The sequence below is a fragment of the Leucobacter chromiiresistens genome, from assembly GCF_001477055.1.
Classification (GTDB): Bacteria; Actinomycetota; Actinomycetes; order Actinomycetales; family Microbacteriaceae; genus Leucobacter; species Leucobacter chromiiresistens_A.
In genome coordinates, this window is the sequence record NZ_LDRK01000015.1 from 1 (window position 1) to 57,671 (window position 57,671).

Sequence of the window (57,671 nt, forward strand, 5' to 3'; positions counted from 1 at the left end):
TTGGCGTCGAGCGCGCACTGCGCGAGCGGCCCCGCCCGATCGGATCGGGCGGGGCCGCTCGCGCTTCCGCGGTCGCGTCAGCGGGAGGTGCGAGCGCGGAGCCGCAGCACCAGGGCCGCGATCGCCCGCCAGCCGACCAGGAAGACGCCGAGCGTCACCGCCGTGACCACGATGAACGACGGCGCCGTGCCGGCGCCGGTCGCCGCGCGCAGCAGCATGCCGATGACCACCGCTCCCGCCCAGACGGGGAGTCCGGTGCGCACGATCGCCAGTGGCCGCCCTGCGGCGAGGACGGCGAGCCACGCGATCCCCAGCCCCGCGAGGAACGGCCATGCCGTGCCCAGCAGGCCGAGCAGCGTCTCGGCGCGCGCGTGGCTGCTCCGCCCGATGCCGGCGAACAGGAGCACGAACACGACGTCGACTGCGAGCGCGATCGCGACGGTGCGGCCCGAAACGGACGCGCCGCCGCCGCGGCGTCGGAGGCCGGACGCCGCGCTCACCGGTCCGCCTCCGCGCGCGAGCGCTCGATCACGTCGAGCACCGCGTCGTGCACGTGCCCGTTCGTCGCGAGCGAGCTGCCGTTCCAGGCGCTCGCGGCACCGTCGATGTCGGTGAACCTGCCACCCGCCTCGCGCACGATCGGCACGAGCGCGGCGAGATCGTACGGCTTCACGTCGAACTCGGCGACGATGTCGACGAGGCCCTCCGCCAGCAGCATGTACGACCACATGTCGCCGTAGGCGCGATCCCGCCACACCGCACGCGAGAGATCGATGAGCGGCTGCAGGTACCCCGCGAGATCCCACTGCTCGATGCTCTGGAAGCTCAGCGAGGCGTGCGCGAGGTCGGAGACCTGCGAGACGCGCAGCCGACGGGCATCCGCCCCTTCCTGCCGCCCCCACGCACCCGCGCCGGTCTCGGCCCACCACCGGGCGCCGAACGCCGGCGCCGAGACGACGCCGACCGTCGGGCTCCCATCGACTTCGAGCGCGATGAGCGTCGCCCAGTTCGGCACGCCGCGGAGGAAGTTGGACGTGCCGTCGATGGGATCGATGATCCATCGCCGCGCGCCCCGATCCGCCCGCCCCGACTCCTCGCCGAGGAACCCGTCGTGCGGGCGCTCGGCGGCGAGGCGCTCGCGCAGTGCGCGCTCGACCGCCGTGTCCGCATCGGTGACGAACGTGCGATCCGGCTTCGTGTCGATCGCGAGATCGGCGGCGCGGAAACGGGGCAGCGAGATCGCATCGGCCGCGTCCGCGAGTTCGAGGGCCAGCGCGAGATCGGGCGAGGGGAGCGCTCGGGTCATGGACACACCTTCCGTGAGCGGAAACCGGGCGGATACGCGAAAAGCCCGGTATCGAATACCGGGCTTCTCGCACTGTGCGCCCTCACGGGCTCGAACCGTGGACCCGCTGATTAAGAGTCAGCTGCTCTACCAACTGAGCTAAAGGCGCGTATCGCTGTTCCGAGGGCCTGCCTCGCTGAGCAACGGATGAAACTCTAACACGTTCGCGGGGAAGCCCTCAAATCGGGGGTCGCATCCCGCGCGCGTCGCCCGGCATCAGTTCTCCGAGGCGCCCGAGCGACCCGTCCGCTCAGCGCAGCTTCCTGCGCGCCTGCTCCTGCTCGTCCTGCTCCTGCATCGAGACGGTGGCGATGGCGAGGGCGAGACCCGCGAGCCAGGCGCCCCAGACCAGATACCGACGCCAGTCCTTGCGCATCGAACCCGTTCGCCGCGCGGTGCTCAGCGCTCCGAACGCAGCGCCGATCACTCCGGGATTGGTGACGTACTTGCCAATGGACACGGTGCCTCCCAGCGGTCGATGATGATGACCGTTTCAGCCTAGCGGGAGGGTCTGCGGGAGGGAGGGGGTTGCGGTAGCCTGGCACCGACAGGCTTCGCGCGGGCGAGGTTGCGGAACGAACGATGAAGGAGAAGCCGGTATGGCGAAGCAGGAGACGGGCGCGCTGTTCGAGGAGAGCTCCCAGGGTGCGGTCAGCGCGGTGACGGCGATCGTGTTCCTGGTGTCGATCGTGCTGGTGCTGGGCGGATTCGTCGTCATGAGCTACGGCGTGAACCCGGAGCTGGGCCCCGCCGAGGTGTGGACCTTCGCCGGAGGCCTCGCCGCGACCACGCTGGGGTTCGCGCTGCCGTTCACGCTGCTGCCGCTCACCGGCAAGTAGCGCGCACCGCGCAGGCGGGGTCGGGGGAGTCGCTCCTCCGGCCCCGCTCGTGCGTCAGGCCTGCGGATCTGCGTCCGCCCACGCCGATCCGTGCATGCGTCAGCCCCTAGAATGGCGGTTATGGCAGAGATCGACATGAAGCCGCGCAGCCGCGACGTCACCGATGGAATCGAGAAGGCCGCGGCCCGGGGCATGCTCCGCGCGGTCGGCATGGGCGACGCCGACTGGGACAAGCCCCAGATCGGCATCGCGAGCTCGTGGAACGAGATCACTCCCTGCAACCTGAGCCTCGACCGGCTCGCGCAGGGTGCGAAGGAGGGCGTGCACTCGGGCGGCGGCTACCCCCTGCAGTTCGGCACGATCTCCGTCTCCGACGGCATCTCGATGGGCCACGAGGGCATGCACTTCTCGCTCGTCTCCCGCGAGGTCATCGCCGACTCCGTGGAGACCGTGATGATGGCGGAGCGCCTCGACGGGTCCGTGCTGCTCGCCGGCTGCGACAAGTCGCTGCCCGGCATGCTGATGGCCGCGGCCCGCCTCGACCTCGCATCCGTGTTCCTCTACGCGGGATCGATCGCCCCGGGCTGGGTCAAGCTCACCGACGGCACCGAGAAGGAGGTCACGATCATCGACGCCTTCGAGGCGGTCGGCGCGTGCAAGGCCGGAACGATGAGCGAGGAGGACCTGAAGCGCATCGAGTGCGCGATCGCCCCCGGCGAGGGTGCGTGCGGCGGCATGTACACCGCGAACACGATGGCCTCCATCGCCGAGGCGCTCGGCATGAGCCTGCCGGGTTCGGCGGCGCCGCCCAGCGCCGATCGCCGCCGCGACTACTTCGCGCACCGCTCCGGCGAGGCCGTGGTCAACATGCTCCGCCTCGGCATCACCGCGCGCGACATCCTGACGAAGCACGCGTTCGAGAACGCCATCACGCTGCTCATGGCGTACGGCGGGTCGACGAACGCGGTGCTCCACCTCCTCGCGATCGCTCGCGAGGCCGAGGTCGATCTCACCCTCGAGGACTTCGACCGCATCGGCTCGAAGGTGCCGCACCTCGCCGACATGAAGCCGTTCGGCAAGTTCGTGATGGCCGACATCGACCGCCACGGCGGTGTGCCGGTCGTGCTCAAGGCGCTGCTCGACGCGGGCCTGCTGCACGGCGACGCGCTCACCGTGACCGGAAAGACGATGGCGGAGAACCTCGCCGAGCTCGACCCGGATCCCATCGACGGGACGGTGATCCACCACCTCGACGACCCGATCCACGCCACCGGCGGCCTGTCGATCCTGCACGGATCGCTCGCCCCCGAGGGCGCCGTCGTGAAGACGGCCGGGTTCGACGCCGAGCTGTTCGAGGGCCCGGCCCGCGTGTTCGATCGGGAGCGGGCGGCGATGGACGCGCTCACCGAGGGGCGCATCGGCAAGGGCGACATCGTCGTGATCCGGTACGAGGGGCCGAAGGGCGGCCCCGGCATGCGCGAGATGCTCGCCATCACCGCCGCCATCAAGGGCGCGGGACTCGGCAAAGATGTACTACTATTGACGGACGGACGATTCTCAGGCGGCACAACCGGCCTGTGCATCGGCCACATTGCACCGGAGGCGACGGACGGCGGTCCGATCGCACTGGTCCGCGACGGAGACCTGATTCGGGTCGATATCGCCGCACGAACGCTCGATCTGCTGGTAGACCCCTCTGAGCTCGAGGCCCGACGAGACAACTGGGCCCCGCTTCCCCCGCGGTACACGCGCGGCGTGCTGGCGAAGTACGCGAAGCTCGTCAAGTCGGCGTCCCACGGCGCCGTCACCGGCTGAGCCGGAAGACGCGCGCACGGCACGCCGTCGGCCGAACACGGCCGCGTTCCGCGACATCACCTCCGATCACGAAAGCTGGACATGAACTCGGAATCGAGTGCACTCCCATCACCACCCGCGGCTCGACGCGGCGAGCGGATGACCGGCGCCCAGGCCGTCGTCCGCAGCCTCGAGGCGCTCGGCGTCACCGACGTCTTCGGGCTGCCCGGCGGCGCGGTGCTGCCGCTCTACGACGCCCTGATGGACGCCCAGAAGCTCCGCCACGTGCTCGTGCGGCACGAGCAGGGCGGCGGTCACGCCGCGGAGGGCTTCGCCACGGCGAGCAACACCGTCGGCGTCTGCATCGCCACGTCGGGGCCGGGCGCGACGAACCTCGTCACCGCCATCGCCGACGCCTACATGGACTCCGTGCCGCTGCTCGCGATCACCGGCCAGGTGTACTCGCACCTCATGGGCACGGATGCGTTCCAGGAGGCCGACATCGTCGGCATCACGATGCCCATCACCAAGCACTCCTTCCTCGTGAAGCGGGCGGAGGACGTGCCCGAGGCGATCGCGGCCGCCTACTACCTGGCGTCGACCGGTCGCCCCGGCCCCGTGCTCGTCGACATCACGAAGGACGCCCAGGAGGCTGAGTTCGACTTCGTGTGGGGCGAGCGCTCCGATCTGGCGGGGTACCGCCCCATCACCAAGGCCAACAGCAAGCAGATCCAGGCCGCGGCCGATCTGATCGCCGACGCCAAGCGGCCCGTGTTCTACGTGGGCGGCGGCGTGGTGCGCGCCGGCGCCGCGGAGGAGCTGCTGCAGCTCGTCGAGCTCGTCGGCGCGCCCGTCGTCACCACCCTCACCGCGCGGGGCGTCTTCCCCGACTCGCACGCGCAGCATCTCGGCATGCCGGGCATGCACGGCACCGTGCCCGCGGTGCTCGCCCTCCAGGAGGCGGATCTGCTGATCACCCTCGGCGCGCGCTTCGACGATCGGGTCACCGGCAAGGCGGCGCTGTTCGCCCCCCACGCGAAGGTGATCCACGCCGACATCGATCCCGCCGAGATCGGCAAGATCCGTGCCGCCGACGTGCCGATCGTGGGCGATGCCGCCGAGGTGATCGCCGACCTGATCGCCGCGATGTCGACTGCGCAGGTCAGCCGCGAGTGCGCGAACATCAGCCCGTGGTGGGAGCGGCTGCGCGGGCTGCAGCAGAAGTTCCCGCTCGGGCACCAGCCGACGAGCGACGGGCTCCTCTCCCCGCAGCAGGTCATCCAGCGCATCGGCGAGCTCACCGGGCCGGAGGGCGTGTACGCCGCCGGCGTCGGCCAGCACCAGATGTGGGCCGCGCAATTCATCACGTACGAGCGCCCCGGATCCTGGCTGAACTCGGGCGGGGCGGGCACGATGGGCTACGCCGTGCCCGCGGCGATGGGCGCGAAGGTCGCCGAGCCCGACCGCGTCGTCTGGGCGATCGACGGCGACGGCTGCTTCCAGATGACCAATCAGGAGCTCGCGACCTGCGTCGTGAACAACATCCCCATCAAGGTCGCCGTCATCAACAACTCGTCGCTGGGCATGGTGCGCCAGTGGCAGACGCTGATCTACAACGGCCGGTACTCGAACACCGAGCTCAACACGGGGCACGGGTCGCAGCGCGTTCCCGACTTCGTGAAGCTCGGGGAGGCGTACGGGTGCCTCGCCATCCGCGTCGAGCGCGAGGACCAGGTCGACGAGGCGATTCAGCTCGCCCTCGCCACCAACGACCGCCCCGTGGTCATCGACTTCGTCGTGAGCGCGGACGCGATGGTCTGGCCGATGGTGCGGCAGGGCACCTCGAACAGCGACATCCAGTACGCACTCGAACACAGCCCCGAGTGGGAGGCAGAGTAACCATGAGCCGTCACGTGCTGAGCCTCCTCGTCGAGGACAAGCCGGGTCTGCTGACCCGAGTCGCCGGGCTGTTCGCCCGACGCAGTTTCAACATCGAATCGCTCGCGGTCGGCCCGACCGAGATGCGCGGCCTCTCGCGCATCACCGTCGTCGTCGACCAGGACGACGTGCTGCTCGAGCAGGTCACGAAGCAGCTCAACAAGCTCGTCAACGTCATCAAGATCGTCGAACTGGAGGGCGCCTCCTCGGTGCAGCGCGAGCACGTGCTCATCAAGGTGCGCGCCGACAACCAGTCGCGATCGCACGTGCTCGAAGCGGTCACCCTGTTCCGCGCGCGCGTCGTCGACGTCGTGCCCGACGCCCTCACCATCGAGGTCACGGGCGACCGCGGCAAGATCGACGCCTTCCTGAAGGTGCTCGAACCCTACGGCATCAAGGAGATCGCGCAATCCGGCCTCATCGCCATGGGGCGCGGATCGAAATCGATCACCGAGCGCGTCTTCAAGAACTAGCGAAGCACGCTTCGCTGCACGAGTTATCACGAATCACCACAACGAAGGAGAGTCCCAAGTGGCAGAGATGTACTACGATGCCGACGCCGATCTGTCGATCATCCAGGGCAAGAAGGTGGCCGTCGTCGGCTACGGCTCGCAGGGCCACGCCCACGCGATGAACCTGCGCGACTCGGGCGTCGAGGTCGTCATCGCCCTCAAGGAGGGCTCGAAGTCGACGCAGAAGGCGGAAGAGGCCGGGTTCGAGGTCAAGACCGTGGCCGACGCCGCGGCATGGGCCGACCTCATCATGATCCTCGCGCCGGATCAGCACCAGCGCGCCATCTTCTCCGAGTCGATCAAGGATCACCTGACCGAGGGCAAGACGCTCGCGTTCGCCCACGGGTTCAACATCCGCTACGGCTACATCGAGGCCCCCGCCGGCGTCGACGTGATCCTCGTCGCGCCGAAGGCTCCCGGCCACACGGTGCGCCGCGAGTTCGAAGCCGGCCGCGGCATCCCCGACATCATCGCCGTCGAGGTCGACGCCTCGGGCACCGCGTGGGAGACCGCGAAGTCGTACGCGAAGGCCATCGGCGGCACCCGCGCCGGCGTCATCAAGACCACCTTCACCGAGGAGACCGAGACCGACCTCTTCGGCGAGCAGTCGGTGCTCTGCGGCGGCACCAGCCACCTCGTGCAGTACGGCTTCGAGGTGCTCACCGAGGCCGGCTACCAGCCCGAGATCGCCTACTTCGAGGTGCTCCACGAGCTGAAGCTGATCGTCGACCTCATGTGGGAGGGCGGTATCGCCAAGCAGCGCTGGTCGATCTCCGACACGGCGGAGTTCGGCGACTACGTCTCGGGCCCGCGCGTCATCGGCCCCGAGGTGAAGCAGCACATGCAGGAGGTGCTCGCCGACATCCAGTCGGGCGCCTTCGCGAAGCGCTTCATCGAGGATCAGGACAACGGCGGCGTCGAGTTCCAGGAGCTCCGCAAGAAGGAGGAGTCGCACCCGATCGAGAAGACCGGCGGCGAGCTCCGCAAGCTGTTCGCGTGGCAGCAGCAGGACGCCGACTACGTCGACGGCTCGGCTGCACGCTGATCTGATCGCGAATCGAACGCCCGCCGGGGGAGTCCTCCCGGCGGGCGTTCTGCTGTGCGGGGCGCGGCCGGGCGGGGCGATCGGGCGCGGGATCGCGCACCCCCTCCGGCGCTCGCCTCCGATGAACCGCTCGGAGTCACGGGGTCGGGGCGCGCTTCGTGCGGGCGGTGGCGGGCGCCGACCAGGGATCCTCCGGCCACGGGTGCTTGGGGTACCGGCCCCGCATCTCCTTGCGCACCTGCTGGTACGGGCCGTTCCAGAACGACTCGAGGTCGTCGGTGACGGCGAGCGGCCTGCGCGCCGGCGAGAGCAGGTGGAAGAGCACGGGAACGCGCCCGTCGACGAGCGCCGGCGTGCGGGCGAGCCCGAACACCTCCTGCAGCTTCACGGCGACGATCGGCCGCTCCGTTCCGGTGCCGGGCTCCGGGTAGACGATGCGCGCACTGCCGCCCGACGGCACGGCCAGTCGCTCGGGGGCGAGCTGCTCGAATCGCGCCGCGTCGGGCCAGGGGAGCAGGCGCCGGAGCGCGGTGGCGAGATCGAGGGAGCGGAGCGCTGAGCCGCCCGAGAACCGCTCCACGTCGGGGCCCAGCCACTCCTCCAGGCCGTCGATGAGTGCGGCGTCGCCCACGTCGGGCCAGGGGGAGCCGAGCTCGGCGTGCAGCAGCGCGAGTCGTGCGCGCAGGCCCCGGGCCGCCTCGGACCAGGGCAGCGAGGCGAGCCCCTCATCTCGGAGCATCAGCGCGATGGCGGGCGCGGTATCCGCAGCGCTCGCGGCGACCGGTGTCGAACTCAGCAGGATCGCGCCCAGCCGCCGCTCCTGCCGCACCTGTACGCGGCCGTGGGCGATGCGCGCTGCACGTCTGTCGGTGCGCAGCGCCGCCCCGAACCGCAGCGCGTCGTCCTCGCGCAGCGCGGCGGCGAGACGGACGACGGCGCCCGTGCCGTCAGCGGCGCGACCGTCGGCCCGCTGCACCTCGCGCACCGCGATCCAGCTCGACGCGAGCAGCGGGCTGCCCTCGGGGAGCGCCGCCCGCGTGCCGCTCGCGAGGAGGTAGGCGCGGGAGCCCGCGTCGACTCTGCGCGCGATCCACTCGGGGCGTGCGAGCGCCAGCACCGCGCCCGGCTCGACGGCGCCGGGCGCAACGCGCCGCCGCGCATCGCCGCCCGCATGCGCCGCCGCGATGCGGAGCAGCCGCCGCGCTTCACCGCGCCAGCGCCCCGCCCCGGGCGCGCGGCCTGCTCGCAGCTCGGCGAGCACGCGTGCGAGGTCCGAGCCCGGGTCGCGGAAGTCGCCCGACATCGCGGCGACGACCTCCGCGACACCGCGCGCATCGCCCAGCTCGGCGCAGCCCGCGAGCAGAGCGCGCGCCTCCCGCGCGCCGACCGGCAACGGGGCGATGCGCCTGCCGAGGGCGGTGATGCCGCCCGCTGCGTCCACGAGCGCGAGCGCCCGCAGCACTCCCTCGGCCTCGTGCATCGCCGGCTCCGGCGGGCGGGTCAGCAGGGCCAGCCCGTCGCCGCGCGGCGTGCCCCAGGCGGCGAGCAGCAGTGCCGCATCCGTGAGGTCGGCCGAGGCGATCTCGGGCGGGGCGTCGGCCGGCATGCGCGCGAAGTCGCCCTCCGAATAGGCGCGGACCGCGCGGCCCGGGCCGAGCCGGGCCGCGCGGCCGGCGCGCTGCACGGCGCTCGCGCGGGAGGCGCTCACCGTGACGAGGCCTGTCATGCTGCGCGCCTGATCCCGGCGCACCTCGCGAGCAAGGCCCGCGTCGACGACGAGGCGCACGCCCGGAACCGTGAGCGAGCTCTCGGCGAGCGCGGTGCTCACGACGATGCGGGGCGCATCACCCGGACCGGGGCCGCGCACCGCGCGATCCTGCTCGCGGGCATCCAACCGGCCGTGCAGTGCCAGCACCTCGACCCCGCCGCCGCGCGCATCGACCCGGGCGCGCAGCAGGCGCACCAGCTCATCGACCTCGCGCGCGCCCGGCACGAACACCAGCGCGTCGCACCGGTCGACGCGCTGCGCCTCCGCCGCGACGGCGGCGACATGCGCGAGGAACCCGCGGGTGACGCCGCGTTCATCGAGCCGCGGGTGCTCGCACGGGGCGTACTCGACCCGGAGCGGATGGAGCGTCGAGGGCACCTCGACGATCGGGGCGGGGGCGCCTGCAGCGCCGAGCAGATCGGCGACGCGCTCCGCGTTCAGCGTCGCCGACATCGCCACAACGATGAGATCGTCGCGCAGCTCCCGCACCTCCGCGAGCATGCCGAGCAGCAGGTCGCCGTCGACGGAGCGCTCATGCACCTCGTCGAGGACCACGGCCCCCACGCCCGGCAGGTCGGGCTCCGCGAGCAGGCGTCGCAGCAGCACGCCGGGGGTGAGCACCTCGAGCCGGTGCCCGGGATCGAGCACGCGCTCGCCGCGCACGGTGAAACCCACGGCGGCCCCGACCGGGGAGCCGTCGAGGTGCGCGATGCGCGCTGCGGCCGCGCGCACGGCCACGCGCCGCGGCTGCGTGAGCAGCACGGTCGGTGCACCCGCGCCCCGAGTCGCATCCGCAGCCGGGGTCGCACCCGAGGGGGCGGGCCCGGAGGCGCGGGCGAGCAGGAGATTCGCGATGAGCGGCGGCACGAACGTCGTCTTCCCCGTGCCCGGCGGCGCGGTGACCACGGCCGCGCCGACACCCGCGGCGCGCTCGACCGCGCCGGCCGCGTCGGCGACTCCGAGGCCGGCGCCGATCGCGGCGAGATCGAAGCGGTGCGGCATCGCTCCAGTCTAGAAGCCGCGGCAGGCGGAGGGGCGCGCTCGGCGCCCGCCGCTTTCGGCGGTCTCCGAGTCGCGGACCGATACCCTGGATCCCATGAAGCAGAAGCCGGGCCGCGCGCCGCGGGAACCTCGGGAGAGCTCGCTCGCGAGCGGATGGACCGTCGAAGGCGAGGCGGCGCCCGTCGCCGCTCCGGCCGACGCGCCCCTCGGCGCAGAGCCGGTGCGGCCGGGGCCGCACGCCGGGCACGATGCGACGAGCGCGGGATCGGCGCCGTCGCCCCGATCCGAGGCCGCCGGTGCGCCCGCGGATGCGCCCGCGAGCGAGGGACGCGATGCGGAGATCGACGAGCGCCCGCAGATGTCGAACGGCGCGCTCGTGGTGCTCGGCGTGTTCGGCGGGCTGTACCTGCTCTACACGTGGGGCTGGTTCATCGTCGCCCAGGCCTACTCCGGCAACAACGCGGTCACCGCGGCGGGCAGCGGACTCATCGGCGGCGTGCTGCAGCAGGTCGTGTTCTGGGCGGCGCCGCTCGCGGCGCCGCTCTGGTTCTTCACGGCGCTCGCGCTGAGTCGCGGGGGCCGCACGAAGCGCCTCGCGATCCTGCTGCTCATCGGTGCGATCGCACTCGTGCCGCTGCCGATGCTGATCGCGAGAGGGGCCTGAGCGGTGCTGAAACTCATTGCGTCGTGGACGGTCGGGCTGCTGCTCGGCCTGCTCTACCTCTACGCGGTCGTCGCCGGCATCGGCAACTTCGTCGGGATCGCCGGGCTGAGCGATGCGCTCGGCACCGGCCTGTCGGGCAGCGGGCGGATCTGGCTCATCGTCGGCATCGCGATGCCGCTCGTCGTGCTCGCTGCGGCGCTGCTGGTCGGGCGCGGCCGGCGGGCGGGCATCCGGATCCTGCTGCTCGCCGCCGGGGTCGCGCTGGTGGCGGCGTGGCAGATCGACCTCATGCACGTGATTCCCGAGTCGTCATATTTCGCATAGCCGGGATCGGGTGATCTGGGCAGGGCTAGACTGGTGACCTGCGTGCGCTGCGCGTATTGTCCTCGTTTTCAACCCGAAGGATCTGCTTGATGTCTGCGCCGGTCGTGCTGATCGCCGAACAACTTTCGCCCGCAACCATCGCCGCTCTCGGCCCCGACTTCGAGGTGGTGCACGTCGACGGCACCGACCGCGACGCGCTGCGCTCGGCGCTCGGCACCGCGGATGCGGTGCTCGTCCGCTCCGCCACGCAGATCGACGCGGAGGCGCTCGGCTGGGCGCCGAAGCTCAAGGTCGTCGCCCGCGCCGGCGTCGGTCTCGACAACGTCGACATCAAGGCCGCGACGCAGGCCGGGGTCATGGTGGTCAATGCGCCGACCTCGAACATCATCAGCGCCGCCGAGCTGACGGTCGCGCACATCCTCGGGCTCGCCCGCCACCTGCCGCGCGCCCACCAGTCGCTGGCCGCGGGGGAGTGGAAGCGCTCCGCGTACACGGGCATCGAGCTCTTCGAGAAGACCGTGGGCATCATCGGGCTCGGGCGCATTGGCGCACTCATCGCGGAGCGCCTGCGCGGCTTCGGCGTCGAGCTCATCGCCTACGACCCCTACATCACCGCGGCTCGCGCCCAGCAGCTGGGCGTGCAGCTCGTCTCCCTCGACGAGCTCGTGGCCCGCGCAGACTTCCTGACGATCCACATGCCGCGCACGCCCGAGACGCTCGGCATGATCGGCGCGGAGCAGCTGCGCGCGATGAAGCCGACCGCGTACGTGGTGAACGTGGCCCGCGGCGGACTGATCGACGAGGATGCGCTGGCGGAGGCCCTCGCCGCGGGCGAGATCGCCGGTGCCGCGCTCGACGTCTTCGTGCAGGAGCCGCCGGCGGACACGCGCCTCACGGGGCTGCCGAACGTCAACGTCACCCCGCACCTCGGCGCTTCCACGGACGAGGCTCAGGAGAAGGCGGGCGTCTCGGTCGCGAAGTCCGTGCGCCTCGCGCTCGCCGGGGACCTCGTGCCCGACGCGGTGAACGTGGCCGGCGGCGCGATCGACGAGTACGTGCGCCCCGGTCTGCCGCTCACGGAGAAGCTCGGGCAGGTCTTCGCGGGGCTCGCCGACGGCGCGATCGCCTCGGTCGACATCGAGGTGCACGGCGAGCTCGCCGACCACGACGTGCAGGCGCTGCGCCTCGCCGGGCTCAAGGGACTGTTCTCGAAGGTCGTCAGCGAGCCGGTGTCGTACGTCAACGCGCCCCTCCTCGCGGAGCAGCGCAACATCGATGTGCGGTTCTCCGTCGATGCGCAGTCGGAGAGCTACCGCAACGTCATCACGATTCGCGGCGCGCTCACCGACGGCACCCCCATCTCCGTCTCGGGCACGCTCACGGGCCCGAAGCAGGTGGAGAAGATCGTCGAGATCAACGGGTACGAGGTCGAGCTGCCGATTCCCGAGCACCTGATCGTCTTCAGCTACGTGGATCGCCCGGGCATCGTCGCGACGTACGGCGGCGTGCTCGGCGAGGCGGGCGTGAACATCGCGGGTCTGCAGATCGCGCGCGATGAGAAGCGCGGCACCGCCCTGTCGGTGCTCTCCGTGGACGCGCCCGTCGAGGATGCGCTCATCGGAGCGCTCCGCGGCGCGATCGGCGCGGAGAGCATGCACACGATCGATATCGACACGCTCTAGACGTCGGACCTCGAAGCCCCTTCCGCGATCCCCGCGGGAGGGGCTTCGTGCTGCGCGCTGCGCGCGAGCTGCGCGATGCGCCGCGCGCCGCGCCGCGCATCGCGCATTCTCGCGCAGGAGATCCGGCCTCGTGCAGGCACGATCGGCGGATCGCCACCTGCACGGGGCCGGATCTCCTGCTTGATGGGCGTGCGCGGGATCCCCCGCCGCTACCTTCCGGCGCGAATGGCCGAGGCGACGGCCTCGATATGCTGCAGCGCGGCGCGCTCGGCCCCTGCGCGGTCGCAGGCCTCGATGGCGGCGAAGATCGCCGCGTGCTCGACGTCGGAGTCGAGTTGCCTGGCCTGGGTGATGTTCAGGAACTCCGACTGGAGGTCGAGCGAGCGCCGCATGGACGCGGTGATGCTCAGCAGCACGGAGTTGTGGCTCGCCTCCGCGATGAGGGTGTGGAAGTCGCGGTCGAGGCGCACCCAGTCGTGCAGCACGGTGGTGTCGAGCATGCGGCTCAGCAGCCGGCGCATCGCGTCGAGCTCCGCCGCCGTGCGGCGCTGAGCGGCGTGCCCCGCGGTCGGCACCTCGACGTGGATGCGCGCCTCCATGAGGTGGTCGGGGTCGAACCCGCCGAACTCGGAGACGCCCGAGGGCGTCTTCGAGACGACGTAGGTGCCGCTGCCGCTGCGGGTCTCGGTCAAGCCGAGCGTCGCGCAGGCGTGCAGGGCCTCGCGCACGACGGAGCGGCTGACGCCGAACTGCTTGGCGAGGGTCAGCTCGCCGGGGAGGCGGTCGCCGGGGGAGATCGCATCGTCGTCGATGAGATCCCGGATCGCACGGAACGCGGCCTCGGTCGCGCTGATGCGCGTGACGGGGGTGTGCATGGACGGGCCTTTCGGGAGCGCGTCGCGGACTCGCTGGTCGAGGGTCGGCGGCGGCGCAGAGCTCATCAGGACAGGATATTGAACTTCTCCCGATTTCGGGTAACCTGTCTGACAGCCGGACAGGTGAGCACGGGCGCACCGGCGGCGAAGCGAAGAGGGTTCGAACATGAACGATGAAGTTCTGCCGCGCGGCGGGAGCGCCGCCGACGCACCGAGCGGTGCCGCGCCGCTCGCCACCGCCGTCGACGCCGGAGACTCCGGGTACCAGCGCGGCCTGAAGCGGCGCCACCTCACCATGATCGCCATCGGCGGTTCGATCGGCACCGGCCTGTTCCTCGGAGCGAGCGGCCGCATGGAGATCGCAGGCCCGTCGCTCGCCTTCGTCTACATCATCTGCGGCATCTTCGCCTTCCTCGTCGTGCGCGCGCTCGGCGAGCTCGTCATGTACCGCCCGTCCTCCGGAGCGTTCGTCTCGTACGCGCGGGAGTTCCTGGGGGAGAAGGGCGCGTACGCGGTCGGCTGGCTCTACTTCCTGAACTGGTCGACCACGGTGATCGCCGACATCACGGCCGTGGCCCTCTACATGCACTTCTGGGCGGTCTTCGTGCCGATCCCGCAATGGCTGCTCGCGCTCACCGCGCTCGCGATCGTATTCGCGATGAACGTGGCGTCGGTCAAGCTCTTCGGCGAGATGGAGTACTGGTTCGCCATCATCAAGGTGGGCGCCATCGTCGCGTTCGGCGTGATCGGCATCTTCCTCGTCGTCACGCAGACGCCGGTCGACGGCCGCACGCCCGGCTTCCAGCTCATCACGGAGAACGGCGGATTCTTCCCGAACGGCGTCGGCGCGATGTTCGTGATCGCCCTCGGAGTGGTCTTCGCGTTCGGCGGCACCGAGATGGTGGGCGTCGCCGCCGGCGAGTCGGAGAACCCCCGCGCCGCCATCCCGCGCGCCGTGAACTCCATCATGTGGCGCATCGTGCTCTTCTACGCGGGGTCGGTCATCCTGTTCACCCTGCTGCTGCCGTGGAACGCCTACTCCGGCTCGGAGAGCCCCTTCGTCACCGTCATGAACTCCATCGGCATCCCCTACGCCGGCGACATCATGAACGTCGTGGTGCTGACCGCGGCGATGTCGAGCCTGAACGCGGGCCTGTACGCGACCGGACGCACCCTGCGCTCCATGGCCGTCGCGGGCACAGCGCCCGCCTTCGCGAAGCGCTTGAACGCCTCGGGCGCGCCCTACGGCGGCATCATGATCACGGCAGCCATCGGCGTGCTCGGCGTCGGGCTGAACTTCGTCGTGCCGGCCCGCGCCTTCGACATCGTGCTGAACCTCGCCGGCATCGGCATCGTCGGCACCTGGGCGTCGATCATGGTCTGCCACGCGCTGTACGTGCGCCGCACGCGCCGCACGGGCGAGGCCCGCCCCGCCTACCGGCTCCCGTTCGCCCCCGTCACGAACGCGGTCACGCTCGTCTTCCTGATCGGCATCGTCGTGCTCATGGCACTGGATGCGGCGGTGGGGCGGATCACGCTCGTCGTCTTCGCCGGAGTCGTGATCCTCATGGTGATCGGGTGGTTCGCGGTGCGCCGACGGATCAACGCGTCGGCATTCACCGCAGCGTTCGCGATCCCCGACGAGGCGCTGGTCGAACGGGACGAGCCGGGTGCGGGCCAGCCGCACGACGGTGAGACGGGCGACGGGCGGCCGGCCGGTCGCCGGCCGCGATCATGAGGGATCGCGGGCCGGCGACGCGCCTGCTGCTCGTCTACTGCGGCGGAACGTTCGGCATGCGCGAGACCGGCGTCGGTCTCGCCGCGCAGACGGACCTCGGGGACGTGCTCTCCGCGCTCGTGGACGCGTCGTCGAGACGCCATGGGCGGCCGGTCGACTGGCGGCTCGCGGTGCCGCGCAGCGTGATCGACAGCGCCGCGGCGGGCCACGGAACGGCGCTCGAGATCGCGGACCTCATCCGCGAGCGCGTCGCCGAGGGCATCTCCGACGGCCCCGTGCAGGCCGTCATCGTGGTGCACGGCACCGACACGCTCGCGCACAGCGCGGCCCAGACGGCGTTCGCGCTCGCCGACCTCGCGATCCCGATCGTCTTCACCGGTGCGCAGCGCCCGATCGGCACCCCGGCCAGCGACGCGGAGCGCAACTTCGACGACGCGTTCCGCGAGGCGATGTCGGGCGGGGAGCCCGGGGTGCGCCTCGTCTTCGGCGGGGCCGCGTTGCCGGCCTGCCGCGCAGTCAAGCGCTCGAGCGAGGCGTTCGACGCCTTCGTCGCGCGGCGGCCGGCCGCGCGCCCCGTCGACGGGGTGGGCGCGGAGCTGGCGGCGGCCCTCGCCGCGTGCGCGCACGCCGCGGCGCCGCGCGTCGGCATGCTGACGATGGTGCCGGGCCTGCCCGCCGAGCTGCTCCAGGCCGCCCTCGACGCATTCCCCGATGGGCTGGTGCTCGAGTGCTACGGCTCTGGAACCGGCCCCCTCGTCGGATCGGTGCACCTCGCGGCGCTGCGCCGGGCCCGCGATGCCGGCACCCCGGTGCTGGCGATCACCCGCTGCGAGGACGGCGCGGTCGACCTGCCGCGCTACGCGGTGGGCGCCGCCATGGCGGCCGTCGGCGTGATCGGCGGCCACGATCTCACCGCCGAGGCGGCGATCGCGAAACTGCGCGCGCTCCGACGGGCGGGGCTCTCGGGCGCCGAGCTGCGCAGCGCGCTCGATCGGAATCTGGTGGGGGAGCAGCAGCGCCGCGTGCCCGCGGCGGCGGGATGATCCTGGGCATCCCAGGGGTGCGGTGCTACGCTGGGGGGAGCGGGCGATCGCCCGCGTCAAACGAAGAACCGAGCACGCCGATCGGCGGGCTGGTCTTCGGTGGTGGATCCCTCTGATCCGCGGGAGCGGTGCGCAGGGTGGTCGTCTACTGAACATCAGCATCCGCGGTCGAACGCAGCGCATGCCGGCGCGATCCGGACTGTCCATCGCGTGCTCTCGTGAGTAAGGAGAACCCGTGGAGGGTCCTGAAATCAAGTTCGCCGAGGCCGTGCTCGACAATGGCACGTTCGGCAAGCGCACCATCCGATTCGAGACCGGTCGTCTCGCGCAGCAGGCGCAGGGCGCCGTCGCCGCGTACCTCGACGAGGAGACGATGCTCCTCTCGGCGACCAGCGCATCGAAGCAGCCGAAGGATCACTTCGACTTCTTCCCCCTGACCATCGACGTCGAGGAGCGCTCGTACGCCGCGGGCAAGATCCCCGGCTCGTTCTTCCGCCGCGAGGGCCGCCCGTCGACCGAGGCGATCCTCGTCTGCCGTCTGATCGACCGCCCCCTCCGCCCCTCCTTCGTGAGCGGCCTGCGGAACGAGGTCCAGGTCGTCATCACCGTCCTCTCGATCGCGCCCGGCGAGTTCTACGACGCCCTCGCGATCAACGCCGCCTCGGCGTCGACGCAGATCTCGGGCCTCCCGTTCTCCGGCCCGATCGCCGGCGTGCGCCTCGCGCTCATCGGCGACCAGTGGGTCGCCTTCCCGAATGCGGAGCAGCTGCAGGACGCGGTCTTCGACCTCGTCGTCGCCGGCCGCGTCGTCACCGACGCGCAGGGCAACGAGGACGTCGCGATCATGATGGTCGAGGCCGAGGCGACCGAGCACAGCTGGGAGCTGATCCGCGGCGGTGCGAAGAAGCCGAACGAGGCCGTCGTCGCCGAGGGGCTCGACGCCGCGAAGCCCTTCATCGCCCAGCTCTGCAAGGCGCAGTCGGAACTCGCCGCGCAGTCGGCGAAGGAGATCGCCGACTACCCCGTCTTCCTGCCCTACACCGACGAGGTCCTCGCGGCCGTCGACGCGCTCGCGCGCACCGAGCTCGCGCCGATCTACCAGATCGCCGACAAGCAGGAGCGCCAGAACGCCGATGACGCGCTGAAGGCGCGCGTGAAGGAGGGCATCGCCGCGCAGGTCGAGGCCGGCACCCTGCCCGAGTCCGCCATCGCGCAGGTCTCCGCCGCGTACAAGACCGTGACGAAGGACATCGTGCGCACGCGCGTGCTCACCGAGGGCGTCCGCATGGACGGGCGCGGCACGAGCGACATCCGCGCGCTCGACGCCGAGGTCCAGGTCATCCCCCGCGTGCACGGCTCCGCGATCTTCCAGCGCGGCGAGACCCAGATCCTGGGCGTCACCACGCTGAACATGCTCAAGATGGAGCAGCAGATCGACTCGCTCTCCCCGGTGACGAGCAAGCGGTACCTGCACCACTACAACTTCCCGCCGTACTCGACCGGAGAGACCGGCCGCGTCGGCTCCCCGAAGCGCCGCGAGATCGGGCACGGCTTCCTGGCCGAGCGCGCCCTCGTTCCGGTGCTGCCGAGCCGCGAGGAGTTCCCCTACGCCATCCGCCAGGTGTCGGAGGCGCTCGGATCGAACGGCTCCACGTCGATGGGCTCGGTCTGCGCATCGACCCTGTCGCTGCTGAACGCGGGCGTGCCGCTGCGCGCACCCGTCGCGGGCATCGCCATGGGCCTCGTCTCCGACGAGGTCGACGGGGAGACGCGGTACGCGGCGCTCACCGACATCCTGGGTGCTGAGGACGCGCTCGGCGACATGGACTTCAAGGTCGCCGGCACCGCCGACTTCATCACCGCGATCCAGCTCGACACGAAGCTCGACGGGCTCCCCGCCTCCGTGCTGAAGGGCGCGCTGACGCAGGCGCACGAGGCCCGCCTCACGATCCTGGGCGTGCTGAACCAGGCCATCGACGTGCCCGACGAGATGGCCCCGACGGCGCCTCGCGTTCTCACGGTGACCATCCCGGTCGACAAGATCGGTGAGCTGATCGGCCCCAAGGGCAAGACGATCAACGGCATCCAGGATCAGACCGGCGCCGACATCTCGATCGACGACGACGGCACCGTCTACATCGGCGCGACCGACGGGCCGGCCGCTGAGGCCGCGCGTGCGCAGGTCAACGCGATCGCCAACCCGCAGAACCCCGAGGTCGGCGAGCAGTACCTCGGCACCGTCGTGAAGAACGCCGCGTTCGGCGCCTTCATCTCGCTGCTCCCGGGCAAGGACGGCCTGCTGCACATCTCCGAGGTGCGCAAGCTCGCCGGCGGCAAGCGGATCGAGAGCGTGGACGACGTGCTCTCCGTCGGTCAGAAGATCCTCGTGAAGATCACGAAGACCGACGACCGCGGCAAGCTCTCGCTCGAGCCCGTGATCGAGGAGCAGGCCGCTGAGGCGGCCGACGCTCCGGCGGCACCCGCAGCGGAGTAATCCGCGCAGCGCGGTGCGCCGCACCCGACGCCCGCCGTCCCGCACCGGGGCGGCGGGCGTTGTGCGTTGGGCGTCGTGCGTTGGGCGTCGTGCGTTGGGCGGCGCGCACGCTCGTGGCGTGCGACAGGATGTGCGAGCATCAGCGCCCCGGGAGCGGACTTCCTGTCGCATCTCGGGAGCGCGCACGCGCCACGACGCCGGTCCGCTCGGGGTCCGGGCGGATGCGGGAAAAAGTGCAGCGGTTCACCGGTTCAGCGGGCGTTCCTCGCGGCGGTCGCCTGCGCGATGCGCGCGGTGAGGATCCGGATCAGCTCGGCCGGGTGACGCAGATCGTGCGCGGTCACCCGGATCACCGTCCACCCCGCGTCCTCCATCGCGCGTACTCGTGTCACGTCGACGCGGGCCTGCCGCAGCGCATCACCGCCCACGAAGTGGTGCGCGCCTTCGTACTCGATCGCGATCCGCAGATCAGGGGAGCCGAGGTCGGCGCGAAGCGTGCGCCCCCGCACCGGCACCGGGCACTGGATCACGGGCTCGGGGAGGCCGCCGTCGAGCAGTGCAAGGCGCAGTCTGCTCTCAGCGTGAGATTCCGCGCCGCACCGCACGAGCGGAAGCACCTCCGCTCTGAGCAGGCTCCCGTGGGTGCCCCGGAAGCGCCTGACGGCCGCAGCCAGCGCGGCGGGCGTCGCGGCGGGCGGGTCGTATCGCCCCGGACCGGACACGATCCAGTCGCCCGCGGCGAGGAGCTCCTCGCGCGTGGCGACCTGCGCGAGGAGGCACCAGGCGTCGACGACGCTCGGAAGCCACGGCGGTCGATCGGGAACGCGCTCGAGCGTTCCGGGCCGGAGCTGGTGGCCGGCGGTCTCCGGTCGCCGGAGCGGCCGCGACGGGCGGACCGCGCCCATCTCCAGCCTGCGATCATCGCGATCGCTCACGGGCATCCCGTGGAGCGCCGCCGCGGTGCGCCGGCTCCAGAACTGGCCGCGACGCATCCGCAACGCGAGGGCGACGACGCGGGGGTCGACGGCACCGGGCGCACCGCGCCGCATGACCACTCCGTGGACGGGGCGCTCGACATCGGGCGAGTAGAGGCGCCAGCGAGGCGTTCCGGCTGAGAGGAGATCGCCGACGCGCGTGGGCGAGGCGTCGAGCAGGGGGAGCGGGGAGAGCGGACGCATCGCACCAGCATGGCGGTGCGGGCGTATTCCTGCAGACGCTATCCACAGGGGAGCGCTGGCGCATCGTCGTGGGCCCCGCCGCCTGAATCTCGCGACGGAAGGTACGCGCATCACGGCGCGATGCTCGGAGTTCTTGTCGCATCTCCGTCTGGGCGAACAGGCGGCGAACAGGTGGCGGGCCGCGCGGCCCGCCCACCCCGCGAGCTCCGAGGCGCGAGGCTCTAGGCTGAGGGCATGCGCGAACCGATAGCCCTGCCCCTCGACCAGGCCGAACTGACCGCTGATCTGGGCGGCGGGCTCGTGAGGCGCACCGTGCACCCCAGCGGCCTGCGCGTGCTCACCGAGCGCATGCCGGGGGCGCGGAGCGCATCGATCGGGTTCTGGATCGGCGTGGGCTCGCGCGATGAGCAGGCGGAGCGCCCCGACGCCCCCGGCAGCCTCGGGTCCACCCACTTCCTCGAGCACCTGCTGTTCAAGGGCACCCCGACGCGCGACGCGTTCTCGATCGCGACCGAGTTCGACCGCATCGGCGCCGAGCACAACGCCCTCACCGCGAAGGAGTACACCTGCTACCACGCGAAGGTGCGCGATGCCGACCTCGAGGTCGCGGTCGCGATGCTGAGCGACATGGTCGCCAACTCGGTGCTCGACGCCGATGAGTTCGAGACGGAGCGCGGCGTCATCCTCGAGGAGCTGGCGATGGCCGCCGACGATCTCGCCGACGTCGCGAATGAGCGCTTCTTCGAGGCCGTGCTCGGAGATCACCCGCTCGGGCGGCCGATCGGCGGCTGGCCGGAGACGATCACGGAGGCCCGCAGGGCCGATGTCGACCGCCACTACCGCGATCGCTACGACCCGTCGACGCTGGTGGTGACCGCGGCGGGGGCGGTGGATCACGATCGGCTCGTGGCCCAGGTGCTCGCCGCGCTGAACGCCTCGCCGGAGGAGCGCTGGCACACCGACGGCAGCGCCGCCCCCGTGCGGCGGGAGCAGGTGCTCGACGCGGCGCCGGGGGGCGCGCAGGCGCCCGGGGCGGACTCGCTCGACTCGGCGCTCCATCGGGAGCCGCGCGTGCAGATCACCGAGCGCCCCTCCGAGCAGGTCAACCTGCTGATCGGCACGCACGGCTTCAGCGCCGGCGATCCGCGCCGCTTCGCGTACGGGATCATGAACTCGGTGCTCGGCGGCGGCATGTCGAGCCGACTGTTCCAGGAGATCCGCGAGAAGCGGGGCCTCGCGTACACGGCGTACTCCTTCGGAGCGAGCTACTCCGACTCCGGTGTCTTCGCGATGTACGCCGGCACCGCCCCCGAGAAGGCGGCGGACGTCGTCGAGCTCAGCCGGGTGGAGCTGCGCAGACTCGCGGACACGGAGATCTCGGGCGAGGAGCTCGAACGGGCGCTGGGTCAGATCGCGGGGTCCACGGCGCTCGCACTCGAGGACTCGGACACCCGGATGGGCCGCCTCGCCCGGGCGGAGCTCGGCAGCGGCGAGCTCTTCGACCTCGACGCCTCGCTCGAGCGCTTCGCCGCGGTGACGCCGGAGCACATCCACGAGGTGGCGGCGACGCTCGCCGCTCGCCCGCTCACGGTGGTCGCGGTGGGGGAGGCCTCGCGATCCTCGCTCGAATCGAGCGACTGACCGCCGAACGGTACCCTGGACCCATGACGAATCGTGTAGCGGTCTCGGGGTCGACCGGCCGACTGGGAGCCCTCGTGTGCGAGGTCGTGGAGCAGCATCCCGACTTCGAGCTGGTCGCGCGGCTGCGCAGCACGTCGGGGCCTGAGGAGGGCGCCGACGCCGACATCGTGATCGACGTGAGTCGCCCCGACGCCTCCCCGGGGATCGTGGATCGCGCGCTCGCCCGCGGGCAGCAGGTGGTCGTGGGCACGAGCGGGTGGTCGGCCGCGCTGCTCGCCGAGCTCGCGGCCAAGCTGGAGCGCACGCCGGAGCGCGGCGTGATCGTCGTGCCGAACTTCTCGCTGGGCTCGGTGCTCGGCACCGCGCTCGCGCGCATCGCCGCGCCGTACTTCGACGCCGTCGAGGTGGTCGAGGCGCACCACCCCGGCAAGGTCGATTCGCCGAGCGGCACTGCGGTGCGCACCGCCGAGCTCATGGCGGAGGCCCGCGGCGGCCGCCCGGTGGAGGCGCCGTTCGCCGACCAGCCGGCCCGCGGCGAGCTCGTCGCGGGAATCCCCGTGCACAGCCTGCGGCTGGCGGGGGTCGTCGCGAAGCAGGAGGTGCGCTTCGGCGGTCCGGGCGAGGTGCTCACGCTCACGCACGACACCCACTCCAACGAGGCGTACCGCGCCGGGGTGCGGGCCGCGCTCGAAGCGGCGCCCGGCGCGCGCGGCCTCACGGTGGGGCTCGACGCGCTGCTGGGCCTGCACGGCGCGGCGCTCGACGGCGGTGCGCGATGAGCGCTCGTACGCGCGCCATCGTCGGCGTCGCGATCATGAGCGCCGTACTGGTGCTGTACTTCGTCTTCGTCGGCATCCGGGCGGTCGCACTGCTCGGCTCGGGGGACGCCATCGCGATCCTGATGGGCCTTGCCATGCTGGTGCTCCCCCTCATCGGGGCGTGGGCGCTCACGCGGGAGATCGTGTTCGGCAGCCAGGCCACCCGGTTGGCGGATCGGCTGGAGGCCGAGGGCGCGCTGCCCGAGGAGCCGGTGTCGGCGCGCCCTTCCGGGCGCCCGGACCGCGCCGACGCGGATGCCGCGTTCCCGAAGTACCGCGGCGAGGTCGAGGCGCAGCCCGAGTCGTGGCGCGCGTGGATGCGCCTCGGCATTGTCTACGACGCGTGCGGCGATCGGAAGCGGGCGCGCAGCGCGATCCGTCAGGCGATCGCCTGCGAACGGCAGGATCTTCGGTTGTAGCCCGGGCGATTCGTGAATCGCGCGCCGCGTGCATAGAATCGATGCCCGGGCCGCCACGTCCGGAGCTCTCTGGAACTGCGATCGACGACCCAGTCTGGAAAGGTGACATGGCGAAGTACGACCTCAACGCGCCCGAGCCCGCGACGCGGACGCTCGATTCCGTCAGCGGCATCAGCAAGAAGGGATTGCCGTCCGGCACAGTCGGAGTGCTCGGCGCCCTGGTGATCGGTCTCTCGGTCTGCGCGCCGGCGTACACGCTCACGGCGGCGGTGGGCCCGGCGGCGAGTGAGGTCGGCTATCAGACCCCGGCGATCTTCCTCATGGGCTTCATCCCGATGCTGCTCGTCGCCCTCGGCTACCGCGCGCTGAACTCCGCGATGCCCGACTCGGGAACCTCCTTCACCTGGGCGACCCGCGCGTTCGGGCCGTGGATCGGGTGGATGGCGGGCTGGGGCCTCATCGCGGCGACCGTGCTCGTGCTGTCGAACCTCGCGGGCATCGCCGTCGAGTTCCTGTTCCAGTCGATCAGCATCATGGCGAACGATCCGTCGATCGCCGACATCGCGGACAACAAGTTCATCAACATCGCCGTGTGCCTCGGATTCATGGCGCTCGCCACGATCATCTCGTACCGCGGCATGACGTCGACGAAGGTGTTCCAGTACATCACCGTCGTCTTCCAGATGGGCGTCATGGTGTGGTTCATCGTCGCCATGTTCGTCGGCGCGGGCGACCCCGCCAATGCGGAGGGCGCCATGCCGGAGCTGTCGTGGTTCAACCCCTTCGAGGTGAGCAGCTTCAGCGCCTTCGCCGCGGGCATCGCGGTCTCGATCTTCGTCTACTGGGGCTGGGACACCGTCCTCACGATGGGCGAGGAGACGAAGCCGTCGAAGGGCCGGCTCTCCACGGAGAGCAAGGCCGCCATGATCCTCGTCGCCATCCTCGTCGTGCTCTACGTCGGCACGGCGACCGCGACGGTCGCCTTCGCGGGCATCGGCGACGGACCGACCGGCCTCGGCAACTCCGCCATCGTCGAGAACGTGTTCGCGGCGCTCGCGCACCCGGTGATGGGACCCGCAGCGATCCTGCTCTCGCTCGCCATCCTCGTCAGCGCCATGGCCTCGATCAACTCGACCGCCATCTCGCCGGCCCGCACCCTGCTGGCGATGGCGCACTACCGCGCCCTGCCGGCGGCGATCAAGCGCGTGCACCCGAAGTTCAAGTCGCCGCACGTCGCCCTCATGCTCTCCTCGATCGTGGCGTCGGTCTTCTACGCCGTGATGCGCTTCGTCAGCGAGGACGTGCTGTGGGACACCATCACCGCGCTCGGCATGATGGTGTGCTTCTACTACGGCATCACCGCTCTCGCGAGCCCCTGGTACTTCCGCAGGACGGCGGTGCGGGAGGGCATCGGATCGATCGTCTCGAAGATCGTGCTGCCGGGACTCGGCGGCGTGCTGCTGCTGATCGTGTTCGTGAAGACCACGATCGACTCGATGAGCCCCGATGCGGGATCGGGCAGCAACATCGCGGGCGTCGGCCTCGTCGGCCTCATCGGCGTCGCCGTGCTCGGCATCGGCGTGGTGCTGATGCTCGCGCAGGCGAAGGCCTCGCCCGAGTTCTTCTCGGGGCGGGTGCTGGCGCGCGTCGACGCCTCGGAGGACACCTCGGCGATGCCGGTGTTCGACGACGGCCTCGGCTCGTAGTCCGCGCGGCCGTGCACCTCGGCGCGCCCGGAGCGGGCCGCGGTAGACTCGGATCCGTGAGTGCGAACGCGATCCCGACCCCGTACGAAGACCTGCTGCGAGAGGTGTACGAGCACGGCACCGCGAAATCGGACCGCACGGGCACGGGCACGCGGAGCCTCTTCGGGCGGCAGATCCGGTTCGATCTGGCCGAGTCGTTCCCGCTCATCACGACGAAGCGGGTGCACTTCAAGTCGGTCGCCGTCGAGCTGCTCTGGTTCCTGCGCGGCGAGGGCAACACCGCCTTCCTGAAGGAGCACGACGTCACCATCTGGGACGAGTGGGCCGATGCGCAGGGCGATCTGGGGCCCGTGTACGGGGTGCAGTGGCGCTCGTGGCCGACGCCGTCGGGCGGGCACATCGATCAGATCGCCCGTGTGATCGAGCAGCTGCGGGAGAACCCCGACTCGCGTCGCATCATCGTGTCCGCCTGGAACGTCGCGGACCTCGATGAGATGGCGCTCGCCCCCTGCCACGCCTTCTTCCAGTTCTACGTCGCCGACGGCAGGCTCTCGTGCCAGCTGTACCAGCGGTCGGCCGACATGTTCCTGGGCGTGCCGTTCAACATCGCCTCGTACGCCCTCCTCACCCTGATGGTGGCCCAGCAGACGGGGCTCGAGCCGGGGGAGTTCATCTGGACCGGCGGCGACTGCCACATCTACGACAACCACGTCGAGCAGGTCGAGCGCCAGCTCGCCCGCGAGCCCTTCCCGTACCCGGGCATCGAGATCCGCAAGGCCGACTCGATCTTCGCCTACGAGCTCGAAGACTTCTCGCTCGTCGACTACCAGCACCATCCCGGTATCAAGGCCCCGGTGGCGGTGTGATGTGATCCTCGGAATGATCTGGGCCGAGGCCCGCGGGGGAGCCATCGGCCGCGGCGGCGACATGCCGTGGCGCCTGCCCGAGGACGCCGCGTTCTTCAAGCAGCAGACCCTCGGCGCGCCGGTGGTCATGGGCCGGAGCACGTGGGAGTCGCTGCCGGAGCGCTTCAGGCCGCTGCCGGGGCGCGAGAACATCGTGATCACTCGGAACTCCGCGTTCGACGCGCCCGGGGCGACAGTGGAGTCGAGCCTCGAATCGGCGCTCGGCGCGCTCGACCGGCGCACCGGGGCGGAGGATCGCGTCTGGATCATGGGCGGCGGACGGCTCTACCGGGCTGCGATGCCGTACGCCGACGAACTCGTCGTGACCCGCATCGAACTCGAGGTGCCGGACGCCGACACCTTCGCACCCGAGATCGGGCCGGAGTGGACGCTCGTCGATCCCGGGACCCGTGAAACCTCACGGACCGGGCTGGTGTACCGCTTCGAGCGGTGGCGCACGGAGGCTCCGAGGGAGAACGTCCGGTAGCCTAGTCTCGTGGCACACCCAGAGAATCCTTTCGGTCAGGTCCTCGTCGCACTCATCACGCCGTTCCACGCCGATGGTGAAGTCGATTGGGCTGCGACCGAGAAGCACATCGACGACTGCATCTCGAGCGGCGCGGATGGCATCGTGGTCACCGGGACGACCGGTGAGACGAGCACGCTGACCGACCCCGAGAAGCTGAAGCTCGTCGAGGTCGCGAAGTCGGTCTCGGGCGGCCGCGCCAAGATCATCACCGGCGGAGGGTCGAACGAGACCGCCCACGCGATCGAGCTCTACCGCGCCAGCGAGCGCGCGGGAGCCGACGGCGTGATGATCGTCACCCCGTACTACAACAAGCCGACCCAGGCGGGTCTGCTCACGCACTTCCGCATGGTGGCGGACGCGACCGACCTGCCCGTCATCCTGTACGACATCCCCGGCCGCACGGGAGTGCCGATCACGTACGAGACGCTGCTGCGCCTCGCCAAGCACCCGAACATCCTCGCCGTGAAAGACGCCAAGGGCGACTTCAGCGAGGTCAGCCGGGTGCTGAACCAGACCGATCTCATGTACTTCTCGGGCGACGACGCGAACGTGCTGCCGCACCTGTCGATCGGCGCGAGCGGACTCATCGGGGTGACGGCGAACATCGCAGCCGCGCCGTACCGGGCGATCATCGACGCCGTCAATGCGGGGGATCTCCACACGGCCCGCGACGTGCACCAGCAGCTCGAGCCGCTCGTGCGCGCCGTCATGACGCATGTTCCCGGCACCGTCGCCGCCAAGTACATCCTCCACGGTCTCGGCCGGATCGGAAGCCCGCGCGTGCGGCTGCCGCTCGTCGGGCCGGAGGAGTGGGAGGCCGCCCTCATCGAGGACGAGCTCGCCCTCATCACCGATGCCCCCGGCATCGATCTCTCGAACTTCAGGCCGGACCGCAACGCGGCTGCCGGCGGTGCCCTGCCCCGGATCGCAGGCACCACCCGCCAATAACAGGAGGCTCAGTGCCCAACCCCGTAATCACCCCGCCCGCGCTCGAAGCGGGCACCCTTCGCATCACGCCGCTCGGCGGCCTCGGCGAGGTGGGCCGCAACATGACGGTCTACGAGATCGACGGCAAGCTGCTCGTCGTCGACTGCGGCGTGCTCTTCCCCGAGGAGCACCAGCCCGGCGTCGACGTGATCCTGCCCGACATTTCGAAGATCGAGCACCGCCTCGGCGACATCGTCGCCGTGGTGCTCACGCACGGCCACGAGGACCACATCGGCGCGGTGCCGTATCTGCTGAAGCGGCGCGAGAACATCCCGCTCATCGGCTCGAAGCTGACCCTTGCATTCGTCGAGGCGAAGCTCAAGGAGCACCGCATCCGCCCCGAGACGCGCGTCGTCGCCGAGGGCGACCGCATCACGACCGGGCCGTTCGACCTCGAGTTCATCGCGGTGAACCACTCGATCCCCGATGCGCTCGCCGTGGCCATCCGCACCGACGCCGGGCTGGTCATCGGCACCGGCGACTTCAAGATGGATCAGCTGCCGCTCGACGGCCGCATCACCGATCTGCGCGCCTTCGCCCGTCTCGGCGAGGAGGGCGTCGACCTCTTCATGACCGACTCGACCAACGCCGAGGTGCCCGGCTTCACTGCCCTCGAGAAGGACATCGGGCCCGTGCTCGAGCGCGTCATCGAGAAGGCGCCCGGCAAGGTGGTGGTCGCGAGCTTCTCGAGCCACGTGCACCGCGTGCAGCAGGTGCTCGACGCCGCGCAGAAGAACGGGCGCCGCGTCGTGCTGCTCGGCCGTTCCATGGTGCGCAACATGAAGATCGCCTCAGATCTCGGGTACCTGACCGTTCCCGAGGGCGTGCTCGTCGATCTGAAGAAGAGCGGCGACATCCCCGACGACCGCATCGTGTACATGTCGACCGGTTCGCAGGGCGAGCCGATGGCGGTGCTCGCGCGCATGGTGAACCAGGAGCACCAGGTCGAGATCGGCGCGAACGACACCGTGATCCTCGCGTCGAGCCTCATCCCCGGCAACGAGAACTCGGTGTACCGCATCATCAACGGCCTCATGAAGCTCGGCGCGAACGTCGTGCACAAGGGCAACGCCAAGGTGCACGTCTCGGGTCACGCCTCCGCGGGCGAGCTCATGTACTGCTACAACATCGTCCGCCCGAAGAACGTGATGCCGATCCACGGCGAGTACCGTCACCTCATCGCGAACGCGGGCGTCGCCATCCAGACCGGTGTGCCGCAGAACCGCACGATCATCGCCGAGAACGGCACGGTCGTCGATCTCGCCGACGGCGTCGCCCGCAAGGTCGGCCAGCTGGAGATCGACTTCATCTACGTCGACGGCAAGAGCGTCGGCCGCGTCACCGACGAGGATCTGCGCGACCGCCGCACGCTCGCCGAGGAGGGATTCATCTCGGTCATCACCGTCGTCGAGACGAGCCTCGGGCAGATCATCTCGGGCCCCGAGGTGCACGCCAAGGGCGTCGCGGAGGACGACCGGGTCTTCGACAAGATCAAGCCGCAGATCGCCGACGCCCTCGAGCAGGCGATGAAGGACGGCGTGACCGACCCCCATGCGCTGCAGCAGATCACTCGGCGCACCGTGGGCCGCTGGGTGGGCACGAAGCTGCGCCGCAAGTCGATGATCGTCCCTGTCGTGGTCGTGGTGTAGCTCGTGACGACCGGTTCGGCTTCGGCCGTCGCCCGGTTCGCCTCCGATGCGGAGCGCGCGGAGTGGAATGCGCGCGTCGCCGCGAACCCGGGCGGCGGAGAGGTGTGGGCGGGCGAGGAGTACCTCGATGTCAAGCGCGCCGAGAACGGGTACCGCGACCTCCGTGTGATCGTGGAGCGCGGTGCGCGCCCGCCCATCGCCGTCGGCGTGCTCGCGAAGCGCGTGCCGCTGCTCGGCTGGTGGTGGCACCTGCCCGCCGGGCCCGCGGGCGCGGATGTCGCCGAGGTGCGGGAGACGGCTGCGGCGGTCGCCGCGCTCGCCCGGGCCTCCGGCGCGTTCCTGCTCAAGATCGAGCCCCGGATCGGCCGCGAGGCGATCCCCGCTCTCCACGACGCCGGCTATCGCGACGCCGTCCGCATCATCCCGAACCCCTCGACCGTGCTCGTGGACGTCTCCGGCACCGAGGACGAGGTGTTCTCGCGGATCGGCAAGAAGGCGCGCAACGCGATCAACCGGGCGAGGCGCGACGGCATCTCGGTGTCGCGCGTCGAGCCCACCGCCGAGCACAGCGCCCAGCTCTTCCGGCTGCTGCAGGAGACCGCGGAGGGCCGCTTCGTGCTGCGCTCGGAGCGGTACTACCGCGAGTTCTGGCAGCGCTTCTCGCGAGCCGGCGCCGGGCAGATGTTCCTCGCGCACCGCGACGGGGCACTCGTCGCCGGAGCGTACGCGATGGCGCTCGGCGCGAAGACGACGTACAAGGACGGGGCCTCCGTGCGGGCGAAGACGGCCTACGGGGCCTCGCACGCGCTGCAGTGGGAGGTCATGCGCTGGGCGAACGAGCGCGGCGCCGTCGTGCACGATCTCTGCGGTGCGCCGCCCTCGGATCGCGCCGAAGATCGCGAGCACCCGCTGTTCGGCGTGGGGCAGTTCAAGCGCTCGTTCTCGCCGCAGATCATCGACTACGCAGGCGCATTCGACCTGCCGCTGCGCCCGCTCGCCTCCCGCATTTGGGAGGTGGCGGGCGATCGGATCGCGCGACGCGTCTCGCTCGCCGTTCGGAAGGACCCCTACTACTGATGGCCGCCGGACTCATCCGCGCGAGCGCCGTCATGGCGTCGGGCACGATCGTCTCGCGCGTGCTCGGCCTCGGGAAGGCCATGCTGCTCGCCTACGCCATCGGCTCGGTCGGGGCGCGCTCGGCCGACGCGTTCGCGAACGGCAATCTGCTGCCGAACACCGTCTACATGATCCTCATCGGCGGCGTGCTGAACGCCGTGCTGGTGCCGCAGATCGTCAAGGCCGCCCAGAACAGCGACGGGGGAGCGGGGTACATCAACAAGATCCTCACTCTCGTCACGACCGCGCTCGTGGTGATCACGGGCCTCGCGATGGCGGCGGCGCCGTGGATCGTGCGGATCACCGTCGAGGGGTGGGGCGAGGATCAGCTGGCGCTCGCCACGGCGTTCGCGTACTGGTGCATGCCCCAGGTCGTCTTCTACGGCATCTACACCGTCATGGGCGAGGTGCTGAACGCGCGGAGCCGGTTCGGGCCCTTCACGTGGGCCCCCGTGCTCAACAACCTGATCGCGATCGGCGGCATTCTCGTCTTCATCGCGATGTTCGGCGCCGACCCGGAGGGGCGGCTCGCGGTGACGGGCTGGACGCCCGAGATGATCGCGGTGCTGGGCGGCAGCGCGACGCTCGGCATCGTGGCGCAGGCGCTGATCCTCTTCGTGTCGTGGCGCAGTGCGGGCATCCGCTTCCGACCCGACTTCGCCTGGCGCGGCGTGGGGCTCGGCCATACCGCGCGCCTCGCGACATGGACGCTCGCAATGGTCGTGGTGATGCAGGTCGGCGGCATCGTGACGAACCGCATCGTCGCGATCGGCTCGGGGGAGGGGCCCTCGACGAGCGCGATGCAGAACGTCTGGCTCATCTTCATGATGCCGCACTCCGTGATCGCGGTATCGCTCGCGACCGCGTATTTCACCCGACTGGCGGAGTGGGGGCAGTCCGGCCGCATGGCCGAGTTCCGGAGCGACCTCTCGGCGTCGCTGCGGCAGATCGCCCTCGTCATGGTCTACGCCGCCGTGATCCTCGTGACCGCAGCGCCCTTCGTCGGCCGCATCATCAACTTCGGGGCGCTGCCCGAGCAGGTCGACATGTTCGCCGAAGCCCTCGTCGCCTACGCGGCGAGTCTCGCGGCCTACAGCTTCCTGTTCGTGGTGCAGCGCGCCTTCTACGCGCTCTCCGACACGCGCACGCCGTTCGTGTTCACCACGATCCAGATGGTGCTCGTCATCGCACTCTCGCTGCTGCTCCCCGTGCTCGTCGCGCCCCGCCACATCGGCGTCTCGTTCGCGCTGATCTGGTCGTTCGCGACCATCGTCGAAGCCCTGCTCGCGACCTGGCTGCTCCGGCGCAAGATCGGCTCGATCGACGGGCGGCGGGTGGCGCAGAGCCTGACAAAGTACCTCCTCGCCGCCATTCCAGCCCTCGCCGTCGGCCTGCTCGCGACGCACCTCGGGCGCCTCCTGGCGCCGGAGTTCGGCGTCTGGCAGGCGCTCCCGTTCGCGGCCGTCGAGGCCGTCATCGTGGGCGTCGTCTATCTGCTCGTGCTCCGCCTGCTCCGATCCTCAGAGGTGTCGGACATCGTCGGCACGATCTCCCGAACACTTGGAAGGACCCGTTCGTGACCTCCCTCACCGTGACCCCCTGCACCGACCGCGCCGAGTGGGATGCCATCATCGAGCGGCTCGGCGGCCACCCGCTGCAGCTGTGGGGCTGGGGCGACGTGAAGTCGGCCCACCGGTGGTCGGCCGAGCGCGTGCTCGTGCGCTCGGGCGCCGAGGTCGACGCACCCGTCGTCGGGGCCTGCCAGCTCCTCACGCGTGCGCTGCCCGGGCCGGTCGGCGACTTCGTGTACGCGCCCCGCGGCCCCGTGCTCGCGCGCGATGCCCAGGCCCCGGAACGGCCGGCGGCCGTGCCCGCGCCGTCCGCCGTCGCCGATGCGGTCGCCGACTACGTGCACGGCTCGCGGCGTGCGGTGGCGGTCTCGGTGGAGCCCGACGAGGACGCCGGCTCGTTCGCCCTGACGCCCCGGTGGCGCCGCGCGGAGACGCCCGTGCTGCCGGCGCGCACGCTGATCCTGGATCTGCGGCGGTCGGAGGACGAGCTGCTCGCGGACATGTCGAAGAAGCACCGGCAGTACATCCGGAAGTCGGGCCGCGAGGACGCCCTGCAGATCCGTCCGGTCGAGACGCTCGAGCAGCTCGACGCGTGCCTCGACGTCTACCGCGAGACGAGCGAGCGCGCCGACTTCGGGCTGCACGAGGACTCCTACTACCACGACGTGTTCACCATGCTCGGAGACGACGCCCCGGTGTGGGCGGCGTACGCCGAGGGCCGCCCGGTGGCGTTCCTCTTCATGGCGAAGTCGCGCCGCACCGCGTTCGAGCTGTACGGCGGCATGGACGAGACGGGGCAGCGCCTGCGCGCCAACTACGCGCTCAAGTGGCACGTCATCAGGCACATGAAGTCGATCGGGGTCGAGCGCTACGACTTCGGCGGCCTCATCAACGACGGCGTGACCACCTTCAAGACGGGTTTCGCCTCGCACGAGAATCTGCTCGCGGGCAGCTGGGATCGCCCCGGCCCGGGGTACGCGCTGTGGACGAAGGGCCTGCCGCTCGCGAAGCGCGCAGTCCGCGCGCTGCGCCGGCGGTAGGGGGCCTCCGGCCCGGCTCGTCGCCCGGCGATTCTCGCGGGTGCGGAGCGTCAACTCGCCATTGTCGGCGGTCGAACGTACCCTCGTACCATGGCCAGTAAAGCTTCGTCGCGCCAGCACACGGGAAAGGCCGCGACTCGGGGTTCCCGATCAGCGGAGACCCGAGCGACCGCGAAAACGAAGGTGCTCGCCGAACCCGAGGCGACGGACGGCGTGGTGGTGCGCGCCTGGAACGGGCTGGCGCACGCCGTGGGGGCCGCGGCCCGCGCCTTCCGCGTCGAGCCGCTCGCGCCAGAGGATCGCCGCGACGGGGTGCCGCTGCTCCTCGTGCTGCTCGCGATCGCCGGAGCGGTGATCGAGTGGTTCTTCATCGGGCAGACGTTCGCCGTGACCCTCGATGCCTGGTCGTTCGGCGGGCTCTTCGGGCGGGTCGCCTTCGGCCTGCCGATCATCATGGCGGGCTTCGCGCTCTGGCTCTTCAACCACCCGTCGAGCGTGCACGACAACCGGCGCATCGCGACGGGGCTCACGCTCGCCGTGCTCTCGGCTGCGGGACTCTGCCACCTGTACGGCGGCATGCCGAACCCCTGGGAGCACCCCGAGCAGCTGAGCGCCGCAGGCGGAGTCTTCGGCTGGCTGGTCGGCGGGGCGCTCAAGTACCTCACGATGTGGGTCGCGGTGCCGCTGCTCTCGATCCTGATCCTCATGTCGCTGCTCATCGTGTTGAAGACGCCTCCCTCGCGCATCGCCCGGCGGGTGCGCGAGGCGTACGCGTTCCTCTTCGGCGTGAGCGCCGAGGGCGAGCAGCACCCCGACCCCGCACCCGCGCCGAAGCGCAGTCGCAAGCAGGAGCGGGCCGAGCAGCAGGCGCTCTTCGATCTCGAGCAGCAGGAGGGCGACGGCGACGCGATGCCCTGGTGGCGCCGCAATGCCTCCGGTCGCGAGGAGGATCCGGAGTACGCGGCCGATCGCTCCGGTCTCGATGCCGCACTCGGCGGCGCGACGCCCGAGGCGGAGAGCAACGGCGCATTCGAGTCCGCGCTCGCCCCCGAGCCGGCGACCGGTGCGTTCCCCTCCGACCTCTTCGACGAACTGGAGCAGGCCGAGGCCGCCGTGCAGGCGACGGCGACCGGGCCGGCATCGGGGCTCGGCGACGACTCCTGGGACGACTTCGCGGCCTCCGCTCCCGAGCCGCGCACCGAGGAGACGGCCGCACCCGCTGCCGCTTCGGAGCCCTTCGTCGTCGCGCCGCCGCACAGCCCCGCAGACCAGGCCGCGTACCGTCTGCCCGACCAGAACGCGCTCTCGGCCGGCGACGCCCCGAAGACCCACACCGAGGCGAACGATCTCATCACTGCCGCGATCGCGCGCGTCTTCGAGGAGTTCAAGGTCGACGCCCGGGTGTCCGGCTTCTCCCGCGGCCCGACCGTGACGCAGTACGAAGTCGAGCTCGGCCCGGGCGTGAAGGTGGAGAAGGTCACCGCGCTCTCGAAGAACCTCTCCTACGCCGTCGCCTCGAACGAGGTGCGCATCCTCTCCCCGATTCCCGGGCGGAGCGCCATCGGCATCGAGATCCCGAACCAGGACCGCGAGAACGTCGCGCTGGGCGACGTTCTGCGATCGAGCAAGGCTCAGCGCAGCGCGCACCCCATGACGATCGGCGTGGGCAAGGACGTCAAGGGCGGCTTCGTCGTCGCGAATCTCGCCAAGATGCCCCACCTGCTCGTCGCAGGAGCCACCGGCTCGGGCAAGTCGAGCTTCATCAACTCCATGATCACCAGCATCCTCATGCGGGCGACGCCCTCCGAGGTGCGCATGGTGCTCGTCGATCCGAAGCGCGTCGAGCTCACCGTGTACCAGGGCGTCCCGCACCTCATCACGCCCATCATCACGAACCCCAAGAAGGCGGCCGAAGCGCTGCAGTGGGTCGTGAAGGAGATGGACATGCGCTACGACGACCTCGCGAGCTTCGGCTTCCGCCACATCGACGACTTCAACGAGGCCGTGCGGTCTGGCGGCATCGTGCTCCCCGAGGGCAGCCAGCGCGTGCTGAAGCCCTACCCCTATCTCCTCGTCGTGGTCGACGAGCTGGCCGACCTCATGCTCATCGCCCCCCGCGACGTCGAGGATTCGATCCAGCGCATCACCCAGCTGGCTCGCGCCGCAGGCATCCACCTGGTGCTCGCGACGCAGCGCCCGTCGGTGAACGTCGTGACCGGCGTGATCAAGTCGAACGTGCCGAGCCGCTACGCGTTCGCCGTCGCGTCCGGCACGGACTCGCGGGTCATCCTCGACGAGGTGGGCGCGGAGCGGCTCATCGGCCAGGGCGACGGCCTGCTCCTGCTGAACGGTGAATCATCGCCGGTGCGCGTGCAGGGCGCGTGGGTCGGCGAATCCGAGATCGCCCAAGTGGTCGCCCACGTGAAGGCTCAGGCGCAGCCCGAGTACCGCGCGGACGTGGCCCAGGCGGTCGAGAAGAAGGAGATCGATGAGGACATCGGCGACGATCTCGAGGTGCTGATCGCAGCCATCGAGCTCGTCGTCTCCTCGCAGTTCGGCTCGACCTCGATGCTGCAGCGCAAACTGCGCGTCGGATTCGCGAAGGCCGGGCGGTTGATGGATCTGATGGAGTCGCGCGACATCGTCGGCCCGTCGGAGGGCTCGAAGGCCCGAGATGTGCTCGTCAGCCCGGAGCAGCTGCCCGAGGTGCTCGCGCGCATCGCCGGCGGTCCCGCTTCCGCCGCGCCCGCGTTCGAGGCCCCGCGCGCGCAGCCGTCAGGAGCAGGCGCACCGGGTGCCGCCCCATCCGCGGCGAGCGGAGCGGCGGGGCTCGCCGCTGGAGGCGCCGCCTCCGCTCCGGGTGCCGGCGGTGACGCGGAGACGGACGTCATCGATCCGCTCGACGCATCGCTCGGAGCCGCGGACCCCCGGTACGACGACCCGATCGCCCAGCATCAGGCAGGCCTCGAAGAAGTCGAGAGCGACGGCGACGAGGATGCTTGGCAGCTCACCGGGCGAGACTGACCCGACACCCCTTCGGACCGAAGTCGGACCGAAACCCGAGTGGCGCGGAACCTCCGCGCCGACGAACAGAGGAGACGACGGTGACGCATCCCGACGCGCAGGCGGCCCCCGGCCCGCACGAGTCGCAGGAGCACGACCCCCGCGGGCGCGGCGCCTGGGTCTGGGGAGTGACGGCGGCGCTCGCAGTGGTGGTGCTCGGCGCCGCGGGCACGGTGATCGCCGTCGACGCGCAGTCGAACAATCGCGGAGAGGTGCGCGATGTCGCGACGCAGTACCTCGACGCGGTCGCGGGCGGGCGCCTCGCCGAGGCGGAGCGCCTCTTCGACGGAGCGCCATCGGCCGCCTCGGGCGGCGCGCCGAGCGCCGACGTGTTCGCGGAGGCGGAGCACATCGCGCACCCCGAGCTCGAGCGCTTCCGCGTCGACTTCGACGGCGGGCGGGCCACCGGTGAGGTCGTCTACGAACTCGACGGCTACCCCTACACCGATCACCTCGAACTGCGCCGCGGCGCGGACGACACGTGGAGCGTCACCTCGGGACTCCGGTACGACGTGATGCTCGACACAGCCGGAGGCGGAGCGCTCGGGCTGCACGGAGCCGACGAGCCGTTCCCCGCGGAGGCCGACTACGTGACCCTGTACGCGGGCCAGTACGCGCTCGAATCGCACAACCCCTACTTCGCGACGCTCGACGGGGCCCGGTTCCCCGTCACCTCCGCGGGCGACGCGCTCTTCGCCTCCGAATGGGTCGTACCCGGGCCCGACTACGCCGAGGAGGTGCAGCGGAAGGTCGCCGAGGCGTACCGAGCGTGCGCGACGTCGACGGACGTCTGGGAGCTGCAGTCGTGCGGCATCGACGCGATGGAGCCGAGCGCGAAGTTCGACCCCGTCGCCTCCGTGACGGTATCCGTCGAGATGGTGACGCCGCCGCTGGTGAGCAGCGTCGACGAGGCCTCCACCTGGATGCAGATCGAGGAGCGCGGCGAATTCACGGCGACATACACCGGCCGTGGCGCCGACGGCCGGCCCGTCACCGAGACGCTCGAGGTGGGCGCCTCCGACGCGGACGTCGAGGTGACGCCGACGACGGACGGGCTCGACGTCGAGATCTACGCCTACTAGGAGCGGGCGGCGGCGCCTCAAGTAGGCTGCTGACATGACCGGCAACGCCCCCGCGCCCGCGGCGCCCAGCAACTGGAACGCCCCCAACATCATCACGGGGGCGCGCATCCTCGCCACGCCCTTCTTCCTGTGGATGCTGCTCGCGGACGGCGGCGCCGACGGCCCCTGGCGCTGGGCGGCCGCCGCGTTCTTCGTGCTCGCGATCGCGACGGACGCCTGGGACGGGCACATCGCACGGTCCCGCGGGCTCATCACGGATCTCGGCAAGCTGCTCGACCCGATCGCCGACAAGTTCCTGACCGGTGCCGCGCTGGTCGGCCTCTCCATCCTGGCCGAGCTGCCCTGGTGGGTGACCGTGCTCATCCTCGTGCGCGAGGTCGGCATCACCGTGCACCGGCTGCTCGTCGCCCACGACGTCGTGCTCGCCGCCGCCTGGGCCGGCAAGGTGAAGACCGTCGCCCAGTCCGTCGCGATCACGCTCGCACTGCTGCCGCTCGCCGGCGTCGTGGGATCGGCCGCGCCCGTCGTCGAGTGGATCAACATCATCACGATGACCATCGCATTCATCCTCACCATGACGAGCGGACTCGACTACGTCGTCGGGTACGCGCGCGCGAGGCGGGCGGCACGATGACCGCGGCCGACCGGGCGGAGCTCGCCCGGCGCGTCATCGAGGAGGCGGGCGCACGCGGGCTCACCCTCGCGGTCGCCGAGTCGCTCACCGGCGGTCTGCTCGCCGATGCCTTCGTCTCGATCCCCGGAGCCTCGCGCGTGCTCGTCGGCGGCGTCGTCGCCTACGACACCGCGCTCAAGCACACCCTCCTCGGCGTCGACCACGAACTCCTGCGTCGGCGCGGCCCCGTCGACGGCGAGGTCGCGCGACAGATGGCCGCAGGGGTGCGTCGAGCGTGCGCCGTGCCGCGCAGGGGCTCCACCGCGGCTCCCACGGCCATCGGCGTCGCCACGACGGGCGTCGCCGGGCCCGATCCCGATCCGCAGACCGGTCAACCCGCCGGAACGGTCTGGGTCGCGGTGAGCGCGGGCGCCGTCGAGCGGCAGCGGCTGCTCGACCTCGACGGCGACCGCGCGACCATTCGCGCAGCAGCCGTCACCGCGGCGATCGAGCTGCTGGTCGAGTGCCTCGAGCCCGGATCGGCCTCATCCACTCCGTGACCTCGGTACGCTGGGGGCGAATCGATCATCGCAGATCGCGGCGATCCAACTCCGCGAAGGGGAATTGAGAGTGCAGAAGAACAGACGTTGGACTCGCGTGCGCGCCGGTCTCGCGGCAGGATTCGCAGCGACGCTGCTGCTGGGAACCGGAGCGGCGACCGCGGTCATGCCGGCTCAGGCGGAGGGGGAGACGTACGTCATCGCGACGGACACGACCTTCGCGCCGTTCGAGTTCCGCGATCCGTCGACCGGAGACCTCGTCGGCATCGACATGGACCTGATGAACACGATCGCGGAGCGGGAGGGGTTCAGCGTCGACATCCGCTCGCTGGGGTTCCAGGCCGCGCTCTCCGCCGTGCAGTCGGGGCAGGCCGACGGGGTCATCGCCGGCATGTCCATCACGGACGAGCGCAAGGAGATCTTCGACTTCTCCGAACCGTACTTCGAATCGGGCGTGCAGATGGCGGTCGCCGCGAACGACGACTCGATCGAGGGCTATGCCGACCTCGCCGGCGAGACCGTGGTCGCGAAGTCGGGTTCCGAGGGGCTCGCCGAGGCCGAGAAGCTCGCTGAGGAGTACGGCTTCACCGTGAAGGCGCTCGACCAGTCGGCGACCATGTACGAGTCGGTGAAGAACCAGTCGGCGGTCGCAGTGTTCGACGACTACCCGGTGCTGGCCTACGGCATCGACCAGGGCAACGGACTCAAGGTCGTCACCGAGAAGATCCCGGGCGGCGAGTACGGGTTCGCCGTGGCGAAGGGCGAGAACTCCGAGCTGCTCGCGGCGTTCAACGACGGCCTCGCGAAACTGCAGGCCGACGGCACCTACGACGAGATCCTCGACACGTACCTCGGCGACTCCGAGGCTGCGCAGGGCGGCGGCAACATCTTCGAACTCGTGGTCCAGAGCTGGCCCGCGCTCTCGAAGGGGCTCTGGAACACGGTGTCGATCACCGTGGTCTCGTTCGTCATCGCGCTGGCGCTCGGGCTCGTGTTCGGGTTCATGAAGATCTCGTCCTCGCGCATCGTGCGCGGGATCGCCACCGTGTACGTCTCGATCTTCCGCGGCACCCCGATCCTCGTCTGGGCGTTCCTCTTCTACTTCGGTCTGCCGCAGCTCACCGGGGCGCCCGGCAACGTGTTCCTCGCCGGTGTCGCGACGCTCGCGCTCAATGCGGGCGCCTACCTCACCGAGATCGTGCGGGGCGGGCTGCAGGCCGTGGATCCGGGGCAGATGGAGGCCGCTCGATCGCTGGGACTCGGATGGGGCCGTTCCATGCAGCGCGTCGTGGTGCCGCAGGCCGCCAAGATCTCGATGCCCTCCATCATCAATCAGCTCGTGATCACGCTGAAGGACTCGTCGCTGCTGCTGACCATCGGCTTCGCGGAGCTCCTCTACCAGGCCCAGCAGATCTACGCGGCGAACTTCCGCACGACCGAGATGCTCATCATCGTCGGCGTGATGTACTTCATCGTCATCACGCTGCTGACCTGGCTGGCGAACATCGTGGATAAGAAGGTGAACAAGTGACCGAGAACACGGCAACGCACACGGGCACTCCGGCGATCGAGGTCGCGGGGCTGCGCAAGTCGTTCGGCAGCAACGAGGTGCTGACCGGCATCGACCTCGTCGTGGCGGAGGGAGAGGTCGTCTCCGTGATCGGGCCCTCCGGGTCGGGCAAGTCGACCCTGCTCCGGTGCCTCAACCGCCTCGAGGAGCCGAGCGGCGGCTCGGTGGTGGTCAGCGGTATGGAGCTCACGTCGCAGCAGGCGGACATCAACGTGGTGCGGCAGAACATCGGCATGGTGTTCCAGCACTTCAACCTGTTCCCGAACATGACGGTGCTCGAGAACATCATGCTCGCCCCGGTCGACCTGAGGAAGAAGTCGAGGAGCGAGGCCCGGGCTGCGGGGCTGTCGCTGCTCGAGCGCGTCGGACTCTCGGAGAAGGCGGACGCCCGACCGGCGTCGCTCTCGGGCGGGCAGAAGCAGCGCGTCGCGATCGCCCGCGCGCTCGCGATGGAGCCGAAGATCATGCTGTTCGACGAGGCCACCTCGGCGCTCGACCCCGAGATGGTGGGGGAGGTGCTGCAGGTGATCCGCGATCTCGCGGCGTCGGGCATGACCATGGTGCTGGTCACTCACGAGATGGGCTTCGCCCGCGAGGTGTGCGACCGTGTCGTGTTCATGGACGGCGGCACCGTCGTGGAGCAGGGCGCGCCCGAGCAGGTGTTCGGCGACCCGCAGCAGACGCGCACGCAGGAGTTCCTCTCGAAGGTGCTGTGAGCGCTTCTGACCGACCGTTCCTGACACTTCGCTGAACCTGAGTCGAACGGACTCAACTTCAGTGAGATTTCAGGAATACAGCGGTTAAGCTCGGAGTTGTTCACAGTACGGCGATCCGAAACGGTCGGCGTTCCCGCAGCGACAGCCCGTCGCGGAGCGGGTATGGTGGAGGCACGACTCGGGTTGTGCACGTGAAGGAGGGTTCACATGGTGCTCATGCGTCAAGAGATCGGCGATGTGCTGCGTGACTTCCGGCTGCAGAAGGGTCGTACGCTGCGGCAGGTCGCCGGTGAGGCGAGCGTTGCGCTCGGATATCTGAGCGAGGTTGAGCGCGGGCAGAAGGAGGCGTCGAGCGAGATCCTCGCCGCAGTCGCCGACGCGCTCGACACCCCGCTCTCCGTGATCATGGGAGAGGTGAGCGAGCGGCTCTCCGTGGTCGAGGGTCTGTCGCTCCCGATGGCGCACCGCGTTCCCGACACGGTGCCGGCGGAGCTGGTCTCGGGGTTCACCCCCGAGCTGGTGTCGTAAGCATCTCGAGAGGTGCGCCGTGCACACGGCGCCGAAGCGCCCGGCCGTCTCCGGCTCGGGCGCTTCGACGTGTTCGGGCAGGGGATCGAGAACGGGTGTGAGAGATGCGATTGAGTGAGTTCCGGCGCGCGTGCCTTTCGGAGTTCGGCGAGGACTACGCGCCCGTGCTGCTGCGCGACCACTGGCTCGCCGTGCTCGGGGGAACCGCGAACGAGGCGATCGAGCGCGGGGTCGCGCCTCGCCAGGTGTGGGAGGCCCTCTGCGATGACCTCGCCGTGCCGGTGGCGCGGCGTCACGGCCGGGGGCTGCCGGATCCGCGCGAATAGCGCCGCCGCCGGAGGCGCGCTGATCACCGCTGCAGACACGCCGATGGATTCTTCGAAACTGTGTTCGAATGGTGTTATCTTCGTTCACAGGTGGTGAGTCGCCCTTCGCGCCCACAGTTCTCCGCTTCCGGTCATGAATGTCGGTGGCTGATCCTAGGGTGAGAAGCGCACGACCACCGATGCCTTGTCTGTCCCATCCGGGGCCGAGACAGTATGCAGGCAGCACACCCAGCGGCACGCCGCGCACGTGATGAGGAGCAAGACCATGGCAGCAGCGAAAGATCGCGAGAAGGCTCTCGAAGCCGCCCTCGCGCAGATCGACCGCAACTTCGGCAAGGGCGCGGTCATGCGCATGGGGAGCCAGGATCGGCCTCCCGTCGAGGTGATCCCCACGGGCTCGGTGGCGCTCGACGTCGCGCTGGGCATCGGCGGCCTGCCGCGCGGCCGCATCATCGAGATCTACGGCCCCGAGTCGTCGGGCAAGACGACGCTGACGCTCCACGCGATCGCCAACGCGCAGCGCGCCGGCGGCATCGCTGCCTTCATCGATGCCGAGCACGCGCTCGACCCCGAGTACGCGCAGAAGCTCGGTGTCGACATCGACGCGCTGCTCGTCGCACAGCCCGACACCGGAGAGCAGGCGCTCGAGATCGCCGATATGCTGATCCGCTCCGGATCCGTCGACCTCGTGGTCATCGACTCGGTCGCGGCGCTCGTGCCGAAGGCCGAGATCGAGGGCGAGATGGGCGACAGTCACGTCGGACTGCAGGCGCGACTCATGTCGCAGGCGCTGCGCAAGATCACAGGCAGCCTGAACTCGACCAAGACCACGGCCATCTTCATCAACCAGCTGCGCGAGAAGATCGGCGTGTTCTTCGGAAGCCCCGAGACGACCGCCGGCGGCAAGGCCCTGAAGTTCTACGCCTCGGTGCGACTCGATATCCGTCGCATTCAGACGCTGAAGGACGGCGCCGATGCGGTGGGAAACCGCACTCGGGTGAAGGTCGTCAAGAACAAGATGGCGCCGCCGTTCAAGCAGGCCGAGTTCGACATCCTGTACGGCATCGGCATCTCCCGCGAGGGCTCGCTCATCGACTACGGCGTGGAGCAGGGGCTGATCAAGAAGAGCGGAGCGTGGTTCACCTACGACGGCGATCAGCTCGGGCAGGGCATGGAGAACGCGCGTCGGTTCTTGATCAACCACCCCGATGTGGCGCTGGAGATCGAGGAGAAGATCCTGACGAAGCTCGGCGTCAACGGACGCAAGGAGGCGGGCGCCGAGGAAGCGGCTCCGACGGCGCCCGCGACCAAGACCGCGCCGGCAGCCAAGGCGCCGGCCAAGTCGGCGCCCGCAGAGCCCGAGAAGCGCGCGAGCTGAGATGGCGGTGCGGTTTCTCCCTCCGCCCGATGAAGAATCGCGGTCGGAGGACCGGGGCGACCTCGCCGAGGTCATCGAGCTGCGCTCTCTGCTGAACCGGCAGGACCCGCGCGGAGCAGTCCGCGTCGGCAATCGTGCCGTTGAGGTCGATGAGGCCGATCAGGTCGCTGCGGCAGAACAGCCTGGCGAGGCAGATCAGGCTGCTCAGGCTGCTGAGGCTGCTGAGGCTGCTGAGGCTGCTGAGGCTGCTGAGGCGGATGAGGCCGATCGGGCTGTCGATCGCTCCGAGGGGGAGCCCGGCGGCTCCGCGGCGCGTCAGGCGACGCGCGAGGAGCTCGCCAGGCTCATCGACTCGGGCGTTGCGTCGATGATCGAGATCGACGACCCCGAAGCGGACGACGCCGACGAGGCTCCGGAGCGCACCGCCCATGAAGACGGCGTGCGCATTCTGGGGCGCCGCGCCCGATCGAGCGGCGAGCTCCGGGAGGAGCTCGCCCGCCTCGACCACGGAGCCGACGAGATCGAGACGGTGATCGACGAGTTCACGCGCGGCCTCTACCTCGACGATCTCGGACTCGCCCGAGCGCTCACCGAGAAGCTGCGCCACACGAAGCGGGCGAGCCGATCGCAGATACGCGTCAAGCTGCAGGCGCGCAAGCTTCCGGGCGACGTCATCGATACCGCGATCGGCGAGCTCGACTCCGATGAGGAGTTCGAGCTGCTGCGTCAGACCGCGCGCGATCGCGCGGCGAAACTCGGTGGGCTCGAGCGCCAGGTGGCCGAACGGCGGTTGCTCGGCTTCCTGGCGCGGCGCGGCTGGTCCGGCGAGCCCGCAATGCGGGCGGCGCGCGACGCGCTCGACGGGTCGGTACGCGGCGCGCGTGGCGGCCGCGGCGGTTCGGGCGTCCGCTTCGAGTGACGATGCCCGCCGACCGTGGTCGCTTGGCTCGCTCGCGGTCGCCTGGCTCGCTCGCGGTCGGTGGGCTCTCCCGCGGTCGCCGGTAGACTGGGGCCCATGAGTCTCACCGCTGTCGAACCCACTGAGATCCAGTTGTCGCCCGCGGCGATGCGTCGCGACGGCACCCCCCGCAGCTACTCCGTGCGCACGCTCGGATGCCAGATGAACGTCCACGACTCCGAGCGGCTCTCGGGGTCGCTGGAAGCCGCCGGCTACGTGCCGGCGGACTCGGCGGAGGCGGCCGACGTCATCGTGATCAACACCTGCGCCGTGCGCGAGAACGCGGCCAACAAGCTGTACGGCAACCTCGGCCACCTCGCAGGCGTGAAGCGCGAGCGCGAAGGCATGCAGATCGCCGTCGGCGGGTGCCTCGCGCAGAAGGATCAGGGGGCCATCGTCGAGAAGGCGCCCTGGGTCGACGTCGTCTTCGGCACCCACAACATGGGGTCGCTGCCCGCCCTGCTCGAACGCGCCCGGCACAACGCCGAGGCGCAGGTCGAGATCCTCGAATCGCTCGAGGTCTTCCCCTCCACGCTGCCGACCAAGCGCGACTCCGCCTCCAGTGGGTGGGTGTCGATCTCCGTCGGCTGCAACAACACGTGCACGTTCTGCATCGTCCCGGCGCTCCGCGGCAAGGAGAAGGACCGCCGACCCGGCGACATCCTCGCCGAAGTGCAGGCGCTCGTCGACGACGGCGCGATCGAGGTGACGCTCCTCGGCCAGAACGTCAACACCTACGGCGTCGAATTCGGCGACCGGCAGGCGTTCGGCAAGCTCCTGCGCGCCATGGGAGGCATCGACGGGCTCGAGCGGGTGCGGTTCACGAGCCCCCATCCGGCCGCCTTCACCGAGGACGTCATCGCCGCGATGGCCGAGACGCCGAACGTGATGCCGGTGCTCCACATGCCGTTGCAGTCGGGCTCCGACACCGTGCTGAAGGCCATGCGCCGCTCGTACCGGTCGAAGAAGTTCCTCGGCATCCTCGACGCCGTGCGCGAGCGCATCCCGCATGCCGCGATCACCACCGACATCATCGTCGGCTTCCCCGGCGAGACCGAGGAGGATTTCGCGGACACGCTCCGCGTGGTCGAGGCGTCGCGGTTCGCGAGCGCCTTCACGTTCCAGTACTCGATCCGGCCCGGCACCCCCGCAGCCGACATGGACGGGCAGCTGCCGAAAGCGGTCGTGCAGGAGCGCTACGAGCTCCTGCAGGCACTGCAGGAGCGCATCTCCCTCGAGGAGAATCAGGCGCAGATCGGTCGCACCATCGAGGTGCTCGTCTCCGCGGGCGAGGGCAAGAAGGATGCGAGCACCCGCCGCCTCTCGGGGCGCGGCGAGGACAACCGGCTCGTGCACTTCGCGGTGCCCGAGCACGGCGACGAGCCCCGCCCGGGCGATGTCGTCACGGTCGCCGTCACATCGGCCGCCCCGCACTTCCTCATCGCCGACTCCGCGATCGACTCGTCCGAGCGCGCGCGCCGTTTCGCCGTGCGACGCACCCGAGCGGGCGACGCCTGGGATCGCCGCCAGGCCGAGAGCTGCGGCATCCCGGCGCCCGCCGAGTCCGGAGCACCCGCGCCGCGCGTCGTGAACCTCGGGCTGCCGACGCTGCGCACCCGATGACGGCGGACGCCGGGCAGCAGGCCGGCGACCCGCTCCCGATGACGCCGGACGACGAGCACCGCACCCGACCGCGCCTCTGGGCGGTGGTGGGCGCGACCGGAACGGGCAAATCCGCGCTCTCCCTCGATCTCGCCGAGCGACTGATCGCCGCCGGCCGGCGCGCCGAGATCGTGAACGCCGACGCGATGCAGGTGTACCGCGGCATGGACATCGGCACGGCGAAACTGCCGGAGGCGGAACGGAGGGGGATCCCGCACCACCTCTTCGACGTGCTCGACCCCGTCGACGAGGCCACCGTGGCCTGGTATCAGGCAGAGGCCCGTGCCGCCATCGGCGAGATCCACGCGCGCGGGGCCGACGCGATCCTCGTGGGGGGATCGGGTCTCTACGTCTCGAGCGTGCTCTTCGACTTCCAGTTCCCTCCCCGCGATGACGCGCTCCGCGCGGAGCTCGAGGCCGCGCTCGAGCGGGACGGGGTGGGGGCGCTGCTCGAGCGGTTGCGCGCACACGACCCGTCCACCGCCGATGCCGTCGACGCGCGGAACCCGCGCCGCGTCGTCCGGGCGCTCGAAGTTGCCCTGCTCGGGGGCGACGCGCAGGTGACGCTGCCGGCGGAGCCGCGGCTCTGGCACGGGCCGCAGTCGGGTGGAACGCGCCTCCTCGGCGTGCGCGCCGAACGTGCGGAGCTCGTCGAACGGCTCGATCGGCGCGTCGAGCAGATGTGGCGTGCGGGCATCGTCGACGAGGTGCGTTCGCTGGTGCCGCGGGGCATCGCGTCGGGGCCCACGGCCTCCCGCGCCATCGGGTACGCGCAGGCGCTCGCGCAGCTCGACCACCGTCTCACCGAGGCCGAGGCGATCGCTGAGACCCAGGTGCTCACGCGTCGATACGCCCGCCGGCAGGTGAGCTGGTTCAAGCGCTATGCCGGGGTGGAGTGGCTGCGCGCCGGCGAAGCGCCCGCGTAAACTGGGGGCCATGACGACCCTCGCGTTCACCAAGGGCCATGGCACGGGCAACGATTTCGTGCTGTTCACCGACCCCGATGGCGAGCGCGAGCTGACCCCCGAGCAGGTCCGCTTCCTCTGCGACCGCCGGTTCGGCGTCGGAGCCGACGGTGTGATCCGCGCGGTGCGCTCCCGCTCCATTCCGGAGGGGGCGGCGTGCCTCGTCGAGGAGCCCGACGCCGAGTGGTTCATGGACTACTGGAACGCGGACGGCACGCCGGCCGAGATGTGCGGCAACGGCGTGCGCGTGTACGCGCACTATCTGATCACTCGCGGCCTCGTCGCCCCTGAGCGGCGCGACACGCTGCCGATCGCGACGCGGGCCGGGGTGAAGGACGTGCTCGCCGGCGTCTCCGGGTACACCGTCGATCTCGGGCGCTGGCGTCTCGCCGAGGATCGCCTCGTCGCCGCGCAGGGCCTCGATGTGGCTCGACCGGGGCTCGGCATCGATCTCGGCAACCCGCACGTCGTCGCCGCGCTCGCCGACCCGGCGGAGCTCGACGGCCTCGATCTGCACCGCGAGCCCGCGCTCGAGCCCGTGGCCGAGCAGGGCGCGAACGTCGAGTTCGTCGTGCCGGAGGACCCGCTGGTCAAGGACGGGGTGGCGCGCATCCGCATGCGCGTGCACGAGCGGGGAGTCGGCGAGACCCTGTCATGCGGCACGGGCACGGCGGCGGCCGCGCTCGCGTTCCGGCACTGGGGCGGCGCGGGCATGCCGAACCACTGGCGCGTCGATGTACCCGGGGGCCGGCTCGCCGTGCGCATGTTCCCCACGGAGGAGGGCGAGCACGTGTCGCTGAACGGCCCCGCGGAGCTGGTGTACTCGGGCGAGATCGAGCTCCCCGACGCCTGAGGGCGACCGGGCCGGGCGCAGCGCCTACCGCTCCGCGCGGCTCGCTCGGATGATGTGGAAGCCCTTGTCGCGAGACGGGCGGTCGACGACGAGATCGGCGAACTCCGCCGCGATCCAGCGCTGCAGCGAGTCGGCGCCCAGGTGCTTCGCGACCACGAGGTGCGCGACGCCCCCCGCCTGCAGCCGGGGGAGCCACTGGCGCAGGATCGCGTGCAGCGCGTCCTTGCCCACGCGGATCGGCGGATTCGAGCGGATCTCGCCGAACTCGAGCCCGTCGGGCACCTCGTCGGGCGACGCGACCCGTACGTGCGCGAGGCCGAGCCGCTCCGCGTTCATCCGCGTCAACTCGCGCGACCGCTCGTTGACATCGATCGCCCAGATCTCGCGCTCGGGCTGCGCGAGCGCCGCGTCGAGCGCGATCGCGCCCCAGCCGCAGCCCACGTCGAGCAGCGGAGCGCCTCCAGCGGGTCCGAGATCGTCGGCTTCCGGGAGCGCGCGCAACAGGATCGCGGTGCCGCGATCGAGCTGATCGGGGCTGAACACGCCGCCTGCCGTCACCACGGTGCGCGGAGCGCCGGCGAGCTCCACCTCGACCTCGCGGGGCCGGAGCTCGCCGCCGGGGGATTCGGAGAAGTAGTGCTGGGTCACCGCACCAGTATCCCAGGCCGCCGCCCGCCCGGCGGGCTGCGCCCACGGCGAACGGCCGACGCGCCCGGGCGCGCGCCGCGTAGACTTGCCTCCAGATGAAGAAGCAGAACGCAGACGATGCAGTGATCGCCATCGAGGACGCCGTCGGGGAAGACGCACTCGATCGCGCAGCCACGACCCCGGGCACGACCTCCCCGGCGAACTCCGACCCCGCTCCTGCGGACCCCCTCGACCGGGTGCTCGCCCGTGCCGCGGGCGCCGGCTCGGCGACCGTGATCCGCGATCTGACGAGCGGCGCGCAGGCGCTCGGCGACGCAGACCACGACCGGCTCGAGGGCGATCTCGACGCGATCCGCATGGAGCGCGAGGATCGCGCCTCGCTGAAGCGCGTCGTCGGGCTCTCGACCGAGCTCGAAGACGTGACCGAGGTGGAGTACCGGCAGCTGCGACTCGAGAACGTCGTGCTCATCGGCGTCTACTCGCAGCGGAGCGCCGAGGACGCGGAGAACTCGTTGCGCGAGCTCTCCGCGCTCGCGGAGACCGCGGGCGCGCGCGTGCTCGACGGCCTCCTGCAGCGGCGTGCGCACCCCGACCCGGCGACGTACCTGGGCAAGGGAAAGGCGCAGGAGCTCGCCGAGCTCGTGGCCGCGGTGGGGGCCGACACGGTGATCGCCGATACCGAGCTCGCGCCGAGCCAGCGCCGCGCGCTGGAGGACGTGGTGAAGGTGAAGGTGATCGACCGCACGGCCGTGATCCTCGACATCTTCAGCCAGCACGCGAAGAGCCGCGAGGGCAAGGCGCAGGTGGAGCTCGCGCAGCTGCAGTACCTGCTGCCGCGCCTCCGCGGCTGGGGCGAGTCCATGTCGCGTCAGGCGGGCGGCCAGGTCGGCTCGGGCGGCGCGGGGATGGGATCGCGCGGCCCCGGTGAGACGAAGATGGAGCTCGACCGCCGGAAGATCCACATCCGCATGTCGAAGCTGCGCAAGCAGATCGCCGGCTTCGCTCCGGCGCGCGAGGCGAAGCGCGCGAACCGCAAGCGCGGGGAGGTGCCCTCGGTTGCGATCGCCGGGTACACGAACGCCGGCAAGTCGAGTCTGCTGAACCGCCTCACGGGCACGCAGGAGCTGGTGCAGAACCAGCTGTTCGCAACGCTCGACACGGCGATCCGGCACGGCGAGACCGAGGACGGGCGCCGCTTCACGTACGCCGACACGGTCGGCTTCGTGCGCAACCTGCCGCATCAGCTGGTCGAGGCGTTCCGCTCGACGTTCGAGGAGGTGGGCGACGCGTCGGTGATCCTGCACGTCGTCGACGGCTCCCACCCGGATCCGGAGGCGCAGCTGCGCACGGTGCGCGACGTGATCGCCGAGGTCGAGGCGCAGGACATCACGGAGCTGGTGGCGTTCAACAAGGCTGATCTGCTCGACGATTCGCAGCGGCTGGTGCTGCACGGCCTCGTACCCGATGCCGTGTTCGTCTCGGCGCGCACGGGGGAGGGCATCGAGGAGCTGAAGCGCCGGATCGACGCCGCGCTGCCGGTGCCGGATCGCGAGATCACGGTCGTGGTGCCGTACGACCGCGGCGAGCTCGTCGCAGAGCTCCACGAGCGCAACCGTGTATTGGAGACGGAGTACGTGGAGACGGGTACGCGAGTGCGGGCGTACGTCACGGCGGAGACGGCGTCGAAGCTGGAGCAATACCTGTCATAAGCAGTGCGAGGGTGTCCGGGTAACAGGGAGCAACATCGCACCGCGCATGCGCCTCCGCTGGATACCTTGGGGGAGTTCCACGGGGAGCAGCGCCTGCTGCGATCCTTGAGTTCCCACGAAAAGGACGGCCATGACCGCAACGACGCATCTGCCCACCGCGACGATTCTCGGATACCCGCGACTCGGGCGCCGCCGCGAGCTGAAGCGGGCGATCGAATCCTACTGGAAGGGGCAGAGCGACGAGGCGGCTCTGCAGCAGACCGCGCGCGAACTGCGCGCGAGCACCCGCGCGCACCTCGTCGAGCTCGGCCTCCCGGCGGCGGGCGGCGCGGTGCCCGAGAGCTTCAGCTTCTACGACCAGGTGCTCGACGCGACGCTGGCGCTCGGCGCCGTTCCGCAGCGCTTCGCCGACATCGCCGGCAGCGATCTCGTCACCTACTTCGCGCTCGCTCGCGGCGACCGCGACCACCAGCCGCTCGAGATGACCAAGTGGTTCGACACGAACTACCACTACAGCGTGCCCGAGATCGACGAGCGCACCCCGTTCGCGGCGAATCCCGCTCAGCTCGTCGCCCAGCTCGCCGAGGCCGCCGAGCAGGGCATCGCATCGCGCCCCGTGATCGTCGGACCGGTCACCTACCTGCTGCTCGCCAAGGCCTCCGACGAAGCCGCTGCCGGTTTCCAGCCGATCGACCGCCTCGACGAGGTCGTCGCCGTGTACGGAGAGCTGCTCTCCGCGCTCGCGGGTGCGGGCGCGCAGTGGGTGCAGCTCGACGAGCCCGCGCTCGTCTCCGACTCCCTGCCGGTTCCCCGTGAGCAGACGCTGGAACTCGTCGCCCGGGCCTACACGGCGCTCGGCGCGACCGCCGATCGCCCCCGCATCCTGCTGACCGCGCCCTACGGCGACGCCTCGTCGGCGCTCGCGCGGCTCGGCGCGCTGCCGGTCGAAGCGGTGCAGGCCGACCTCGTGCGCGGCTCGCTCCCCGAGGCCGAGCTCGCCTCTGGCGAGCTCGCCGCGGCCTTCGCCGACACGCAGCTCCTCGCGGGAGTCGTCGACGGGCGCAACATCTGGAAGACGGATCTGCGCGCGGCGTTCGGCGCGCTCGAGCGCCTGCAGCGCGCCGGCATCGCGACGGCCGCCACCACCTCCAACAGCCTGCAGCACGTTCCCCACGACGTGCGCGACGAGACCCGGCTCGACGCCGAGCTCGCCTCCTGGCTCGCCTTCGCCGACCAGAAGGTCGAACAGGTCGTGATCCTCGCCCGGGGGCTCGCCGAGGGAGCCGCCGCGATCGAGAGCGAGCTCGCCGCGGTCGACGCGATCCTCGCAGCGCGCGCGCAGACCGCGGGCGTGCGGGTGGACGACGTGCGCACCCGAGTCGACGCCGTCGCGGGGGCGGATCGCGAGCGGGCCGACGAGGAGGAGCGCCGCGCCGCGCAGCAGGCGCTCGACATCCCCGAGCTCGCCACGACCACGATCGGCTCGTTCCCGCAGACCGCCGAGATCCGTCGCGCGCGCGCCGCGTTCGGTCGCGGCGAGCTCGGGCAGGAGGAGTACGACGAGTTCCTGCGCGCCGAGATCGCCCGCGTGATCCGCCTGCAGGAGGAGATCGGCCTGGACGTGCTCGTGCACGGCGAGGCCGAGCGCAACGACATGGTGCAGTACTTCGCGGAGCTGCTCGACGGGTTCGCGGTCACGGAGCACGGCTGGGTGCAGTCGTACGGCACGCGGGCGACGCGCCCGTCGATCCTGTGGGGCGACGTCTCCCGCCCGGCGCCCATGACGGTCGCCTGGTCGGCGTACGCCCAGTCGCTCACCGACCGGCCGGTGAAGGGGATGCTCACGGGCCCCGTCACGATCCTCGCCTGGTCCTTCGTGCGCGACGACCAGCCGCTCGCCGACACGGCGTCGCAGGTCGCCCTCGCCCTGCGCGACGAGATCGACGACCTCGTTGATGCGGGCATCCGGATCGTGCAGGTGGACGAGCCGGCGCTCCGCGAGCTGCTGCCCCTCGACGCCGACCGGCAGGCGGCGTACCTCGACTGGTCGGTGGGCGCATTCCGCCTCGCGACGAGCGGCGCGGCCCCCGGCGTGCAGATCCACACGCACCTCTGCTACTCGGAGTTCGGCGAGATCATCGACGCCGTCGACGGGCTGGACGCCGACGTCACGAGCATCGAGGCGGCCCGCAGCCGGATGGACGTCGTCGAACCGCTGGGAGCGCACGGGTACTCGCGCGGCATCGGCCCGGGCGTCTACGACATCCACTCGCCTCGTGTGCCGAGCGTCGAGGAGCAGCAGGAGCTGATCCGGATCGCGGCGGCGCGCATCCCCGGCGAGCAGCTCTGGGTGAACCCCGACTGCGGCCTCAAGACGCGCGGATACGAGGAGACCGTGGCGAGCCTGACGAACCTGGTGCACGCAGCTCGTGCGGTGCGCGCGGGCGCGTGAGCGCGCCCGACGGTCGTGGGGCGGGGGCCGCGGGCGCGACCCCTCCCGCCGGGGGCGGCGGAGCGTGGCGCGACGACGAGCTGCCGACCGAGGCGGTGGGCAGTCTGCCGCGGCCCGCGAGCCTGCAGCGCGCGGTGCTCGACGCGGAGACCGGCCTGGTCGACGCGGAGACGCTGCGCGACGCGCAGGATCGCGCCGTGCGCGACACCCTCGCGAGATTCGCGGAGACCGGTTCGCCCCTCGTGAGCGACGGGGAGCAGCGGAGGCAGAGCTTCTCCAGCTACCCGCTCGGCACCTCCTTCGCGGGTGACGTGCGCGAGGGCCCGGTGTTCGCGGTGTTCGCCGACGGGCACCATCGCGTGATCCCGAGCCTCGCGCGGGGCCCCTTCCGGTTCCGCTCGTGGGCGGCGGACGACGTCGCGGCCGCACGGCCGCTCACCCGTCTGCCGCTGAAGCAGGCGGTCGTCTCGCCATCGATGCTGTCGCTCATGGTGCCCGCGGAGGGACTGGGCGACTACTCCCGCGATGCGTTCCTCGACGACGTCGTAGCCGGGTGCGGCGAGGATATCCGGCGCAGCTTCGCCGCCGGCGCCTCCCGCGTCAGCATCGATTTCACGGAGGGGCGGCTCGCGCTGCGCCGCGATCTGCGCGCTCCCTGGGCGGGCCCGGAGGCGCTGAGCGGATTCATCGATCTCATCAACCGCGTGCTCGCGGAGCTCGCCCCCGAGCACCGCTCCGCAGTGGGCGTCCATACGTGCCCCGGCAACGACCACGACTCGGCGCACAGCGCCGATGTCGACTACGCCGCGCTGATCCCCGAGCTCTTCCAGATCGAGGCGGGGTACTTCCTGGTGCAGGCCGCGAGCGAGAAGGAGCCGGATCGCGTGGCTCGACTCGTGGGGCGTCAGCTGCGGCAGCGCGCGCGCACATCGGCGGCGCCGCCGCGCGTGCTGCTCGGCGTCACCGATCCGACCAGCCCGAAGCTCGAGACCGCGGCGGAGGTGCGGGATCAGCTGGTGCGCGCGGCACGGTTCATCCCGGTCGAGCTGCTCGGCTCGACGGACGACTGCGGGTTCTCCCCGTACCTCATCGACGAGAAGCCGAAGCACGGATCGCCCGACTTCGCGCGCGATGTGGCGTTCGCGAAGATCGCCGCACGCGTGCGCGGCACGCGTCTCGCGCAGCAGGAGCTGAGCGGCGCATGAACTCGTTCCTGCTCCCCGCCCGCGCGGCGACGCGCGCCCGCTTCTCGTTCGAGGTGTTTCCGGCGCGCTCGGGCGCGGCCGCACTCGCTCTCGGCCACGCCGTGCAGCATCTCTCCGCCGCCGATCCCGACTTCATCTCGGTCACCTACGGTGCGAACGGATCGAACCGCGACGCCTCGCTCGATCTGGTCGCGTACCTCCGCGACCACACCGATGCGCTTCCGCTCGCGCACCTCACCACCGTGGGGGAGACGCACGAGGCCGTGCGCGCCGCGATCCACGCCATCATGGACGCGGGCGTGCACGACTTCCTCGCACTGCGCGGCGACCCGCCGCGGGGGCTCGACGAGGGCGATGCACGCGTCGCGGGCTCGATGAGCTCATGGGAGCTCGTGCGCCTCATCTCCGAGGCGCGGGCCGAGCGCCCGCCGCTGACCAGCGTGGGCCGCACCGCCGTCGCCGCCTACCCGAACGGCCATCCGCTCTCCCGCTCCCGCTCGGAGGACGTCGACTGGCTCGTCGCGAAGCAGGAGGCGGGCGCGAATCTGGCGATCACGCAGCTCTTCTTCCGGGCCGAGGAGTACCTGTCGTTCGTCGAGGAGGCGCGCGCGGCGGGGCTCACGATCCCGGTGCTGCCGGGCCTCATGCCGGTCTCCACCAGCGCCCAGCTGCGGAAGGTCGCCTCGCTCGCCGGCCGGCCCGCGCCCGCGGAGCTCACCCGCGCACTGGACGCGGAGGGCGGCTACGCGCCCGAGCTGGGCGTCGAGCACACGGTCTCGCTGGCCAGGGAGCTGCTCGACGGGGGTGCCCCATCGGTGCACCTGTACACCTTCAACCGGCACGAGCAGGTGCTCGCAGTGCTGCGGGAGCTCGGCCTGCTCACCCCGGATCCGGTGTAGCGCTCACCGACCCGCGCGGCCGCCCGCGCCGGTCGCCTGCGCCCACAGGCGGCCGGCGCGGTAGGAGGAGCGCACGAGCGGGCCGGCGAGCACGCCCGAGAACCCGAGCTCCTCGGCCTCCAGCTGCATCTCCGCGAACTCGTCGGGGTGCACCCAACGGTCGATCGGGTGGTGCAGCGCGGAGGGACGCAGGTACTGGGTGAGGGTGAGGATACGGCACCCGGCGTCGCGCAGCTGCACCATCGTCTCGGAGATCTCGGCACGGGTCTCGCCCATGCCGAGGATGAGGTTCGACTTCGTGATCATGCCGGCGTCGCGGGCGCGCTCGATGATGCCGAGCGAGCGCTCGTAGCGGAAGCCCGGGCGGATGCGCCGGAAGATGCGCGGCACCGTCTCGAGGTTGTGGGCGAATACCTCCGGCGCCGCCGCGAACACCTCGGCGAGGCCCTCGGGGCGGCCGCCGAGGTCGTCCACGAGCACCTCGACCCCGGCGCCCGGGTTCAGCTCGTGGATCTGGCGAATGGTCTCCGCGTAGAGCCACGCCCCGGTGTCGGGGAGGTCGTCGCGGGTGACCCCGGTGATGGTCGCGTACCTCAGCCCCATCGTGCGCACCGACTCCGCGACGCGGCGCGGCTCGTCGCGGTCGAGCGGGAGCGGCTTGCCCGTCGAGATCATGCAGAAGTCGCAGCGACGCGTGCAGATCGAGCCGCCGATGAGGAAGGTCGCCTCCCGGTCCTCCCAGCACTCGAACACGTTCGGGCACCCCGCCTCCTGGCACACGGTGTGCAGCCCCTCGCGCTCGACGAGGTCGCGCACCTCGCGGTATTCGGGGCCGAGCCTCGCGCGCGTCTTGATCCATGCGGGCTTCCGCTCGATCGGCGTCTCGGCGTTGCGCGCCTCGATGCGGAGGAGCGGTCGACCCTCGGGTGCGGGTCGCGCGCCCGTCGACGGGAGTCGTCGGGCGCTCACGCGACGAGCTCCGCGATCGCGGCGGCGAGGCGGACCTCGAGGAGCGGGGCGAACTCCGCCGGCGTGATGCGGCGCCCCGCCATCGCGGTCAGCGTCGTCACCCCGGCGTCGCGGATCCCGCACGGCACGATCGCGGCGAACGGGGCCAGGTCGTTGCAGCAGTTCACGGCCATGCCGTGCGTGATGATGCCGGCGCGAGCGTGAAGGCCGATCTGGGCGACCTTCGCCGGCCCCTCCTCGCGCTGCACCCACACCCCGGAACGCCCCTCGACTCGAGTGCCCGTCAGCCCGAGGTCGGACATGGCGGCGATGATCGCGGTCTCGAGCGCCCGCACGAGATCGACGACGCCGGCCCCACGGCGGAGTCGGATCACGGGATAGCAGACGAGCTGCCCCGGACCGTGCCAGGTGACCCGCCCGCCGCGGTCCACGGGAACGACGGGGCTCCCATCCGCAGGGTACTCCGCGGGGTCGGAGCGCCGACCGGCCGTGAAGACCGGTTCGTGCTCGAGCATGATGACGGTTCCGCGGTCTGCTCCGCGTTCGAGTCTCGCAACGGCGCTCGCCTGCAGTGCGAGCCCGCGCGCATAGGGCACCAGATCGGGGGAGAGCCCCGGGACGACGGTCGCTGTGGGAAGAAGCTCGGGCGGTGCTGCCGAGGTGATCGCGCTCATGCGACCACCTTAGATGGACTCGGTTCAACAAATCAAACGGCGACCGAGGAACTGCCCGTCGGTCCGCGTCGACGAGCGGCGGTGCGCGTGCTCAGACGGACCGGAACACCGCGACCACGCGGCCGAGCACCTCGGCGTGGTCTCCGAGGATCGGCTCGAATGCGCTGTTGCGCGGCAGGAGCCAGGTGTGGCCATCGCGCCGTCGGAACACCTTGACGGTGGCCTCGCCGTCGAGCATGGCTGCCACGATGTCGCCGTTCTCCGCCTCGCGCTGCTGGCGGATCACCACGAAATCGCCGTCGCAGATCGCGGCGTCGATCATCGAGTCGCCGACCACGCGCAGCATGAACAGCTGACCGTCGCCGACGAGGGTGCGGGGGAGCGGCACGATCTCCTCCACCTGCTGATCGGCGGTGATCGGCACGCCCGCGGCGATCTGACCGACGAGCGGCACGTAGGCGGCCTCCTCGGGGCGCTCGGCCGGTGCTTCGGCGATCGCGGCCGACGTGGAGGCGAGTTCGACCAGGATCTCGAGCGCGCGGGGGCGATTCGGGTCGCGCCGGATGTAGCCGCCCAACTCGAGGCGGCTGAGCTGGTGGGTGACGCTCGACAGCGAGGAGAGGCCGACCGCGTCGCCGATCTCGCGCATGCTCGGCGGGTACCCGCGGCTCTCGACGGAGCGCGCGATGCACTCGAGGATGGCCTGCTGCTTCTCGCTCAGCGGCTTGGCGGATCGGGGCGCGGCTGCGTCGCTCATCGCTGTCCTTTCTAGCCCTGAGGGCGATGCGGAGGGGGCGCGATCCATGAATGTCGGTGGGTGCTGATTCAGTGATCCCGTTGATCGAAACCTTAGCCGTGTCGTTCGAACACGGGCAAACATACGTTCGAGTGTCGCCGAAAATAACGGAACATCCGTTCGAAGAACCGGTTGCAGTTTCGAGTCATCGAATATATATTCGAAACAGATGTTCGGTGCGGGCGATGCCCGCAGCGGCCTCGCACGAGAAAGGGATGTCATCATGAGCGCAGCAGCGATTCAGGGCCAGGATTCACGGGAGACGAACGACGCCTCGGGCGCACTCCGCCTGACGCGCCGCGGGCGCATCGTGCTCGGCGCCCTCGCGACGGTCCTCGTCGCGGGCGTGCTCGCCCTCATCGCGTCGCTCGCCGCTCCTGAGGCGATGGCGTCCGGGGAAGGACCGAACGGAGAGCAGTTCGAGTACGTCGTGGTGCAGCCCGGCAGTTCGCTCTGGTCGCTCGCGAGTGATCTCGACCCCTCCGCCGACCCGCGCGACCTCATCACCGAGATCGTTCAGTTGAATCAGCTCGATGACTCGTCGGTGCAGGCGGGCGAGGCGATCGCCGTTCCCCTGCGCTACTCCGACAACCCCCTCGTGGTGTCGGGAGACGAACTCGGCGCGTGAGCTCGGAGTGCGAGCGCACGCTCGGCCGCCCCGCTCGGAGTGCGAGGCGGTCGTAGACTTGTCGGGTGACCAGTTTGAGCGATCTCCCTCTCCGTGACAATCTCGTGGGGCAGCAGCCCTACGGCGCACCGCAGGACGCGGTTCGAGTGAGCTTGAACGTGAACGAGAACACGCATCCGATTCCCGAGCACGTCGCCATCGACATCGTGCAGTCGCTCGCTCGCGCGGTCACCGGCGTGAACCGCTATCCCGATCGCGAGTTCTCGGAGCTCCGCGACGCGCTCGCCGGTTATCTCGGCCACGACCTCGGCGCGGACCAGGTGTGGGCGGCCAACGGATCGAACGAGGTGCTGCAGCAGGTGCTGCAGGCGTTCGCCGGCCCCGGGCGCTCGCTGCTGAGCTTCACCCCGACCTACTCGATGTACCCCCTGCTCGCTGCCGGTACCGACACCGCCTGGATCGGGGTGGAGCGCCCCGACGATTACGCGCTGACCCCGGAGGGCGTCGTCGCCGCGCTGCGCGAGCACCGCCCCGACGTCGCGATCCTGTGCGGACCGAACAACCCCACCGGGACGACGCTCGACCGTGAGGTGATCCTCGCCGCGTACGATGCCTTCGAGGGCATGCTCGTGATCGACGAGGCCTATCAGGAGTTCGATACCGAGCGCGAGAGCGCGGTCGCGCTGCTCCCCGGGCGGCACCGGCTCATCGTGTCGCGCACGATGAGCAAGGCGTTCGCCTTCGCGGGAGTGCGACTCGGGTACCTCGCGGCCGACCCCGCCGTGATCGATGCGC

General features: G+C 70.8%; 51 protein-coding genes and 1 tRNA gene (1 of these 52 running past the window's edge). 41 read left to right on the forward strand and 11 right to left on the reverse strand.

The features are described from left to right. Window positions 1–77: 77 nt before the first annotated feature. From NS354_RS03115 to NS354_RS03130, 4 genes are all read right to left on the reverse strand, one after another. On the reverse strand, window positions 78–500 hold the full coding sequence (locus tag NS354_RS03115; protein ID WP_058593157.1) for a DUF3054 domain-containing protein: 423 nt from the start codon (window positions 498–500) through the stop codon (window positions 78–80). Beyond that, window positions 497–1,306, reverse strand: a complete 810-nt coding sequence (locus tag NS354_RS03120) for an inositol monophosphatase family protein (RefSeq protein ID WP_058593158.1) — start codon at window positions 1,304–1,306, stop codon at window positions 497–499. Before NS354_RS03120 ends, NS354_RS03115 begins: the two co-directional genes overlap by 4 nt. 75 nt (window positions 1,307–1,381) lie before the next feature. Further along, window positions 1,382–1,454, reverse strand: a tRNA-Lys gene (locus NS354_RS03125). Window positions 1,455–1,595: 141 nt separating this feature from the next. After that, a complete protein-coding gene (locus NS354_RS03130) occupies window positions 1,596–1,805 on the reverse strand; it encodes a hypothetical protein (RefSeq protein WP_058593159.1) in 210 nt (69 codons plus the stop codon). A gap of 139 nt (window positions 1,806–1,944) precedes the next feature. Here NS354_RS03130 and NS354_RS03135 point away from each other — a divergent pair, with 139 nt between their 5' ends. The 5 genes from NS354_RS03135 (at window position 1,945) to ilvC (ending at window position 7,473) form a co-directional block, all read left to right on the forward strand. Next, window positions 1,945–2,184: a hypothetical protein gene (locus tag NS354_RS03135; RefSeq protein WP_058593160.1), complete on the forward strand. Its 240-nt coding sequence runs from the start codon at window positions 1,945–1,947 to the stop codon at window positions 2,182–2,184. Window positions 2,185–2,304: 120 nt separating this feature from the next. Further along, entirely contained in the window at window positions 2,305–3,999 is a 1,695-nt protein-coding gene (gene ilvD, locus NS354_RS03140; RefSeq protein ID WP_058593161.1) for a dihydroxy-acid dehydratase, read from the forward strand. 81 nt (window positions 4,000–4,080) lie between these two features. Next, on the forward strand, window positions 4,081–5,877 hold the full coding sequence (locus tag NS354_RS03145; RefSeq protein WP_058593162.1) for an acetolactate synthase large subunit: 1,797 nt from the start codon (window positions 4,081–4,083) through the stop codon (window positions 5,875–5,877). Window positions 5,878–5,879: 2 nt separating this feature from the next. Next, complete coding sequence (gene ilvN / locus NS354_RS03150; RefSeq protein WP_058593163.1) at window positions 5,880–6,389, forward strand: acetolactate synthase small subunit; 510 nt, start codon at window positions 5,880–5,882, stop codon at window positions 6,387–6,389. Window positions 6,390–6,414: 25 nt separating this feature from the next. After that, entirely contained in the window at window positions 6,415–7,473 is a 1,059-nt protein-coding gene (ilvC, locus tag NS354_RS03155) for a ketol-acid reductoisomerase (RefSeq protein WP_074690450.1), read from the forward strand. A gap of 136 nt (window positions 7,474–7,609) precedes the next feature. Here ilvC and hrpB read toward each other — a convergent pair whose 3' ends face one another. Next, entirely contained in the window at window positions 7,610–10,243 is a 2,634-nt protein-coding gene (gene hrpB / locus NS354_RS03160; RefSeq protein ID WP_058593164.1) for an ATP-dependent helicase HrpB, read from the reverse strand. A gap of 94 nt (window positions 10,244–10,337) precedes the next feature. On the opposite strand from hrpB, the gene NS354_RS03165 reads away from it, so the two are divergent. From NS354_RS03165 to serA, 3 genes are all read left to right on the forward strand, one after another. After that, window positions 10,338–10,907, forward strand: a complete 570-nt coding sequence (locus NS354_RS03165; RefSeq protein WP_058593165.1) for a hypothetical protein — start codon at window positions 10,338–10,340, stop codon at window positions 10,905–10,907. 3 nt (window positions 10,908–10,910) lie between these two features. Continuing rightward, window positions 10,911–11,231: a hypothetical protein gene (locus NS354_RS03170; protein WP_058593166.1), complete on the forward strand. Its 321-nt coding sequence runs from the start codon at window positions 10,911–10,913 to the stop codon at window positions 11,229–11,231. An 89-nt stretch (window positions 11,232–11,320) separates the two neighbouring features. Further along, on the forward strand, window positions 11,321–12,913 hold the full coding sequence (gene serA / locus NS354_RS03175; RefSeq protein WP_058593167.1) for a phosphoglycerate dehydrogenase: 1,593 nt from the start codon (window positions 11,321–11,323) through the stop codon (window positions 12,911–12,913). Window positions 12,914–13,122: 209 nt separating this feature from the next. Here serA and NS354_RS03180 read toward each other — a convergent pair whose 3' ends face one another. Continuing rightward, window positions 13,123–13,854 carry a FadR/GntR family transcriptional regulator gene (locus NS354_RS03180; protein ID WP_241490319.1) on the reverse strand — a complete coding sequence of 244 codons (732 nt, stop codon included), beginning with the start codon at window positions 13,852–13,854 and terminating at the stop codon, window positions 13,123–13,125. Between the two features lie 100 nt (window positions 13,855–13,954). Between NS354_RS03180 and NS354_RS03185 the strand changes: the two genes are divergently transcribed. From NS354_RS03185 to NS354_RS03195, 3 genes are all read left to right on the forward strand, one after another. Further along, window positions 13,955–15,526, forward strand: a complete 1,572-nt coding sequence (locus NS354_RS03185; RefSeq protein ID WP_058593169.1) for an amino acid permease — start codon at window positions 13,955–13,957, stop codon at window positions 15,524–15,526. After that, window positions 15,523–16,569 (forward strand): asparaginase domain-containing protein, encoded by a 1,047-nt coding sequence (locus tag NS354_RS03190; protein ID WP_058593170.1) that lies wholly within the window; start codon window positions 15,523–15,525, stop codon window positions 16,567–16,569. Before NS354_RS03185 ends, NS354_RS03190 begins: the two co-directional genes overlap by 4 nt. A gap of 235 nt (window positions 16,570–16,804) precedes the next feature. After that, window positions 16,805–19,063 carry a polyribonucleotide nucleotidyltransferase gene (locus NS354_RS03195; RefSeq protein ID WP_058593171.1) on the forward strand — a complete coding sequence of 753 codons (2,259 nt, stop codon included), beginning with the start codon at window positions 16,805–16,807 and terminating at the stop codon, window positions 19,061–19,063. Window positions 19,064–19,314: 251 nt separating this feature from the next. Here the strand turns inward: NS354_RS03195 and NS354_RS03200 are convergent, their stop codons facing one another. After that, window positions 19,315–20,241 carry an endonuclease domain-containing protein gene (locus NS354_RS03200; protein ID WP_058593172.1) on the reverse strand — a complete coding sequence of 309 codons (927 nt, stop codon included), beginning with the start codon at window positions 20,239–20,241 and terminating at the stop codon, window positions 19,315–19,317. A gap of 234 nt (window positions 20,242–20,475) precedes the next feature. Here NS354_RS03200 and NS354_RS03205 point away from each other — a divergent pair, with 234 nt between their 5' ends. The 24 genes from NS354_RS03205 to dapF all read left to right on the forward strand — a co-directional run bounded on the left by NS354_RS03205 (window position 20,476) and on the right by dapF (window position 46,896). After that, window positions 20,476–21,882, forward strand: coding sequence for a M16 family metallopeptidase (locus NS354_RS03205; protein ID WP_058593173.1), 1,407 nt, complete (start codon window positions 20,476–20,478; stop codon window positions 21,880–21,882). A 23-nt stretch (window positions 21,883–21,905) separates the two neighbouring features. Next, entirely contained in the window at window positions 21,906–22,661 is a 756-nt protein-coding gene (gene dapB, locus NS354_RS03210) for a 4-hydroxy-tetrahydrodipicolinate reductase (RefSeq protein WP_058593174.1), read from the forward strand. Then, the gene (locus NS354_RS03215; protein ID WP_058593175.1) at window positions 22,658–23,119 is read left to right on the forward strand and encodes a hypothetical protein; all 462 of its coding nucleotides are present in this window, start codon (window positions 22,658–22,660) and stop codon (window positions 23,117–23,119) included. The genes dapB and NS354_RS03215 overlap by 4 nt, the downstream gene beginning before the upstream one ends. 107 nt (window positions 23,120–23,226) lie before the next feature. Next, window positions 23,227–24,825 (forward strand): APC family permease, encoded by a 1,599-nt coding sequence (locus NS354_RS03220; protein ID WP_058593176.1) that lies wholly within the window; start codon window positions 23,227–23,229, stop codon window positions 24,823–24,825. Between the two features lie 56 nt (window positions 24,826–24,881). Further along, window positions 24,882–25,691, forward strand: a complete 810-nt coding sequence (locus tag NS354_RS03225; RefSeq protein ID WP_058593177.1) for a thymidylate synthase — start codon at window positions 24,882–24,884, stop codon at window positions 25,689–25,691. Between the two features lie 13 nt (window positions 25,692–25,704). Continuing rightward, window positions 25,705–26,217 carry a dihydrofolate reductase gene (locus NS354_RS03230; RefSeq protein WP_058593178.1) on the forward strand — a complete coding sequence of 171 codons (513 nt, stop codon included), beginning with the start codon at window positions 25,705–25,707 and terminating at the stop codon, window positions 26,215–26,217. A 9-nt stretch (window positions 26,218–26,226) separates the two neighbouring features. Next, window positions 26,227–27,207 carry a 4-hydroxy-tetrahydrodipicolinate synthase gene (dapA, locus tag NS354_RS03235; RefSeq protein ID WP_058593179.1) on the forward strand — a complete coding sequence of 327 codons (981 nt, stop codon included), beginning with the start codon at window positions 26,227–26,229 and terminating at the stop codon, window positions 27,205–27,207. Between the two features lie 11 nt (window positions 27,208–27,218). Further along, a complete protein-coding gene (locus NS354_RS03240) occupies window positions 27,219–28,895 on the forward strand; it encodes a ribonuclease J (RefSeq protein ID WP_058593180.1) in 1,677 nt (558 codons plus the stop codon). A gap of 3 nt (window positions 28,896–28,898) precedes the next feature. Then, window positions 28,899–29,972 carry a lipid II:glycine glycyltransferase FemX gene (locus tag NS354_RS03245; protein WP_058593181.1) on the forward strand — a complete coding sequence of 358 codons (1,074 nt, stop codon included), beginning with the start codon at window positions 28,899–28,901 and terminating at the stop codon, window positions 29,970–29,972. After that, window positions 29,972–31,591, forward strand: coding sequence for a murein biosynthesis integral membrane protein MurJ (gene murJ, locus NS354_RS03250; RefSeq protein ID WP_058593182.1), 1,620 nt, complete (start codon window positions 29,972–29,974; stop codon window positions 31,589–31,591). Before NS354_RS03245 ends, murJ begins: the two co-directional genes overlap by 1 nt. Next, window positions 31,588–32,622: a lipid II:glycine glycyltransferase FemX gene (locus tag NS354_RS03255; RefSeq protein WP_058593183.1), complete on the forward strand. Its 1,035-nt coding sequence runs from the start codon at window positions 31,588–31,590 to the stop codon at window positions 32,620–32,622. The genes murJ and NS354_RS03255 overlap by 4 nt, the downstream gene beginning before the upstream one ends. 90 nt (window positions 32,623–32,712) lie before the next feature. Beyond that, window positions 32,713–35,646, forward strand: a complete 2,934-nt coding sequence (locus NS354_RS03260) for an FtsK/SpoIIIE family DNA translocase (protein WP_058593184.1) — start codon at window positions 32,713–32,715, stop codon at window positions 35,644–35,646. An 80-nt stretch (window positions 35,647–35,726) separates the two neighbouring features. Then, a complete protein-coding gene (locus tag NS354_RS03265; RefSeq protein ID WP_058593185.1) occupies window positions 35,727–36,767 on the forward strand; it encodes a hypothetical protein in 1,041 nt (346 codons plus the stop codon). Window positions 36,768–36,801: 34 nt separating this feature from the next. Next, the gene (gene pgsA / locus NS354_RS03270; RefSeq protein ID WP_058593186.1) at window positions 36,802–37,401 is read left to right on the forward strand and encodes a CDP-diacylglycerol--glycerol-3-phosphate 3-phosphatidyltransferase; all 600 of its coding nucleotides are present in this window, start codon (window positions 36,802–36,804) and stop codon (window positions 37,399–37,401) included. Beyond that, window positions 37,398–37,940: a CinA family protein gene (locus NS354_RS03275; protein WP_058593187.1), complete on the forward strand. Its 543-nt coding sequence runs from the start codon at window positions 37,398–37,400 to the stop codon at window positions 37,938–37,940. Before pgsA ends, NS354_RS03275 begins: the two co-directional genes overlap by 4 nt. 97 nt (window positions 37,941–38,037) lie before the next feature. Continuing rightward, window positions 38,038–39,471, forward strand: coding sequence for an amino acid ABC transporter substrate-binding protein/permease (locus NS354_RS03280; RefSeq protein WP_058593188.1), 1,434 nt, complete (start codon window positions 38,038–38,040; stop codon window positions 39,469–39,471). Continuing rightward, window positions 39,468–40,226, forward strand: a complete 759-nt coding sequence (locus NS354_RS03285) for an amino acid ABC transporter ATP-binding protein (protein WP_058593189.1) — start codon at window positions 39,468–39,470, stop codon at window positions 40,224–40,226. Before NS354_RS03280 ends, NS354_RS03285 begins: the two co-directional genes overlap by 4 nt. 207 nt (window positions 40,227–40,433) lie before the next feature. Beyond that, a complete protein-coding gene (locus NS354_RS03290; RefSeq protein WP_010156636.1) occupies window positions 40,434–40,754 on the forward strand; it encodes a helix-turn-helix domain-containing protein in 321 nt (106 codons plus the stop codon). A 104-nt stretch (window positions 40,755–40,858) separates the two neighbouring features. Further along, window positions 40,859–41,080, forward strand: coding sequence for a DUF3046 domain-containing protein (locus NS354_RS03295; RefSeq protein ID WP_058593190.1), 222 nt, complete (start codon window positions 40,859–40,861; stop codon window positions 41,078–41,080). Window positions 41,081–41,345: 265 nt separating this feature from the next. Further along, window positions 41,346–42,458, forward strand: coding sequence for a recombinase RecA (recA, locus tag NS354_RS03300; RefSeq protein WP_058593191.1), 1,113 nt, complete (start codon window positions 41,346–41,348; stop codon window positions 42,456–42,458). Between the two features lies 1 nt (window position 42,459). Then, on the forward strand, window positions 42,460–43,377 hold the full coding sequence (locus NS354_RS13525; RefSeq protein ID WP_058593192.1) for a regulatory protein RecX: 918 nt from the start codon (window positions 42,460–42,462) through the stop codon (window positions 43,375–43,377). A 96-nt stretch (window positions 43,378–43,473) separates the two neighbouring features. Continuing rightward, the gene (gene miaB, locus NS354_RS03310) at window positions 43,474–45,039 is read left to right on the forward strand and encodes a tRNA (N6-isopentenyl adenosine(37)-C2)-methylthiotransferase MiaB (RefSeq protein ID WP_058593193.1); all 1,566 of its coding nucleotides are present in this window, start codon (window positions 43,474–43,476) and stop codon (window positions 45,037–45,039) included. 38 nt (window positions 45,040–45,077) lie between these two features. After that, window positions 45,078–46,004 carry a tRNA (adenosine(37)-N6)-dimethylallyltransferase MiaA gene (gene miaA, locus NS354_RS03315; protein ID WP_058593209.1) on the forward strand — a complete coding sequence of 309 codons (927 nt, stop codon included), beginning with the start codon at window positions 45,078–45,080 and terminating at the stop codon, window positions 46,002–46,004. A gap of 10 nt (window positions 46,005–46,014) precedes the next feature. Next, on the forward strand, window positions 46,015–46,896 hold the full coding sequence (gene dapF, locus NS354_RS03320; protein ID WP_058593194.1) for a diaminopimelate epimerase: 882 nt from the start codon (window positions 46,015–46,017) through the stop codon (window positions 46,894–46,896). Between the two features lie 24 nt (window positions 46,897–46,920). Here dapF and NS354_RS03325 read toward each other — a convergent pair whose 3' ends face one another. Then, entirely contained in the window at window positions 46,921–47,544 is a 624-nt protein-coding gene (locus NS354_RS03325; protein ID WP_058593195.1) for a class I SAM-dependent methyltransferase, read from the reverse strand. 95 nt (window positions 47,545–47,639) lie between these two features. Here NS354_RS03325 and hflX point away from each other — a divergent pair, with 95 nt between their 5' ends. From hflX to NS354_RS03345, 4 genes are all read left to right on the forward strand, one after another. After that, complete coding sequence (hflX, locus tag NS354_RS03330) at window positions 47,640–49,253, forward strand: GTPase HflX (RefSeq protein WP_241490321.1); 1,614 nt, start codon at window positions 47,640–47,642, stop codon at window positions 49,251–49,253. A 130-nt stretch (window positions 49,254–49,383) separates the two neighbouring features. Then, window positions 49,384–51,705, forward strand: a complete 2,322-nt coding sequence (gene metE, locus NS354_RS03335; protein ID WP_058593196.1) for a 5-methyltetrahydropteroyltriglutamate--homocysteine S-methyltransferase — start codon at window positions 49,384–49,386, stop codon at window positions 51,703–51,705. Next, entirely contained in the window at window positions 51,702–52,910 is a 1,209-nt protein-coding gene (locus NS354_RS03340) for a hypothetical protein (protein ID WP_241490322.1), read from the forward strand. The genes metE and NS354_RS03340 overlap by 4 nt, the downstream gene beginning before the upstream one ends. Next, on the forward strand, window positions 52,907–53,809 hold the full coding sequence (locus NS354_RS03345) for a methylenetetrahydrofolate reductase (protein ID WP_058593197.1): 903 nt from the start codon (window positions 52,907–52,909) through the stop codon (window positions 53,807–53,809). Before NS354_RS03340 ends, NS354_RS03345 begins: the two co-directional genes overlap by 4 nt. A 3-nt stretch (window positions 53,810–53,812) precedes the next feature. Here the strand turns inward: NS354_RS03345 and lipA are convergent, their stop codons facing one another. The 3 genes from lipA to lexA all read right to left on the reverse strand — a co-directional run bounded on the left by lipA (window position 53,813) and on the right by lexA (window position 56,209). Continuing rightward, window positions 53,813–54,778 carry a lipoyl synthase gene (lipA, locus tag NS354_RS03350; protein WP_058593198.1) on the reverse strand — a complete coding sequence of 322 codons (966 nt, stop codon included), beginning with the start codon at window positions 54,776–54,778 and terminating at the stop codon, window positions 53,813–53,815. Continuing rightward, window positions 54,775–55,452: a lipoyl(octanoyl) transferase LipB gene (lipB, locus tag NS354_RS03355; protein ID WP_058593199.1), complete on the reverse strand. Its 678-nt coding sequence runs from the start codon at window positions 55,450–55,452 to the stop codon at window positions 54,775–54,777. The genes lipA and lipB overlap by 4 nt, the downstream gene beginning before the upstream one ends. 91 nt (window positions 55,453–55,543) lie before the next feature. Continuing rightward, window positions 55,544–56,209 (reverse strand): transcriptional repressor LexA, encoded by a 666-nt coding sequence (gene lexA, locus NS354_RS03360; RefSeq protein ID WP_058593200.1) that lies wholly within the window; start codon window positions 56,207–56,209, stop codon window positions 55,544–55,546. Between the two features lie 262 nt (window positions 56,210–56,471). Here lexA and NS354_RS03365 point away from each other — a divergent pair, with 262 nt between their 5' ends. Both NS354_RS03365 and NS354_RS03370 read left to right on the forward strand, forming a co-directional pair. Further along, window positions 56,472–56,876 (forward strand): LysM peptidoglycan-binding domain-containing protein, encoded by a 405-nt coding sequence (locus NS354_RS03365; RefSeq protein ID WP_058593212.1) that lies wholly within the window; start codon window positions 56,472–56,474, stop codon window positions 56,874–56,876. 65 nt (window positions 56,877–56,941) lie between these two features. Then, window positions 56,942–57,671, forward strand: partial view of a histidinol-phosphate transaminase gene (locus tag NS354_RS03370; RefSeq protein WP_058593201.1) — the 5' portion only. 359 nt of this gene lie beyond the right edge of the window; only the first 730 of its 1,089 coding nucleotides appear in the window; the start codon lies at window positions 56,942–56,944; its stop codon lies off the right edge, out of view.

What these genes read in the sequence shown, in the direction of transcription:
- NS354_RS03165 (WP_058593165.1), top strand. Translation starts at nt 10,338, where the DNA reads ATGAAGCAGAAGCCGGGCCGCGCGCCGCGGGAACCTCGGGAGAGCTCG.
- NS354_RS03260 (WP_058593184.1), top strand. Translation starts at nt 32,713, where the DNA reads ATGGCCAGTAAAGCTTCGTCGCGCCAGCACACGGGAAAGGCCGCGACT.
- metE (WP_058593196.1), top strand. Translation starts at nt 49,384, where the DNA reads ATGACCGCAACGACGCATCTGCCCACCGCGACGATTCTCGGATACCCG.
- NS354_RS03180 (WP_241490319.1), bottom strand. Translation starts at nt 13,854, where the DNA reads ATGAGCTCTGCGCCGCCGCCGACCCTCGACCAGCGAGTCCGCGACGCG.
- ilvD (WP_058593161.1), top strand. Translation starts at nt 2,305, where the DNA reads ATGGCAGAGATCGACATGAAGCCGCGCAGCCGCGACGTCACCGATGGA.
- hrpB (WP_058593164.1), bottom strand. Translation starts at nt 10,243, where the DNA reads ATGCCGCACCGCTTCGATCTCGCCGCGATCGGCGCCGGCCTCGGAGTC.
- NS354_RS03200 (WP_058593172.1), bottom strand. Translation starts at nt 20,241, where the DNA reads ATGCGTCCGCTCTCCCCGCTCCCCCTGCTCGACGCCTCGCCCACGCGC.
- dapF (WP_058593194.1), top strand. Translation starts at nt 46,015, where the DNA reads ATGACGACCCTCGCGTTCACCAAGGGCCATGGCACGGGCAACGATTTC.
- lexA (WP_058593200.1), bottom strand. Translation starts at nt 56,209, where the DNA reads ATGAGCGACGCAGCCGCGCCCCGATCCGCCAAGCCGCTGAGCGAGAAG.
- NS354_RS03365 (WP_058593212.1), top strand. Translation starts at nt 56,472, where the DNA reads ATGAGCGCAGCAGCGATTCAGGGCCAGGATTCACGGGAGACGAACGAC.
- recA (WP_058593191.1), top strand. Translation starts at nt 41,346, where the DNA reads ATGGCAGCAGCGAAAGATCGCGAGAAGGCTCTCGAAGCCGCCCTCGCG.
- NS354_RS03295 (WP_058593190.1), top strand. Translation starts at nt 40,859, where the DNA reads ATGCGATTGAGTGAGTTCCGGCGCGCGTGCCTTTCGGAGTTCGGCGAG.
- NS354_RS03230 (WP_058593178.1), top strand. Translation starts at nt 25,705, where the DNA reads ATGATCTGGGCCGAGGCCCGCGGGGGAGCCATCGGCCGCGGCGGCGAC.
- NS354_RS03135 (WP_058593160.1), top strand. Translation starts at nt 1,945, where the DNA reads ATGGCGAAGCAGGAGACGGGCGCGCTGTTCGAGGAGAGCTCCCAGGGT.
- NS354_RS03205 (WP_058593173.1), top strand. Translation starts at nt 20,476, where the DNA reads ATGCGCGAACCGATAGCCCTGCCCCTCGACCAGGCCGAACTGACCGCT.
- NS354_RS03145 (WP_058593162.1), top strand. Translation starts at nt 4,081, where the DNA reads ATGAACTCGGAATCGAGTGCACTCCCATCACCACCCGCGGCTCGACGC.
- NS354_RS03345 (WP_058593197.1), top strand. Translation starts at nt 52,907, where the DNA reads ATGAACTCGTTCCTGCTCCCCGCCCGCGCGGCGACGCGCGCCCGCTTC.
- lipB (WP_058593199.1), bottom strand. Translation starts at nt 55,452, where the DNA reads ATGAGCGCGATCACCTCGGCAGCACCGCCCGAGCTTCTTCCCACAGCG.
- murJ (WP_058593182.1), top strand. Translation starts at nt 29,972, where the DNA reads ATGGCCGCCGGACTCATCCGCGCGAGCGCCGTCATGGCGTCGGGCACG.
- miaA (WP_058593209.1), top strand. Translation starts at nt 45,078, where the DNA reads ATGACGCCGGACGACGAGCACCGCACCCGACCGCGCCTCTGGGCGGTG.
- serA (WP_058593167.1), top strand. Translation starts at nt 11,321, where the DNA reads ATGTCTGCGCCGGTCGTGCTGATCGCCGAACAACTTTCGCCCGCAACC.
- NS354_RS03275 (WP_058593187.1), top strand. Translation starts at nt 37,398, where the DNA reads ATGACCGCGGCCGACCGGGCGGAGCTCGCCCGGCGCGTCATCGAGGAG.
- NS354_RS03290 (WP_010156636.1), top strand. Translation starts at nt 40,434, where the DNA reads ATGGTGCTCATGCGTCAAGAGATCGGCGATGTGCTGCGTGACTTCCGG.
- NS354_RS03120 (WP_058593158.1), bottom strand. Translation starts at nt 1,306, where the DNA reads ATGACCCGAGCGCTCCCCTCGCCCGATCTCGCGCTGGCCCTCGAACTC.
- NS354_RS03185 (WP_058593169.1), top strand. Translation starts at nt 13,955, where the DNA reads ATGAACGATGAAGTTCTGCCGCGCGGCGGGAGCGCCGCCGACGCACCG.
- NS354_RS03220 (WP_058593176.1), top strand. Translation starts at nt 23,227, where the DNA reads ATGGCGAAGTACGACCTCAACGCGCCCGAGCCCGCGACGCGGACGCTC.
- ilvN (WP_058593163.1), top strand. Translation starts at nt 5,880, where the DNA reads ATGAGCCGTCACGTGCTGAGCCTCCTCGTCGAGGACAAGCCGGGTCTG.
- NS354_RS03215 (WP_058593175.1), top strand. Translation starts at nt 22,658, where the DNA reads ATGAGCGCTCGTACGCGCGCCATCGTCGGCGTCGCGATCATGAGCGCC.
- miaB (WP_058593193.1), top strand. Translation starts at nt 43,474, where the DNA reads ATGAGTCTCACCGCTGTCGAACCCACTGAGATCCAGTTGTCGCCCGCG.
- pgsA (WP_058593186.1), top strand. Translation starts at nt 36,802, where the DNA reads ATGACCGGCAACGCCCCCGCGCCCGCGGCGCCCAGCAACTGGAACGCC.
- NS354_RS13525 (WP_058593192.1), top strand. Translation starts at nt 42,460, where the DNA reads ATGGCGGTGCGGTTTCTCCCTCCGCCCGATGAAGAATCGCGGTCGGAG.
- dapB (WP_058593174.1), top strand. Translation starts at nt 21,906, where the DNA reads ATGACGAATCGTGTAGCGGTCTCGGGGTCGACCGGCCGACTGGGAGCC.
- NS354_RS03190 (WP_058593170.1), top strand. Translation starts at nt 15,523, where the DNA reads ATGAGGGATCGCGGGCCGGCGACGCGCCTGCTGCTCGTCTACTGCGGC.
- hflX (WP_241490321.1), top strand. Translation starts at nt 47,640, where the DNA reads ATGAAGAAGCAGAACGCAGACGATGCAGTGATCGCCATCGAGGACGCC.